The 57,671-nt window shown below is 23.8% G+C and carries 48 protein-coding genes and 1 pseudogene (1 of these 49 running past the window's edge); 26 read left to right on the top strand and 23 right to left on the bottom strand.

Annotated features, from left to right (window positions below):
* The 17 genes and pseudogenes from N3A58_03165 to N3A58_03085 all read right to left on the bottom strand — a co-directional run.
* Positions 1-469: the 5' portion of an OmpA family protein gene (locus N3A58_03165; GenBank protein MCX8058399.1), read on the bottom strand. The gene continues 260 nt to the left of window position 1, outside the view; the window shows 469 of its 729 coding nt (coding positions 1-469); it begins with the start codon at positions 467-469; its stop codon lies off the left edge, out of view.
* A gap of 3 nt (positions 470-472) precedes the next feature.
* On the bottom strand, positions 473-1,252 hold the full coding sequence (locus tag N3A58_03160) for a motility protein A (GenBank protein ID MCX8058398.1): 780 nt from the start codon (positions 1,250-1,252) through the stop codon (positions 473-475).
* Between the two features lie 151 nt (positions 1,253-1,403).
* A complete protein-coding gene (locus N3A58_03155) occupies positions 1,404-1,601 on the bottom strand; it encodes a flagellar FlbD family protein (GenBank protein ID MCX8058397.1) in 198 nt (65 codons plus the stop codon).
* 88 nt (positions 1,602-1,689) lie between these two features.
* A complete protein-coding gene (flgE, locus tag N3A58_03150) occupies positions 1,690-3,072 on the bottom strand; it encodes a flagellar hook protein FlgE (GenBank protein ID MCX8058396.1) in 1,383 nt (460 codons plus the stop codon).
* Between the two features lie 473 nt (positions 3,073-3,545).
* Positions 3,546-3,695 (bottom strand): annotated as a pseudogene (locus tag N3A58_03145) (flagellar hook assembly protein FlgD).
* 135 nt (positions 3,696-3,830) lie between these two features.
* Positions 3,831-5,429, bottom strand: a complete 1,599-nt coding sequence (locus tag N3A58_03140) for a flagellar hook-length control protein FliK (protein MCX8058395.1) — start codon at positions 5,427-5,429, stop codon at positions 3,831-3,833.
* Between the two features lie 11 nt (positions 5,430-5,440).
* Positions 5,441-6,073 carry a hypothetical protein gene (locus tag N3A58_03135; protein MCX8058394.1) on the bottom strand — a complete coding sequence of 211 codons (633 nt, stop codon included), beginning with the start codon at positions 6,071-6,073 and terminating at the stop codon, positions 5,441-5,443.
* Between the two features lie 57 nt (positions 6,074-6,130).
* Positions 6,131-6,559 carry a flagellar export protein FliJ gene (gene fliJ, locus N3A58_03130; protein MCX8058393.1) on the bottom strand — a complete coding sequence of 143 codons (429 nt, stop codon included), beginning with the start codon at positions 6,557-6,559 and terminating at the stop codon, positions 6,131-6,133.
* Positions 6,560-6,702: 143 nt separating this feature from the next.
* Positions 6,703-8,013, bottom strand: a complete 1,311-nt coding sequence (locus N3A58_03125) for a FliI/YscN family ATPase (protein MCX8058392.1) — start codon at positions 8,011-8,013, stop codon at positions 6,703-6,705.
* Complete coding sequence (fliH, locus tag N3A58_03120; GenBank protein ID MCX8058391.1) at positions 8,013-8,945, bottom strand: flagellar assembly protein FliH; 933 nt, start codon at positions 8,943-8,945, stop codon at positions 8,013-8,015. Before fliH ends, N3A58_03125 begins: the two co-directional genes overlap by 1 nt.
* Positions 8,946-9,156: 211 nt before the next feature.
* Positions 9,157-10,185 carry a flagellar motor switch protein FliG gene (fliG, locus tag N3A58_03115; protein MCX8058390.1) on the bottom strand — a complete coding sequence of 343 codons (1,029 nt, stop codon included), beginning with the start codon at positions 10,183-10,185 and terminating at the stop codon, positions 9,157-9,159.
* Between the two features lie 101 nt (positions 10,186-10,286).
* Positions 10,287-11,999, bottom strand: coding sequence for a flagellar basal-body MS-ring/collar protein FliF (gene fliF / locus N3A58_03110; protein MCX8058389.1), 1,713 nt, complete (start codon positions 11,997-11,999; stop codon positions 10,287-10,289).
* A 177-nt stretch (positions 12,000-12,176) separates the two neighbouring features.
* Positions 12,177-12,557, bottom strand: coding sequence for a flagellar hook-basal body complex protein FliE (gene fliE, locus N3A58_03105; GenBank protein ID MCX8058388.1), 381 nt, complete (start codon positions 12,555-12,557; stop codon positions 12,177-12,179).
* Positions 12,558-12,674: 117 nt separating this feature from the next.
* Positions 12,675-13,139 (bottom strand): flagellar basal body rod protein FlgC, encoded by a 465-nt coding sequence (gene flgC, locus N3A58_03100; GenBank protein ID MCX8058387.1) that lies wholly within the window; start codon positions 13,137-13,139, stop codon positions 12,675-12,677.
* 220 nt (positions 13,140-13,359) lie between these two features.
* The gene (locus N3A58_03095; protein MCX8058386.1) at positions 13,360-14,547 is read right to left on the bottom strand and encodes a SpoIIE family protein phosphatase; all 1,188 of its coding nucleotides are present in this window, start codon (positions 14,545-14,547) and stop codon (positions 13,360-13,362) included.
* A 59-nt stretch (positions 14,548-14,606) separates the two neighbouring features.
* Positions 14,607-18,056 (bottom strand): PAS domain S-box protein, encoded by a 3,450-nt coding sequence (locus tag N3A58_03090; GenBank protein MCX8058385.1) that lies wholly within the window; start codon positions 18,054-18,056, stop codon positions 14,607-14,609.
* A 96-nt stretch (positions 18,057-18,152) separates the two neighbouring features.
* On the bottom strand, positions 18,153-19,043 hold the full coding sequence (locus N3A58_03085; protein ID MCX8058384.1) for a hypothetical protein: 891 nt from the start codon (positions 19,041-19,043) through the stop codon (positions 18,153-18,155).
* A 90-nt stretch (positions 19,044-19,133) separates the two neighbouring features.
* Between N3A58_03085 and N3A58_03080 the strand changes: the two genes are divergently transcribed.
* Genes N3A58_03080 through N3A58_03060 form a run of 5 tightly spaced genes read left to right on the top strand, consistent with a single transcriptional unit; the run spans position 19,134 to position 23,988 of the window.
* Entirely contained in the window at positions 19,134-20,723 is a 1,590-nt protein-coding gene (locus N3A58_03080) for an NFACT RNA binding domain-containing protein (protein ID MCX8058383.1), read from the top strand.
* A gap of 55 nt (positions 20,724-20,778) precedes the next feature.
* On the top strand, positions 20,779-21,306 hold the full coding sequence (locus tag N3A58_03075) for a thymidine kinase (protein MCX8058382.1): 528 nt from the start codon (positions 20,779-20,781) through the stop codon (positions 21,304-21,306).
* A 19-nt stretch (positions 21,307-21,325) separates the two neighbouring features.
* Entirely contained in the window at positions 21,326-22,045 is a 720-nt protein-coding gene (locus N3A58_03070; GenBank protein ID MCX8058381.1) for an ATP-binding cassette domain-containing protein, read from the top strand.
* A gap of 58 nt (positions 22,046-22,103) precedes the next feature.
* Positions 22,104-23,078, top strand: a complete 975-nt coding sequence (locus tag N3A58_03065) for an MlaD family protein (GenBank protein ID MCX8058380.1) — start codon at positions 22,104-22,106, stop codon at positions 23,076-23,078.
* A 37-nt stretch (positions 23,079-23,115) separates the two neighbouring features.
* Positions 23,116-23,988, top strand: coding sequence for a tetratricopeptide repeat protein (locus tag N3A58_03060; GenBank protein ID MCX8058379.1), 873 nt, complete (start codon positions 23,116-23,118; stop codon positions 23,986-23,988).
* Positions 23,989-23,991: 3 nt separating this feature from the next.
* Here the strand turns inward: N3A58_03060 and N3A58_03055 are convergent, their stop codons facing one another.
* The 4 genes from N3A58_03055 to N3A58_03040 form a co-directional block, all read right to left on the bottom strand.
* A complete protein-coding gene (locus N3A58_03055; protein ID MCX8058378.1) occupies positions 23,992-24,528 on the bottom strand; it encodes a hypothetical protein in 537 nt (178 codons plus the stop codon).
* A gap of 247 nt (positions 24,529-24,775) precedes the next feature.
* Complete coding sequence (locus N3A58_03050; GenBank protein MCX8058377.1) at positions 24,776-25,288, bottom strand: cyclic nucleotide-binding domain-containing protein; 513 nt, start codon at positions 25,286-25,288, stop codon at positions 24,776-24,778.
* A gap of 27 nt (positions 25,289-25,315) precedes the next feature.
* Entirely contained in the window at positions 25,316-26,473 is a 1,158-nt protein-coding gene (locus N3A58_03045) for an ion channel (protein MCX8058376.1), read from the bottom strand.
* 97 nt (positions 26,474-26,570) lie between these two features.
* A complete protein-coding gene (locus N3A58_03040; protein ID MCX8058375.1) occupies positions 26,571-27,374 on the bottom strand; it encodes a polysaccharide deacetylase family protein in 804 nt (267 codons plus the stop codon).
* A 134-nt stretch (positions 27,375-27,508) separates the two neighbouring features.
* Between N3A58_03040 and rpsO the strand changes: the two genes are divergently transcribed.
* The 5 genes from rpsO to N3A58_03015 all read left to right on the top strand — a co-directional run bounded on the left by rpsO (position 27,509) and on the right by N3A58_03015 (position 33,459).
* A complete protein-coding gene (gene rpsO / locus N3A58_03035; GenBank protein MCX8058374.1) occupies positions 27,509-27,778 on the top strand; it encodes a 30S ribosomal protein S15 in 270 nt (89 codons plus the stop codon).
* Between the two features lie 258 nt (positions 27,779-28,036).
* Positions 28,037-30,211, top strand: a complete 2,175-nt coding sequence (locus N3A58_03030; GenBank protein ID MCX8058373.1) for a polyribonucleotide nucleotidyltransferase — start codon at positions 28,037-28,039, stop codon at positions 30,209-30,211.
* Complete coding sequence (gene dut / locus N3A58_03025) at positions 30,198-30,635, top strand: dUTP diphosphatase (GenBank protein ID MCX8058372.1); 438 nt, start codon at positions 30,198-30,200, stop codon at positions 30,633-30,635. The genes N3A58_03030 and dut overlap by 14 nt, the downstream gene beginning before the upstream one ends.
* Positions 30,636-30,670: 35 nt before the next feature.
* Positions 30,671-32,353 carry a ribonuclease J gene (locus N3A58_03020; protein MCX8058371.1) on the top strand — a complete coding sequence of 561 codons (1,683 nt, stop codon included), beginning with the start codon at positions 30,671-30,673 and terminating at the stop codon, positions 32,351-32,353.
* A 20-nt stretch (positions 32,354-32,373) separates the two neighbouring features.
* Complete coding sequence (locus N3A58_03015; protein MCX8058370.1) at positions 32,374-33,459, top strand: phosphoribosylaminoimidazolesuccinocarboxamide synthase; 1,086 nt, start codon at positions 32,374-32,376, stop codon at positions 33,457-33,459.
* On the opposite strand, the gene N3A58_03010 is transcribed toward N3A58_03015, so the two are convergent.
* Positions 33,444-34,100, bottom strand: coding sequence for a CheB methylesterase domain-containing protein (locus tag N3A58_03010; protein MCX8058369.1), 657 nt, complete (start codon positions 34,098-34,100; stop codon positions 33,444-33,446). The two genes, N3A58_03015 and N3A58_03010, sit on opposite strands and share 16 nt — an antisense overlap.
* A gap of 186 nt (positions 34,101-34,286) precedes the next feature.
* Between N3A58_03010 and N3A58_03005 the strand changes: the two genes are divergently transcribed.
* The 16 genes from N3A58_03005 (at position 34,287) to N3A58_02930 (ending at position 55,231) form a co-directional block, all read left to right on the top strand.
* Positions 34,287-34,787 (top strand): hypothetical protein, encoded by a 501-nt coding sequence (locus N3A58_03005; protein ID MCX8058368.1) that lies wholly within the window; start codon positions 34,287-34,289, stop codon positions 34,785-34,787.
* A gap of 43 nt (positions 34,788-34,830) precedes the next feature.
* Positions 34,831-35,319 carry a hypothetical protein gene (locus N3A58_03000; GenBank protein MCX8058367.1) on the top strand — a complete coding sequence of 163 codons (489 nt, stop codon included), beginning with the start codon at positions 34,831-34,833 and terminating at the stop codon, positions 35,317-35,319.
* 210 nt (positions 35,320-35,529) lie between these two features.
* Entirely contained in the window at positions 35,530-36,261 is a 732-nt protein-coding gene (locus N3A58_02995) for a tetratricopeptide repeat protein (protein ID MCX8058366.1), read from the top strand.
* Between the two features lie 117 nt (positions 36,262-36,378).
* Positions 36,379-37,638, top strand: coding sequence for a DNA-protecting protein DprA (locus N3A58_02990; GenBank protein ID MCX8058365.1), 1,260 nt, complete (start codon positions 36,379-36,381; stop codon positions 37,636-37,638).
* Positions 37,639-37,735: 97 nt separating this feature from the next.
* Positions 37,736-39,886 carry a type I DNA topoisomerase gene (topA, locus tag N3A58_02985; GenBank protein MCX8058364.1) on the top strand — a complete coding sequence of 717 codons (2,151 nt, stop codon included), beginning with the start codon at positions 37,736-37,738 and terminating at the stop codon, positions 39,884-39,886.
* 15 nt (positions 39,887-39,901) lie between these two features.
* On the top strand, positions 39,902-40,921 hold the full coding sequence (locus tag N3A58_02980) for a tyrosine-type recombinase/integrase (GenBank protein ID MCX8058363.1): 1,020 nt from the start codon (positions 39,902-39,904) through the stop codon (positions 40,919-40,921).
* A 121-nt stretch (positions 40,922-41,042) separates the two neighbouring features.
* A complete protein-coding gene (gene hslV, locus N3A58_02975) occupies positions 41,043-41,579 on the top strand; it encodes an ATP-dependent protease subunit HslV (protein ID MCX8058362.1) in 537 nt (178 codons plus the stop codon).
* 36 nt (positions 41,580-41,615) lie between these two features.
* Positions 41,616-42,971, top strand: coding sequence for an ATP-dependent protease ATPase subunit HslU (gene hslU, locus N3A58_02970; GenBank protein MCX8058361.1), 1,356 nt, complete (start codon positions 41,616-41,618; stop codon positions 42,969-42,971).
* Between the two features lie 182 nt (positions 42,972-43,153).
* Positions 43,154-45,616, top strand: coding sequence for a transporter substrate-binding domain-containing protein (locus N3A58_02965; GenBank protein MCX8058360.1), 2,463 nt, complete (start codon positions 43,154-43,156; stop codon positions 45,614-45,616).
* A 164-nt stretch (positions 45,617-45,780) separates the two neighbouring features.
* Positions 45,781-46,965, top strand: coding sequence for an asparaginase (locus N3A58_02960; protein ID MCX8058359.1), 1,185 nt, complete (start codon positions 45,781-45,783; stop codon positions 46,963-46,965).
* Positions 46,956-48,110, top strand: a complete 1,155-nt coding sequence (locus N3A58_02955) for a hypothetical protein (protein MCX8058358.1) — start codon at positions 46,956-46,958, stop codon at positions 48,108-48,110. Before N3A58_02960 ends, N3A58_02955 begins: the two co-directional genes overlap by 10 nt.
* Positions 48,111-48,359: 249 nt before the next feature.
* Positions 48,360-49,130 (top strand): histidine phosphatase family protein, encoded by a 771-nt coding sequence (locus N3A58_02950; protein MCX8058357.1) that lies wholly within the window; start codon positions 48,360-48,362, stop codon positions 49,128-49,130.
* A gap of 112 nt (positions 49,131-49,242) precedes the next feature.
* Entirely contained in the window at positions 49,243-50,553 is a 1,311-nt protein-coding gene (locus tag N3A58_02945; protein MCX8058356.1) for a UDP-N-acetylglucosamine 1-carboxyvinyltransferase, read from the top strand.
* Positions 50,554-50,806: 253 nt separating this feature from the next.
* Positions 50,807-51,235 carry a hypothetical protein gene (locus N3A58_02940; GenBank protein MCX8058355.1) on the top strand — a complete coding sequence of 143 codons (429 nt, stop codon included), beginning with the start codon at positions 50,807-50,809 and terminating at the stop codon, positions 51,233-51,235.
* 364 nt (positions 51,236-51,599) lie between these two features.
* Positions 51,600-54,140, top strand: coding sequence for a hypothetical protein (locus tag N3A58_02935; GenBank protein MCX8058354.1), 2,541 nt, complete (start codon positions 51,600-51,602; stop codon positions 54,138-54,140).
* A 95-nt stretch (positions 54,141-54,235) separates the two neighbouring features.
* A complete protein-coding gene (locus N3A58_02930) occupies positions 54,236-55,231 on the top strand; it encodes a hypothetical protein (GenBank protein ID MCX8058353.1) in 996 nt (331 codons plus the stop codon).
* 91 nt (positions 55,232-55,322) lie between these two features.
* On the opposite strand, the gene N3A58_02925 is transcribed toward N3A58_02930, so the two are convergent.
* A complete protein-coding gene (locus N3A58_02925; GenBank protein ID MCX8058352.1) occupies positions 55,323-57,407 on the bottom strand; it encodes a methyl-accepting chemotaxis protein in 2,085 nt (694 codons plus the stop codon).
* Positions 57,408-57,671 lie beyond the last annotated feature (264 nt).

Here is a 57,671-nt window from a genome sequence, read left to right as displayed (position 1 = left end):
AGTTTGGAATCATAAGTAAAACTTTATATATAGTTTGAAGGACTTCTTTTGCGTCATCATTTAATTCTGCAGAACCAGGTTTAAAATAAAAATCTGAACCAAGTGTTATGACAACACCTCTTTCATCTAATCTTACTTGAACTCTTTTTGCAATAATTTCTGGGGAGAGATATGAAATAGCTTTATCTATAGCAGTTGATAATTTCTGTCCTTTTTCTTGTGCAGGAAGTGCCTCTATACTATTTCCCATTTCAGCAAATTGTCCTGCTTCTAAAGTCATACCTCCTTTTAATGGTCCAAGACCTCCAGTAAAAGGAGATAAAATTAATCTCATCTTTTCTCCTTCAATTTCAGCAGTAGTAAACATAAGTACAAAAAATGTTAAAAGAAGGTTATTCATATCACCAAAGGTTGTTAACCAAGAAGGAGCTTTTCCTTTTTCTTCAGGTTTTTTCCTTTCTCTTGGCATAATTTAGTCTCCGAGTTCTTTCTGCAATTGTTCTCTTAATTCATTAGGAAGAAAAGAGATTAATTTATCCTTTAATAGTCTTGGATTTTCTCCTGATTGAATAGAAAGAGTTCCTTCTATCATGATTTCTTTTATAAGCATCTCTTTATCATTTCTCTCTTTTAATTTTGTAGAAAATGGATGAGCTATAATGTTTGCAAGGATTGAACCATACAAAGTTGTTATTAATGCAGTTGCTAGACCTTGGGTTAAAGCAGCTTTATTATTCATGTTTGCAAGCATTATTATTAGTCCGATTAATGTTCCAATCATTCCAAAAGCTGGGAAAAGAGAATCTAATTCTGAAAAAATATTAATTCCAACTTGATGTCTTTGATTTATGTATTCCATTTCTGTGTAAAGAATATTTTTTATTTTTTCTGGTTCTGTACCATCAACAACAAGTTGAATAGCTTTTTTCAAAAATTGATCATCAAGTTCTTGAATATCATCTTCAAGTGCAAGAACTCCTTCTCTTCTAGCTTTTTCTGAAAATGTAATTAACATTCTTATAGTGGATGCAGGATCAAAAGGTTGTACGAAAGCAACAAGTTTTACTAGTTTTACTATATTAATAAAATCTTTTAGTGGAGTTCCAACTAAACAGGCAAGTAATCCTCCTCCAAAAGTAATAAAAATTGATGGTACATCTATAAATAATCTTATATCGCCTCTTGCAGATATAATACCAAATAAAACCATTGCAAATCCACCAGCTACACCAATTATTGTTGCAAGATCCATAATTCCCCCACTTTTATTGTATAATTTTTTTATGTTAATAATATAAAATGAATAATAATATAAATTTTAATTATTTAATAAAATATTGTAATTTAATAAAATTTTATAAAATTATTAAAACACAAAAACAAAATTTTTTTTATAAAAAATGTTAAAGAACATCTTTAAAATAGGTTATCTTTTTCCTATAATCTATTATTTTTTCGATAACTTCTTCTACTGATTCTCTAACATATATAGTTTTACCTGAAAGCATTCTTAAAATAGTTTCTGGTACTTTTTCTATAAATTCTATTTGGTGAGGATTTACATAAAAATCCTCACCATTTAATTTTGTTAATTTGATCATCAAATATCCTTATATATTAATTAAATTAATAAAAATTATAAATTAATCAAAAAATATTTATTTTTTAGTTTAATTTTAGTAAACTTTCTTATCTTTTCAATCCAAGTATAGTTTGTATCATCTGATCACCAGTAACTATAGTTCTTGAATTTGCTTCAAAACCCCTTTGTGTTATTATCATAGAAGTAAATTCTTCTGACAAATCAACATTACTCATTTCAAGAGTACCTGCTTGTAAAGAACCTTTACCAGCAGTATTTGCAGCACCTACTAAAGCAATACCTGAGTTATTAGTTTGAACAAACATATTATCTCCAGCTTTTTCAAGACCTTCAGGGTTTGTAAAGGTAGCTAAAGCAACCTGCCCTAAAGGAATCTTCTCTCCATTTGAATATATTCCTGTTATTACACCTTTATTATCTATTATAAATGTTTCAAGATATCCCATTGGATAACCATCTTGATCAACTGCTTTTGTTGAAGTAGGAGAAGCAAATTGAGTAATTCCATCATATTTTCCAGCTGTACCTAGATTTAAATTTATAGTCTGGTTTTGACCATCAGGTAAAGTAAATGATACATTTGCATTTAATATGCCATTTGTTATGATATCAAAGGGAGCTCCAGCAACTGAGGGTAAATCAGAAGCTGAAACAATTGCACCTTCATTATTGAATTGAATTATAATTGAATTTGAATTGTTTCTATTGTTTCCAGGAACATCAAGATTTACGACTACATCAGGTTGATCAAGTAAAGTAGCAGTAACTCTCCATTGGTTTTCTGTTCCTTGTACTCTTTCAAAAGAAAGTTGTAATTGATGAACATTACCTTTAGAATCATATATATCAATAGTTGTTTTATGAACAGCTTGAGCTATTTCTTCAGGTGTAGGTTCTCTTCCCTGGGGTAAAAATGGAGTTTCTGAATTTAAGTTTGATTTATACCAAACTGTCTCTGTTGCTTTGGCAGGGGATTTGCTACCAACAGGAATTATAATATCTCCAATAGGATCTGAATTATTTATGAACCATTTACCACCTTCAAATTTAGAACTCCATCCTTGAACTCTAAAACCATTTGCAGGATAAACTAGTGTTCCATTTTTATCTATTCCAAATGCACCATTTCTTGAAAATAGAGTTTTGTCACCATTTTTAAGTATAAAAAATCCTTCACCCATAATTGCAAGATCAAGATTTCTACCAGTAGTTTCTAAAGCTCCTTGAGTAAATATAGTATCGATTGAAGCAATTTTCATTCCAAGACCTACCTGTTGTGGGTTGATACCACCAATTTCATCAGAAGGAGCAGCAGCACCAGCCAAATTTTGATATAAAAGATCCTGAAAAGTAACTCTGTTCTTTTTAAATCCATGAGTATTGATGTTGGAAATATTGTTACCAATAACATCCATTCTTACCTGGTGGTTTTTAAGTCCTGCAACACCTGCAAATAAACATCTTAACATATCCTTCTCCTTATAAATAATCTTATGAATAATAATTAATTAAATAATAAATTATAAAATTTATTTTATAGCATATTTGTATAATTATTATTTCCTTGTATATCTATTTCATTTTTTGTCTCATCCAATTCAATTTGTTCTACTTTAATTTCTTCTGAATTATTTTCATTTGTTTTTGTAATATTTTTATTTTCATTTACTTTAATCTCAGAATTTTTTATATTTTCAGTTGACTTAGTATTTTGGGTATTTTCATTTGGAGAAGATTGATTAAATATTGCTGGATTAAATCCAATTTTAATAATATTTGCTGTTGAGTATAGATCTCCATTAACTTCAATCTGTGGTAACCCATTTATAAATACTATTTTTGTTACAATACCATTTATAAGGTTTGTTCCATTTTGGATTGTTACATCTGCTCCAAGTAATGATAAAGTTTGAGTTACAAGAAATCCTTTTTGAAGCATAGCAATATTAGAGCTTATGTTATTTAAAACTTCTAAGGAAGAAAATTGAGCAGTTTGAGCAATAAATTCTTTATCTTCAAGAGGTTTTGTTGGGTCTTGATATCTTAATTGTGTTATTAAAAGTTTAAGAAAATCATCTTTTCCGAGTTCTCTTTTAAATTCTCTTCCATTTAGTATTTTTTTATTAAAAGATTCAACTTCTAGCATAGTTTTGACCATAGATTCTTTATCAAGAGTTAAGCTATTTAAATCCATAAAATCCTCTTTTTTATTTTATTGTCTTTTGATCTATATTTTAATATTTATTTTCCTTCCTATGTATAAATCGGTATAGTATAAATTTGTTGAGTCTTTATTTAAATTATTATTTTCAAAATTAATATTTTTATTTTTTTCTAAAATTTTGGAATTACTTTCTAAATTAAAAATTTTATCAAATGAATCGCTATTTTTATTTTCATTATAAGTTGAAGATGCTATATTAAATGATGAGATATTTATTCCTTTTTCATATAGATTAATTATTAAAGATTCTAAATTTTCTTTTATTTTTTCACTTACTAAATTTGATTCAGTTATGATTTTCCCTGTTATTATATCATTGTTTTTTCTTAAAATTACTTCAACTTTTCCTAACTCTTCTGGATAAAGATCTATTTTTAAGATGTATGAATTTCCATTTATATCCCATTTAATAGAATTGAGTGTTTCTATATAATTTTTTGAGCTAAGAGGAATATTTGTTTTTAATTCTTTTATAAAAATTTTTGAAAAGTCATCTTTGTTAAATTCAAATGGTTTATTAATATCGACTTTATTTGAAATGTTATCAACTTTTTCAGCTTTTTGTTTATTTGGCTCATTTTTTTCTATTCTTAAGGAGTTATTATTATCTGACTTATTAATTTTATTTTTATCTAATTTTAGTTGATTTTTTTGAAAAATATCTATATTATCAAGATCTTTTTCTAAATAAGCTTTTTCTTTATTATTTAACTTTTCAATATTTAAAAATTCATCTTTATTTTTTTGTCTATTATTTATATTTAAATCTTGAGATAATTTATCTTTTTTATTTGTATACTTTTTATTTTTTTCTTTATTTTCTAAAATTGATTCTATATTTATATTTTTTGGAAAATTTATATATTCTTTATTATTTGTACCATCTGAATTTTTAGTATTGTTTTGGTTGTTTGGGTTTTTTAAATTATTTTTATTGTCAAAAAAATTATTAATTTTTTCTTTTACATAGTCCCTATTTTTAACAAAAGTTTCTGAATTATTTTTATCTAAAGTATAATAATTTTCTCTATTAAATATAATTTTACCTTTTTTATCAAAAGTTTTAGTTTCATTATCAATATATGTATTTTTTTTAGAAAAAGCAAAATTTTGTTCACCATTATTATTTATTTTTTTAAAAGTATTATTTTCATTATTAATGTGACTTAATAAATTATCTTTAAGATAAATAGAATCTTCTTTTTTATCTTCAGTCAGATTTTTTTTTATACTTTCTAGATTTTTAATATTTTGGCTATCTATGGATTTGTTTATCTCATTTTCATTGGAGGTAATGATTTTGGATTCATTTTCAAAAAAATAGTTTTTGTTTTCTTTGTTAAGGTAACTTGTTCCTATTTCACTATTATTTTTATTTGATGGTTCGCTACTATTATTAAAATTGTTTAAATTGATTAATTGATCTGAAATATTAATATTTTTTGTTTCAATTTGATTGTTATATAAATTTTCAGAATTGTTTTTTAATGCGGACAAAAAGAAATGACTAAAATCTATTCCCCTTAAGTCATTTCTTTTTTTTTCTTCCTCCTCCCTATAACTTTTAATTAAATTAGCAGTTATAGAGAGTTGATTAATCACTTTTATTCTCCTTAATAATTTTTTGGTAAAGTGGTTGCTCCTGCATTTAAATATTCTTGAATTTGTGCAGCTCTTTGGGGAGGCATTAATGAAAGAAGATAAGGTGTTATGGAGGCTTCCCCCTGTTCTTCTGCAATTTCATTAATAGTTCTTAAAATATCACAAACAAGCAGAATATCCATATTATTCATAATTTCAACTGCCTTTTGGGGAGGCATATTTGTTAAATCAATTGCTTGTTTTCTTAAATTATTTTTAATGTTATCGTATTGTTTTAAAATTGCATTAATATTTTCCTCTTTTTGAGCTAAAGCAGTTTCTTTCTTTTTGATCTCAACCTCTTTGTTATTTATTTCAAGTTCTCTTTTATTTAAATCAGTTTGAATTTTTTTTAATTCTAAAGCTTTATTTTCAAGGGAAATTTTAAATTTTTCAAGAAACTCTTTTTCAATTAAAAATGGGTCGGTAATTTCTTTAGAAACTCTTAATGATGGAAATTTTTGATATAGCTTAAATATAGTTCTCTGAATATTTAAAAGTCCAATATAATTGAACCAATATATTGTAGCAATTATAACCATAATTAACAATATAAGCAACAGAAATATTTGAAGTGTTGAGCTTCTAACTTTTTCCTTAGCCATTAAAATACTCCTAAAATTTAAGTAAAAACATTATTAAAAAAAAATTTTAATTTATTTTCAATTTTTTTTATTATTTATAAAATTTTGGGTTGATATTTCATCTAAAAATTTTTGTTCTTCTTTAAAAAATTCGTTTTTAAAAATTGCAAACTTTTTTTCTTTTAATTTTTTAAATTTTTCTTCTTCAATTTTAGCTTGTACATATTCCTCTTTTTTTTTATTAAATTCATCCATTAAAGATTCAATTTCTTCTTCATATAGTTCATTTTCTTTTGCAAGTCTATCGAAATATTTTGTTGTAAATAAAGATATAATAGGATTAGAAGAATCTCTTTTAGTATTCATCATAATAAAATTGTTTTGTGCTATCTTAACTTTAAGTGAATCTATTTTAGATGAAATTTTAACAAATTCTTCTTCTTTTTCCTTTTTTATAAATTCTTTTAATTTAAGAATTTTTTCAAAATTATAATGAAATTTTTTCATAAAAACTTACTAATATTTTTTATATTTTTATTTTTTTTATTTATCTTTAAATTTATGTTTTGCTTTTATTTTTTAGTGTTTTTTTAAGTTTGTTTTACTTTTGAAAAATTCATTTTAAAATTTATTTCAAAAAAATGAAAATTTTACGATAAGATATTTTTTAATATTTGGAAACTTTCTTCAAAAGCAAAACCTTGCTCAACTCCCTGTGATAAAAATGAATTAATTTTATCAATATTTTCAATTGCAAAATCTATTTCTGGATTTGATCCTTTGACATAAGCTCCTATTGTAATTAAATCTTCTTTATCATAATATACAGATAAAATTTTTCTCAACTTAGCTACAATTTCCTTTTGTTCTTGATTTGCAAGTTTAGGAAAGAGCCTTGAAATTGACTTTAATACATCTATAGATGGGAATTGATTTCTTTCTGCAAGATTTCTTGAAAGCACAATATGTCCATCAAGTATACCTCTAACTGTATCTGAAATTGGTTCATTAAAATCATCACCTTCAACAAGTATAGTATATATTCCTGTAATACTACCTCTATCAGAATTTCCAGCTCTTTCAAAAATTTTGGGTAATAAGGTAAAAACAGATGTGGGATATCCTCTTGTAGATGGAGGTTCTCCAATAGAAAGACCAATTTCTCTTTGAGCCCATGCAAATCTAGTTATGGAATCAGCCATAAGAAGTACATCTTTTCCTTGATCTCTAAAAAATTCTGCAATTGTTTGTGCTGTAAAAATAGCTCTAACTCTTTCAAGTGGAGAGGCATCTGAAGTAGCAACAACAACTACAGATCTTTTCAGCCCATCCTCTTTTAATATATCTTCTAAAAACTCTTTTACTTCTCTTCCTCTTTCACCTATTAGAGCAATAACATTTACATCAGCTTCTGTATAGTGTGCTATCATTCCAAGTAAAGTAGATTTACCAACACCTGAACCAGCAAAAATACCTATTCTTTGTCCTTTACCAATTGTTAAAGGAACATCTATTGCTTTAACTCCTGTATAAAGAGGTGTATCTATTCTTTTTCTTATAAGAGATGATGGTGCAGGATTAAAAATAGGATATTTTATTGGGGAATAAATTTCTCCCTTATTATCAATTGGTTCACCTAAGCCATTGAGTATTCTTCCAAGTAATTTTTCTGAAACTGGAATGGAGAGAGGGTTACCTGTAGCAAGAATTTTCATGCCCGGTTCTATACCAACCATTTCAGAAAGAGGCATAAGCAAAACTTCATTTTCTTTAAAACCAACCACTTCAGCTTTTATAAAGTTATCAAGGGAATTGTCAATTAGTATTTTGCAAAGTTCTCCAACTTTTGAATATGGTCCAACACTTTTTATTAAAAACCCTATAACTTCTTTTATAGTACCTTTATATTTTATAGGATCTATTTCCATTATTGCCTGTTCATATTTATCATAAACTGACATTATTCTTTTCCCTCACCCATTAATTTTCTTTTTACTGGAACCAATTCAAGAATTTTATCTTCTATTTCTTTTAATTGTAAAGAAATTCTTGCATCTATTTCACCAAAATCAGTTTCAATAATGCATCCACCTTTATCTACAGTTGAGTCTTCAACAAATTGAATCTCTTTTAACCCTTCAACAAGGTTTATAAATTTTTCCATATTTTCATTGCATACTTGGAGGTCATCAACATTAACTCTTATTATTATTTTTCTTGTATTTTTAACTTTTTTAAGAGCTTCAATAATATTATTAATAATAACAGTTTTTTGATGCTCTGAAATAACTTTTATTACTTTTTTGACAATAAGCATAACTATGCTTATAATTTGATATTCAGTACCTTCTATTATTTCTATCCTTTTATTCATTATTTCTGAGATTATTTTATGTAACATTTCAGTTAATCTTTTAGTTTCTTCAAATCCTTCATTGAAACCTTTCTCAAAACCTTCATCATAGCCTTTTTTTCTATTTTCTTCAACTATTTTTTCTGAGTTTTCTTTAGCATCGTTAATAATATTGTTTGCCTCAAACCTTGCATCTTGAATTATCTTCTCTGCTTGTTTTTTTGCTTCTTCTATAATTAAATTGCTTTGTGCTTGCGCTGATTTTATTTTAGAGAAAGCAAGATCATCTGCTTCTTTTAATATTTTTTCTTTCTTTTCATTTAATTCTTTTTCAATTCTATGTCTTTCTTCTTCCCATTCTTTTCTTAATCTATCAATTTCAAGTTGTTCTTTTCTAACTTGTTCTTTTAATGTTAATAGTACTTCTTCTTCACCTTTTTCTTCTTTTATTGGTTCTTTTACTTCTATTTTAGGAGGTGGTATTATGTACTTTTTCCCAAGATCTTTTAATTGAAAATTTTTAATAACATTTCTAGGCATTTTACCCTCTTTTTATTTTAATTTAAAATTGTTTGAGTTAAAAAATATAAATTGTTTAAGAATAAAGTAAGTTATATAATTATAACAAAATTTTTTAATAAAATTTTTTTATTATAGAATAAACAATAAATTAATTTTATTTAAATAATTTCATTTATATATTATTAAAAATTTTTTAGTAAAATTGTAATATTTTTTAATAATATTAATATTAATAGATAATTTCGTCTTCTCCTCCTCTTGCAATTTGGATCTCTCCTTGTTCTTCAAGTCTTCTGATAACAGCAACAATTTTACTTTGAGCTTCTTCAACATCCTTTAATCTAATAGGCCCCATAAATTCCATATCTTCTTTAAGCAATGTTTGACTTCTTTTTGAGAGGTTTCTAAAAATTTTATCCTGAACTTCTGTATCAACATTCTTTAGAGCTTTTGCAACATCAGCCATATCAACTTCTCTTAACAATCTTTGAACAGACTTATCATCAAGTTGAACAATATCTTCGAATACAAACATGTTTTTCTTTATCTCTTCAGCTAAATCAGGATCTTCTTCTTCAAGTTTTTCAAGAATATTTTTCATTGTTGTAGAGTCTGCTGAGTTTAATATTTCAACAACTGTAGGAATTCCACCAACTGATGCAAATTCTTCTGTTGCTATTGCAGATATTTGTCTTTCAAGTATTCTCTCAACTTCTCTTACTACCTCTGGATTTGTTCTATCCATAGTTGCAATTCTTTTTGCTACATCTGCTTGTAAATCCGGGTTTAATGCAGCAATAATGTTTGATGCTTTTTTAGGCTCAAGATATGATAGAATTAATGCAATAGTTTGTGGATGTTCGTTTTGAATAAAGTTGATTAAATGTGAAGGATCCGTTCTTTTTATAAAATCAAAAGGTCTAACTTGAATTGTTGTTGTAAGTCTAGTAATTATATCTATTGCTTTTTGAGAACCTAAAGCTTTTTCAAGTAATTCTTTAGCATAATCTATACCACCAGTTTGAATGAAATCTTGTGCCATCATAAGTTCTTGAAACTCTACAAGTACTTTATCTCTTTCTTCTGCATCAACCTTTTCAATTCTTGCTATTTCAAATGTAAGTTGCTCAACTTCATCTTCTTTTAGGTATTTAAAAATTTGTGCAGCTATATCTGAACCTACTGTTACAAGGAATATGGCAGCTTTTCTTTTACCAGAGATCTTTTCTTTTGTCTTAGTATCTTTCCCTTTAGCCATATTTTTTCCCTCATTATATATTTTAAATTCTAATATTTTTTAAATAATCATATTTTATTAATAAAATAAGAAATTAATAAAATGATTTCTAAATTTATAAACTATGTTTGATCTTCAGCAAGCCATGTTCTAATAAGTTTAGCAACTTCTTCAGGGTGTTCTCTTGCGATATTAATAGCATTTTCCTGTAGTTCAAGTCTAGCCTTTTCTTCCATAGAAAGCTCAACCTCGATTCCTTCTTTTTCAGCAGCTCTTAAAGCTTGTTCTCTTAATTCCTGCTGTTTTCTCAAAAGTTCTTCTTCTCTCAACTTTCTTCTTCTCTGAATTTCAGCAGCTATTATTTTGTATAGTAAAATAATAATTACAAAACCAACTATTGATAAAATTCCTGTTAATAAAGCTTTTCTTAAAGTTTCCTGTCTTTGTAATATTGCATCTTCTTTTGCAAATTCTTCATCATGGTTAAAAGGAATATTTTGGACAGTAACTGTATCTCCTCTCTCTTTGCTATAACCTATAGCAGCCTTTACAACTTCTGTTAATTTTTTCAAATCTTCTTCTGGATAGGGAAAATAGTCTCTAACATATCTTTTTCTAGATTTATCAACAACATAATTTCCCTTTTCATCAACTCTAATTTCCCATTTCCCATCTATCCATACCGAACATGTTATCCTTTGAATCTGATAAGGAGTCTTTTTTTCATTTACCTTTTGGGTAGAAAAAGCATAGTTAGTTGTTGTTTGCTTTTCCTTACTTACTATAGTTTGACCTAAATTTTCTTTATATCCAGGTGGTACATTTGGTTCAACTCCTGGAGGACCCTCTGGAATTGTTCCTGGAGCTTTGTATTCTTTGTCTATAACTTGTTGTGATTCTATTACAGAATCTTTTATTTCGGAATCATCGTATGGGGTATTTGGATTGTCTTTTTTAACAACAACTGGAATAATCTCGTTTTTTTCAATTTCTGTTTGATCAAAGGTTATATCTATATTTAATTGTACATCAACCTTTGTATTTCCAAGGAAATTTTTTAAATTTTGTCTTAATACAACCTCTCTTTTAACTCTCTCTCTTTCTACTATAGCCATTTGTTCTTTTGTTAAATCAAGAAAATTTTTAATATCATCACCACTAAAATCAGATATTATATTTCCGAATTGATCTGTAATTATAACATTTTCAGGAGTAAGGCCTGGTATACCATATGAAACTATTTTTTTTATACCTTCTATTCTTTTTTTATCTTCTGTAATATTTGATCCAAGTTCTGGTATTATAGTAAGGGTAGCAGTAACTGGCATTGATTGAGTTGTAAAAAGAGTATCTTTTGGGAATGCAATATTTAACATTACATCCTGTATTCCTTCAATGAGCTTAATTTGTCTTATTATTTCTCCTTTGATTGCTCTTTGAACATTTATTTCTCTTTCAAAATCAGTAACTGTCCATTTCTGGATATCAAAAAGTTCCCATCCTTTTACATTTCCAGGAATTATTCCTTCCTGTGCAAGTTGCATTCTTAATCTATCCCCTGTTTCTTTATCTTTAACAATAATATACTTATCATCTTTTATTTTGTATTGAGCTTGCATTGAATCAAGTGCTTTTGTAACCCTTGCAAAATCTTCAAGAGATAATGGTTTTTGAAAAAGAAGAGTAGCTTCTGGTTTTGATGAAATTGATGTTATAACAACAACTGCAATTATTGATAAACCAATAATAGAAAATATTATAATTTTTTGAGTTGTGTTTAATTTTGAAAATATGTTTTTGATAAATTCTGTAATTCTCTTAATAAATTCATTCATTTCCCCCTCCCCAAATAAAACAAAAAAGAAAAAGTTTATAAGAATTAAATAAAAATAATAAAATAAAATAATAATTTAGCTAATTTTCTTTATTTAATCTTATTATAAATTTTTATAATTTCAATATAAATTTTTATAATAATTATATTTATTTTATACTTATTTAATATAAAATTATTATCTAATATTTATCAAGTCTTTATAGCCTTGAATTAATTTATTTAATATTGTTTTTGCAAGATTCAATGAAACTTCAGCTTCTTTAGCAGCAATAGTTACTTCTTCTATATTAACGCTTGTTGGATCTGTTATTAATTTTTCTTGTAGTAATTCGGATTTTGCAATAGACTCATTTGTTGAAATAATTGAGTCTTTTATGTAGTTACTAAAAGTTAAACTATTGTCTTTTTTAGGTTTAAAATTAAAATGCTTTTCTGAAGTTGCTTTTAGTTCTACTTTATAACCATCTGGTTCTATATTAATTTCTTTTGGCTTAATAATAGATGAAGTTTCTTTAACAAATGAACTAATTACTGGATCAACTGGTCTTATTCCCATAAATACCCCTCCCCATAAACTTTAATATACAATAATTTTTATATTTATCAACATTTTTTTATTTTATTTTAATAATTTTAATTTATTTTTAATATTTTAATCTTTAAATTTATTTAATTACCTTAATATTTCAAGGCATTTTAAATGAATCTGTTTTGCTGTATTTAATACAGTTACGTTTGCTTCATAGGATCTTGAAGCTGATATTAAATCTGTCATTTCTGTTACAATATTTATATTTGGATACATAACATATCCTTTTTTTGGTCCAGTTTTAATAGCATCAGGATGTTCTGGATCCCAGACAAGCCTAAATGGTGAAGAATCTTCTTCAATTTTAACAACTTTAACTCCAGTGCCTATTTCTTTTTCAAGATCTTCCGGTGGTCTGAAAGGTGAAAGAATTTCCATTTTTTCATCCATCGGTCTAAAAATTACAAATTTTCTCTTATATGGACCACCTTCTGGTGTCCTGGTTGTTTCTGCATTTGCTATGTTATTTGATATAACATCCATTCTTAACCTTTGAGCAGTTAATCCAGTGGAAGCAGTATTAAACATAGAAAATATATTTGGTATCATATTATTTTAAACCTTCATTTATTAATAAATATTTTTATAAATTTTCGGTATAGGAATAAATTCTTTAGGCAAATTTAACTAAAAAATATTATATTTTATAAAATTAATAATTTTATAAAAATTAAAAAAAATTATATATTATATATTTTTTAATTATAATTTATTAAATTTTTAATTGAATAATATAGGAATAAATTAAATTTAAAAATGTTGAACTTTATTATATTATTTCGAATTTAAGTAAAGAGAAGTCATCTGAAAATTTATTTTCTTTTGATAATGAAAGCATATAGTTAACAAAATTTTCTAAAAGTTTTTCTTTTTCATCAAAATTGTAATTATTTAAATAATTTATAAAAATTTCATAAAATTCTTCTTCTTGAATTATTTCTCCATTTTTATTTTCAAATTCATACAATCCATCAGTGTATATAAAAAGTATATCATTTTTATTAAGAAAAATTTTTTTTTCGGAAAAATTATAGTTTTTATCTATTCCAAGAAAGGGGTCTTTTTCTTTTAATATTTTGTAAGTATTATTTGAAATATTGTAAATTATAGGAGAAGGGTGTGCTGAATTAGAGTATCTTAATATTTTTTCTTTTTTATTGAATATAGCAATAAAAAAAGAAGGGAAAAAGTCAGAAGGTAAAATTTTTGGGAGATCTAAATTAAGTGAATTTAATATTTTTTGAGGACTTATATCATTTTTAATAATATAATAAAGGTTAGCTTTAAACATAGCTGAAAAAAGTGCTGCTGGTACTCCATGCCCAGTAACATCTGTTAAAAAAATAAGAGTTTCATTTTCATTGATGTTTATAATTTCAAAAAAATCCCCTCCTATTTGTTCTAGAGGTTTATAAATAAATTCAAATAAGTAGTGTTCATTTTGAATCTTGTGTTGAGGAAGTAAAGATTGGTGTATTTTTGAAGCAATATCTAACTCGAAATTAAGTTGATTATAAAGTTCTTCAATTTTTTTCCTTTGCTCTTCAATTTTTCTTTCAAGTTTTAAGTTTGAGATTACTTTTTGAAGAACATTAAACAAACTATCTTTTACAACTGGTTTTAATACATATCCATTAATTCCAAGTTCTATTGAGTTTATAAAGTAGCTAGTATCAGAATAAGCAGTTAAAAATATAATTGGAGTTTTTTTATCTTCTTTTCTAATTTCAGTTGCAAACTCAATTCCATTTAATTCAGGCATATTTATGTCAGATATAATTAGGTCAGGTTTTTCTAATTTATATTTTTCTAAACCTATTTTTCCATTTTCAGCTTCAATTATAATTTCAAATTTTCTTTTTAATATATTAAGCAATAGACTTCTTGCTATACTATCATCTTCGCAAATTAGAATTTTTAAGTCAATAATTTTCCCCTCTTCAAAAATTTCATTCATATAAAATCCTTAATAAAAATTTATTTTAAAAATATTTATAATCTGATTTTTGATATAATTTAAATTTCAAAAATTAGATGAAAACAAGCACCATTTTCTTTATTAAAAGCTAAAATCTTACCATTCATATTTTTTTCAATTATATATTTGGACATATATAAACCAATTCCTGTTCCATGCTCTTTAGTTGTAAAATAAGGTTGAAAAAGATTTTTCAATACCGATTCTGAGAATCCACCACCATTATCTTGGACTTCAATAATAACATTTTTTTCTTTTTTAAAAACACTTATTTTTACAAATGGGTTAACAGTTTTCTTTTCAAGAAAAAGATCTTTTGCATTTGTTAGAAGGTTAAGTATGACTTGTCCAAATTCATTTGGGTATCCTTCTATCATTATGTCTTCCTTTATATCGATATATATTGAAATCCGGTAATTATCAAAAGTTGCTGAAACTATATCAATTACACGATTTATAGAATCTTTAATTGAAAACTTAATTTTTTGTTTATCTGGTTTAAAAAAATTTCTAAAGTCATCTATAGTATGAGACATGTGTTCAATTAGTTTTAAAGCTTGATTTTCCATTTTTTCCATAAATTCTTTTGTAAGTTCATTATAATCATATGCGTCTTTAATATTTTGTATTAAAAGAGATAGAGAATTTAGAGGTTGTCTCCATTGATGAGCAATATTTCCTATCATTTCTCCCATTGCAGCAAGTCTTGATTGATGAATAATTAATTGATCTTTTTTTCTTATATCTTCTACTGCTTCATTTACCATTCTTTCGAGATTAGAATTTAACTCTTGGAGTTGGTCGGAGTATTCTTTAAGTTCTGTTATATCATGATATATTATAACAACTTCATTAATTTTATTTTCTAAATCAAAAAAAGGATAATATGTTGAAGCAACAAATCTATTTCCTAATTTACCTAAATTTACCCACTCATTATAGCTGTTTGATACTCCTTTTAATGCATCTTCAATTCTTGGTTTTATAATATTTTCAAAAAGGTCCTCTCCCCATATTTCTTTTACACTTTTACCGATAATATTTTCTCTTTTTAATTCAAATACTTTACAAAAATAATCATTTACAGCTTCATATATATAATTTTTATTTATTAATGCCATAAGTTCTTGCGATGTATTAACAATAAATTCGTATTTTCTTAATATATTTTTAGCTTTTTCTCTCTCATTTATCTCTTTTGCAAGTTCTTCATTGAGTTTTACTAGTTCTTTGTTTATTTTTTCAGTTTCTTTAAGAGCATCTTGTAATTTTTTTTCATCTTCTTTTTTCTTAGTAATATCTTCAGCTATGCCAAGAATCTTTATTTTTTGATGAGATAATTTTATTAACCTTAACCATAACCATTTGGTGGAATTGTTTTGTGTTACTATCTTTATTTCTTTATCAATTTTTTCCTTTTTTTCATCTTTTAAAAATTCTTGATAAGTATTTACTAGATTTTGTTTATTTTCTTCATTTATAAATTTAAGTAAGTTGGATATGTTTGAATTGATAAAGCTTTCAGCAGTTTCAAGAATATTATTAAATCCAGGACTAACATAAACCAAAGTTTCTTCATTTATTAACCATATTGCTTCATCTAGATTTTCAGCAATCTCTCTAAATTTTTCTTCACTTTCTATTAATTGATTTTCAATAAGTTTTTTTTCAGTTATATCCCTTGAAAGGCCTATAGTTCCGATTGGGGTTCCATATTCATCAAGTATAGGGCTTTTAAAAACTTCAAACCATCTTTGCTCTCCATTTATAACATCTACTATCTCATATGAAATTCTTTTTTTACTTGTTAAAGCTTGAAGATCTTTTTCATAATATTTTATAGCTTTATCTGATGGAACAAGATCAAATTCTGTTTTTCCTATAATTTGGTCCTTGCTTTTATTATAAAAATGACAAAAATTTTCATTTACTTCTATAAAAACTCCATTAGTATCTTTCATCCAGGCAAAAAATGGAATATTGTTTATCATAGAGCTTAATCTTGTTCTTGAAATAATTATTTCCTTTTCTATTTCTTTTATTCTTGATATATCAGAGAAAACAAGCATTATAGAGTCTTTATAATTAAAATTGATTTTTAGTGAATATAAAAGACAAAATTTTAAGGTTTTTTTTGAATCAAATATTCTTATTTCTATTGGGCTTAAATATTTTTCTTTATCATTTGTTAGTAAGTTTTTATAATTTTCTATTAAATTTTTAACGATATATCTATCATCAATATGAATATAGTTTATTATATCTATCTTAAAAAAACTATCTTTATCTATTTGAAAAAGATCGAAAATCTTATCATTAGCAAAAACAAGAAATCCATCAGTTATTACACATACTGCATCAGGTAAATTATAAATTAAAGTCTTGTATCTTTCTTCACTTTCTTTAAGCTGTAGTGAAATATATTCTCTTTCCTCTATCTCACTTTTAAGTACTTGTTTTTGCTCAAAGAAGTTAATTATCATTTTTATAATTTCTCTTATTTCGTAGCTTAGGTATTTTAAATTATAAAATAGATCAAGCTCTCCAGTTTCGAGAACTTTTTGTATAACATATATTGGTTTTAAGACATGTAAAAAAAGAATAGTAATAGATACTACTAAAAATAGAGATAATCCACCAATTGTAAAGATGTTCATATAATATTTAACCTTTATAGAACTACTATATTTGTCCCATGGAATAGAAATATTTAAATAACCAAAAACTTTATTTGATGAGTCGTTTAGATAATAATTTAAAAATATTTTATCTTTTAGTTTAGTTTTTTCTTTTTTTTCTATTTCTTCTATTTTTTCATCATAATATGAAAATCTTGTATTTATTTCAAAATTTTCAGGATAGTTTTTTATTATTTTTTTTATCCATAATATTCCATCTATTTTTAAAATAAAATAATAATATTTTAAATTTTTATTATCAAAATAGAAATAAATATAATAAGTATATAATTTGTATTTTTCTATTTCATTAAACATAAGAATATTTATTTTATCTTGAGGATTAGAAGTCCTATCAAAACTATTAATAAAATTATTTTTTAAATAGTTACTTAAATATTTTTTAATTAAGCTTAAAATTTCTATATCATAATTTTTAGAATCATATATATAAAAACCTGGGTTAATTATAAAAAGAGGGTTTAGATCGCTTGTAAATATGAAAATTTTTTCTATACTGTTTTCATATAAATAGTTTTCAAAATTTGTTGGAATTTTAATTTTTTTGGTTTTATTGATATTAATTTCAGAAATATTATTTAATGAAAAAATAGTTTGAAAAAAGTAGTATTTTTTACTGTAGTCTTCCCTTATAAGTTTTTCAAGTTCTCTTTGAAATAAATTTTTTGAATATAGAAATTCTTTGTTAATTATTGAGTTATCAATGAAATTATTAAAAAAATAAGTAAATATAATTATAGAAATAATTGATAATATTATGTATAAAAATGTTCTTTCTCTAATTTTCATCTTTATTTTACTATTTTAGAAATTATTAATAAGATTTTACTTTCTTTATTATTTATATTAATATAAAATTTTATTTTTTAAATAAATTAATATTAATTACAAGCCTAAAGAAAAAAGTGAGCAACAGTTTTCATATAAACTATATTCTGGCCTATATTCAAAAGAGGGGTTCACGATACCATCAATTCCTTCTATTAATGAAAATTTATCTATTTCTTTTCTATATTTCCCAGATGGTCTCATACATCCTAAAAATATTAATTTTTTGTTAAGCATACTTCTTGCATAAACAATAATTTCTTTTGAATAATTAATATCTGGTGAATAATAAAAACTGATATTTGTATTTGGTTTCAAAATATTTAGAACAATTTTATCTATCATTTTTAAATTTTTATAATTAGAAATATATTTTATTAAATCTTTTTCTTCTGATGGAGCTCCAAAATTTAATCCTATTGTTATATGAGGGACTATTTTACAATCAATATTTTCTTTTTCGCAAAAATTTATTACACTATCTAAATATTTTATATAATCTTTCTTTGTTTTTTTAGTTTTGTAGATATTTTTGATTGCTTCATTTGAAAAAATTAAATCTAAAGATATAGCATCAGCGTATCGAAAAATATAAAATTTTTCTTCTTTTAAAAAACCAGTGTGAAAATTTATTAATTTTTTATTTTTTTTTAGAAAAAGATAAAAATTTTCAAATTTTTCAATTGGAATTTCAAGATCTTTATTCATACCACCACTTATTAAAAAAGAATTATAATTGAAAAAAGAATTAATATAATTATTATCATATAAGTCGGATTCAAAGTTGGTTTTATATTCAGAAAACTTAGAAATATCAAACATTTTTTTTATATAATGTTTTCTACAATGAGGACAATTTAATTTACAGAATTCCCCTGTTGTGGAGAGAGCTAAAGTTTTAAATGTTTTAATATATACAAAGTTTCTTTTTTCTTCTATTTTAGGCATTTTATTTATTAATTGAAAAATAAAATAAATTGTATTTAAATCAATTCTTATTTTATTTTTTTTTAAAAATATTAAATTATATTTGTTGAAATGATTAATTTAAACTTTAATGAAATAAATTTAATTCTATCTAAAATTTTAATTACTTTATTTGATATAAAAATAGATAATAATGAGATTTTTTCTGATAAAATTTCTGATGATTTAATTTTAAAAAATTATGAGATTATTCTTAATAAATATAATTATTCATCAAATAAAATTTATGTTATTGATGCAAGACAGATTTTTAATGATGAGTTGTATTTACAAATTAGAGGAAATAAAAAAACATTGAATTTATTTATTAAAATATCAAATAATTTTAATTTTATTGCGAATGGTAAACCTTTAATAAATTCTCCCAAAAATCCTTTTCTCTTTACTTTGTTATTGAAAAAATGGATAGTTGGGAAGAAGATTGAGAAAATTGAAATAAAAAAAAATGACAGAATTTTTTATTTTTATTTTGTTGATTCAATTCTTGTTTTTGAGATGCTCGGAAGAAATGGTAATATCTTTTTACTTGATAAAGAAAATAATATAATTGGAAAAATGATAAAAAAGGAAAGCAAGTTAAGAGAAGAGGATGTAGGTGGGAAATATAATAGTTTAATAGAAAAATTTAATGAAGATGGGAATCTAGATAAAGAATCTTATGATTTTAAAAAGTTTAAAATAAGAGAAGAGTTTTCTGATTTTGAAAGAGTTTTTGAAAAATATATTGAGGAAATTTTTAATAATTTTATAAAGTCGGAGCTTAAAAAATTTGATGAAAAAATTATAAAGATTAAAAAAAATATTGAAAAACTAAATAAAAGTAAAAAATCAGAAGAAGACATTGAAGAACTGAAGATAAAAGGTGACCTTTTGATAAGTAACCTTGAAAATATAAAAGAAATTATTAATAAAGATAAAAATTTAGAAAATATTAAATTAGAAAATTTTGATGGAAAATATTATAATATTAATATTGACAGAAGAAAAAATTTAATACAAAATGCAAATAATTATTATTCTTTGTATAAAGAAGAAAAAAAGAAAAATGAAGAAATAAATAAATATTTGATCTATTTAGAAGATAAATTAAATAAGTTATTTGATGAGAAGGAAAAATTTAAAGAAGAATATAAAATTGGAAATAATTTAAGGTTAATTATAGAGAAATTAAAGGATAAGTTAGATATTAATATTTATAAGAAGTTAAATAATTTGAATGAAAAAAAAGTAGAAAAAACAAGTAAAAAACAACATTTTTATATTTTTAAAAGTAATTCTGGAGAAGATATTCTTGTTGGAAAGTCTGCAAAGTCAAATATTGTTTTAATTAAAAAATTTTGTAGGGGTGAAGATTATTGGTTTCATGCAAGAGATTATCAAGGTGCTTATGTCATACTAAAACCAAAAGATAAAAAAAGTAATATTTCACAGAATTCTATAATTGATGCTGCAATGTTGGCTTTATATTTTTCAAAAGGAAGAAATTCTAAAAAAGGAGATGTTGTTTATACAAAAGTTAAATACTTAAGGTTTGCAGATAAGAAAAGTGGTAAAATTTTATATACAAATGATAAAAATATTTATATTGAAATTGATGAAAACAGAATTAAAATTTTAAAAGAAAACTCACTTGATTACTAATATTTTATTATATTCTGGTAGAAAATTAAATTTTGTTTTGGACAGGAGAAAATAGATGATACATTTAATTATAGGTCCTATGTTTTCTGGTAAAAGCACAGAACTTATAAGAAGGTTAAAAAGAGCTAAAATTGCCGGAAGAAAAGTTATACTTATTAAACCATCTATTGATAAAAGAGGAATATTGACTCATGATGATAAGGAGGTTGGTAATAAAAATGATTTTAACTTTATTTTTGTAGATGATTTAAATAATCTTGATTATAGAAATTATGATGTTATAGGCATAGACGAAGGACAATTTTTTAAAAATCTTTCTTATTATGCAAATAAATGGGCATCAGAAAGTAAAGAAGTAATAGTTGCTGGTCTTGATGCAACATCAGAACAGATCCCATTTGATGAAATTATTAATTTAATTCCTTTTTCTGAAGAAGTAATTAAATTAAATGCTATTTGTACGAAATGTGGGAGCGAATATGGAGCTTTTACATTCTATAAAGCAGGTGAAAAAAAAGAGAAAATAAAAATAGGTGGTAAAGAACTTTATGAAGCAAGATGTAGAATGTGCTTAGAAAAATAATTTTTAGAGTTTATTATTTATGTTTAATATTGAAGTAAATAATTTAACATTTAATTATGATATTAATCTTATCTTTGAAAATTTATCTGCATCATTTAATGAAAATGAAACTTTTGTTCTATTAGGAAGGGCTGGATGTGGCATGACTACTTTATTGAAAATAATTGCGGGATTAATTTATTTTAATAAAGGCTCTATTTCAATAGGGGGTAAAAAGCTTGAAAATTTTACTAAGGAGCAGATACTTGAATATCACAAAGTAACAGGTTTTGTTTTTCAACAGTCAGGTTTAATAAGTAATATGTCAATAATGGATAATTTATCATTATATATGACTTATCACACAAGGTTTAATAAAGAAATAGTAAATGAAATAGTATTAAATATAGCAAAAAAGTTTGAAATTGAAAAATATTTAAATTTAAGACCTGCAAATCTTTCAATTTCAAATGTTAAACTTGTTAATATTGCTAGAGCTGTAATTCATGATCCAATTTTTTTATTTATGGATGAACCTGATTCCAATCTTGATAATATTTCTATTTCAAATATAATCAATATAATAAGAGAATTAAAAAATAAGAGTAAACTTATCATTATTTCAACACATAATTTTAATTTTGCAAAAGCTATAGGGGATAAGATAGGTGTCATTTCAGAAGGCAAAATAAGTGAAATATTTTTACCTGATGAAATTGGTAAAATAGAAAGTAGATTTATAAAAAAGCTTATAGAGTAAATTAGTGGTATTTAATTTATTTAATAGATTGAGAAATTATATTTAAAAGAGGATTTATATGCCATTTACATTTAATAGATTTCAAAAAGGAGTTGCTATTTTTATAGTATTTGGTTTTTTTCTTTTTTTATTAATCTTAATATTTATACTAAAAGGTAATAACATTTTTGAAAAAAAAATTAAATACTTTACATATTTCCAACAAACTTATGGTTTAAGTTCAGGTAGTCAAATTAAATATAAAGGGTTAAATATTGGTAAAATAATTAGTTTAAAACTTGATAATAATGATAATATATTAGTTAATTTTGTTATTTATAAAAATTATAATTATTTAATTAGAAAAGATACAGTCTTAAAAATATCTTCAGCGCTTTTAGGAGGAGGAGGCTTAACTGTTATACCAGGTAAAGGAGAGGAAGTAGAACCAGGATCACTTGTTTTTTCTTCAGATATGCAAGAAGGCATGAATATTTTAGCTCAAAATGCAACGGTGCAAAAATCAGGAGATTTAACAGTACAAGCACAACAAGTTCTAGATATGATTCTTGAGATGAAACCGGTAATATATAAAACTCTAGTAAATATTAATAATATTACATCAGATGTTAAAAGTATAACAGGGAGCTTAAAAGGGGGTGAAGATAGTAAACTGGGTAAAGAAATTTTTAATATCTTGAGCTCTATTAATAATATAATAAATTCTGTTAATAGTTCAGTTAAAAGTTTAAATGACATTGTTTATAAGCTTAATTCAACTTTGAATTCTAAGGACAATTCTATTGGATCAATATTAAATGATGATAACAGATTATATAATAGCGTTAAATCCACTTTGGACACTTTGAACTCAAGTATTTCAAACATAAATAATTTAATTTCGAAATTTAACAATCTACCTGAGGATTTAAAGAAAATAATTGTATTATTGCAGGAAAATCTTATACAACTTAAGTATGTCCTAGAAAATCTCCCTTTAATACCTAAGAGTGAAACAAAAAGTTCTTCTTCAAATATTAATGTAGGAAGATAAATTAATAATTAACTTTAACTTAAACAAAGGAATTTTTATGAGGAATAAAAAAGTTTTATTATTTTACTTTATAATAATTTTATTATTTTTGACAACTCTTTTTTATTCTTGTGGCTATAAAAATAATACTATAAGAAATGATGTTAAGAAAAGAATATCTTATTATATAGAGGAAGGAACAAAATATTTTAATAAAGGTGATATAAATAAAGCATTTACAAATTACTTGGATGCTTTAAATATGGCAATTTCTATAAATGATTTAAATAGTGAGTTTTTAGTTTTAACAAAAATTCTTATGATATATATTTTTAAAGAAGATGATTTAAATTGTTTGATATATATAAAAAAAATAGAAGAAATTATTAAACATGAAAAAGAAAGGTTATCTGAAAACGAATATTATTTTTATTATTATGTTAAAGGTGATTATTATTTTTTTAAAAAGGATTTTGATAATTCTTTATTATTTTACAATAAAGCTTTAAGTTCAACAAAGCATGATGTAAATTTTGCTTTTATTTATAATAAAATTTCTAAAGTTTATATAGAGATTAAAAATTATGATCAAGCAACTAATTTTTTAATAAAAGCTCAAAAAATAGCAGAAAACAAAAAAGCATATAATTTATTAGGTGATATATATTATAATTTAGCCAAAATTTATTATCTTACAGAAAAATATAGTGAAGCATTAAATTACATAAATAAAGCTTTTTATGCTGACAATATTAATGAAAATGTTTTCGGAATTTTTTATGATTATTTGCTTATTTCTGAAATATATGAAAAAATTAATGATAAAGAAAAACAGTTATACTATCTTTCAAAAGCTTACCACCTAGCTTTTTATCTTAATTTAGAAAAATATATTAAAAAGATTGAAGAAAAGCTAAAAAATATAAATTAATTTTTATTCTTTTACAAGAAATTCATATGGATTTTTTGCACATACTATAATAAAATATAGAGTTAATATTTCATAATCTGAAAGTGAAAAAAGTTTGTTTTTTATTTCATTAATATTTATAGATTTTTCTTTTTCATATATTTTTTCTTTATACCACTCCCTTAATGAGTATTTAATTGTTTTATTAATGCTAAATCCTTCTTTTTCAAACATATCTTCTAGTTCATCAGAAAGTTCCTCATCTTTTATTTTTATATCATCAAGTTTGATTTTAAAATATAATTTAGCCCAATTTTTAAGTTGTGCAAAAAGGTCCTTTTTACTTGTCTTTTTGTCAAATTCAAAGAGACTAAAAATATTCTCAAATTCGTCAACTTCAATTTTTGAAAATTTTTTCAGTTGATTAAATATATTGTTAAAATCTATTTCTATAGCAACTTTTACTTTTGTTAAAAATTTTTTAATTTCAGAAATAATTTGTTCTTTAGAAATTAATTTTTTATTTTTTGAAAAAAGATTTTTAATTATATCAAACTCCATTTTATCCTCCTTATAATAGTATTATTTATATAAAAAATTTAAAAATTTAAATGTTATCTTTTATCTTTATTAAAAAATATTTTTTATAAATCTTTCAATAATTTTTAAAAAAATAATATTGATATAATTTTGTTAAATAAATTAATAATCCAAGAAATTTATAAATATCCAGTTAAATGATAACTTAAATTATTTGAATTGTCAAATTTGATATTTATATCTTGAATATATAAAATTTTTTTAAAATTTAGTCTTCAAATTGGATTTCATTTTGTAAAGCTTCAAATAGAGTAATAATGTCTTTATTAGCATTCCTTAATCTTGCTGCTATTCTCTTAGCAATATTTCTTATAACAAAATACCCAATTTTATAATTTTCAGTAATTGTTTTTTCAAATTCATCTTTTTCTATCATCAAACATATTGTTTCATTTAAAGTTAAAATTGAAGCAGATCTTTTATCACTATCAATTAGAGCAAATTCCCCAAAAAAAGCATTTTCCTTTTCAGTTAAGTCTATGACAGTATAAAGTTCATCAGAAAAAGTTTTTTTTAATACTCTAACTGCACCTTTTAAAATAATGTACATTTCATTGCCTGAACTATTTTCTTCTATAATAAAACTATCTTTAGGGAATTGAACAACCTTTGAGTTTTCGATTATCTTTTTTATTTCTTCTATTGTTAAACCTGTAAATATTTCGATCTTTGAAATTTTGTCTATTAATTCATTTATATTATAATCTTTTAATATTTGCATATTTAATTTCCTTTACATAAATTTTAATTATTTGTTAGTTCTTGTTAAAACAATAGCATATGATTTAGGTTTTATTATATAGTTTGAAGGAGGGTTAATTATTGGTTCGTTCGGCTTTAATTTTTTAATAAGTTTTAAATTTTCAACAAGCTTTGATATATCTGGAGTTTTCTGGGCTTCTTTTATTGCTTCTGTTTTTCTGATATAGAAGTTACCAACATTTTCAAGTAATCCTATTAGAAGGTTATCATTGTTTTTATAATGATTAAATAGATCCTCAAATTTTTTGCCAATGAATTCCTGACTTATTTCTAAAGTTTGTAATCTTGAGTTGTTTTTTGGATTAATAATTTCTTCTATAATATTTGAGAAACCGCTAGTGCTTATGGAATTTATGATAACTTTTTTGGAAAAATCTTTAGATAAAACTATTTCATCACAGTGTGATTGTTGTAGATATTTAACAAACTTTGAGTCAAATATTTCAGCACATATATATGTGTTTTTATTTAATTTTTCAATTGTCAATACTGTCATAACATTCTTTGAGTCAATTTCAGATTGAGAATATCTTCCTGTATCATCTGCAAGAATAATAACCTTTTTTGCATTTAATAAACCTGCTCTAAGAAGGGAACTTTCATCAAAATACTCTCCATGAACATAATTTATTCTCATTAATTCAGGGTCTGCTAATATTGATTGAATGTTTTCAAGAGGTTCATTATTAAGAATGACTATATCTGAAGCACCTAAGTCTGGATTTTGTGTTAAAAGTTCTTTTATAAAATTAATAAAATCATTTTTCCATCCACATATAATAATGTGTTCTTTTTTTTTGCTATAGTCCATAAGACCTTTCCCTTTTTTTTGTTGTAATTCTATTAATATAGAAGCTAGTTCACCTGTTATTAAAGCTGTTAAAACTACTCCAAAAATAATTGTAAGAAGACCTATAATTTTTCCATATTTTGTTTGAGGTACAACATCTCCATAACCTGTTGTTGTAAAAGTAACAATAATATACCATATGGAATCGAAAAAATTATTTATCCCTTGATGATTTTGGTTTTCAATTATTAAAATAATAAATGAAAAAAATAAGATAATTAATATTGAAGACAAAATAATTTTAAAAAGATTTGAACTTATTAAAAAAACAATTTTAGATAATAGATTTTTCATTAAATTAGCCCTTATTTATTATGAAACGTTTTATTAAAATTTTAATCTAATTTCTTAAAATATCGGAAAATAAAGTTGAAATTAATATTATTTATTTTTATTTTGGGTTAACTAATTTGATAAATTCTTCCATATTAATATTTGAAGTTATCAAAAACCTTGGAATTTTATATATATAAGTGTCAATTGACACATATTTTCTTTCAACTGTAAAAGCACCTAAAAATCCAGCTTTTTTTATATAATTAATTACATTTTCATTGCATAGCCCAAATGGATATGCAAAAGCTTTTTGATCCACTCCAATTATTGAATATAATATATTTTTAGCTTTTATAGTATTTAAAACCAATCCTTTTTCATCTTCTTTTGTCATATATGGATGATAAAATGAGTGGCAACCAAGTTCAAAATATCCTGTATTTATTAAATCTCTTATTTGTGAGAAACTCATATATGAGCTATTCTCTTTTTTTTCTCTTGCAATTATAATTGATGGATAGATAAAAATTGTTGCTTTTATTTTATACTTAAGAAATATTTTTTTTGCGTATAAATATACTCCATTATTTCCATCGTCAAAAGTTATTCCAATATATTTTGTATCTTTATTAATATTTTTATTATTTTTCAATAATTCTATAATTTCTGAAGCAAATATAAATTTAAAATTGTTTTTATATAGATAATCTATTTGTTTTTCAAAGTTCTCTAAACTAACATCATAAATATTGGTTTCTTTTAATTTTATATTATGGTAACATAAAACGGGAAAAATAAAATTGTTAAAACTATTACTTTCATTGGCATTTATAGTTTTATTAAACTTGTATAAAATTAACTGTAAGAAAAATATAAAAAAAAATATTGTAAAAAAAAATTTAATTTTATTATTTATCATAGGCTTAAATTATATCGTCAAGAAAATATTTTTGTTTAAATAATTAAATATTTTTTCTTAATTGCTTTAATTTATAAAATAACTTGACAAATTTAAAATTTTTTTTTTATTTAAAAAAAAGGAGCAATTATTTTATGTCTTTGACTAAAGAAAAAAAGATTGAAATAATTAAAAGCTTTGGGAAAAATGATAAAGATACAGGTTCTACAGAGGTACAAATAGCACTATTTACTGAAAGAATAAATAATATTTCTTCTCATCTTGAAAAAAATCCTAAAGATCATAGTAGTAGAAGAGGTTTGATGAAACTTGTTGGAAAAAGAAGAAGACTCCTTGAGTATTTGAGAAGAGAAGATTTAGAAAAATATAAAGAGATTATCAATAAATTAGATTTAAGAAAATAATTTATAAATTATTTTTTTATGATTTGTTTTACCCCCTTTTTTATAAATAAATTATGATTAAGCAGGAGGCTTCAAATAGAACCTTCTGCTTAATCTTATTTTTATGTTTAATTATAGAAATTTGATATTTGATAATATTTTTATTTTTTGTTAATTGTATTCTAAATTTTGAAAAAATTCTATTTATTTTGATTTTTCTAAAATTATAAAAATATATTAATATTTTAATTTATTATTTTAAATTTAAGGAATGAAATTATGGAAAACATTAAAATATTTCAAATTGAAGTTGCAAATCAAAAATTTATATTTGAAATTGGAGAATTAGCAAGACAAGCAAATGGGTCAGTTCTTGGAAGGCAAGGAGGGACTGCTGTATTATCCGCATCTGTTATGTCCGAAAATGAACTTGATCTTGATTTTTTCCCTTTAACAGTTAACTATTTTGAGAAAGCTTATGCAGCGGGAAAATTCCCAGGAGGATATATAAAAAGGGAAGGAAAACCATCTGATAGAGAGATTTTAATTTCAAGATTGATAGATAGATCAGTAAGACCACTTTTCCCAGATTATTTTAATAGAGAGGTTCAAATAACAACTTATGCAGTTTCATCGGATCAAAATACTCAAACAGATATTCTTGCAATAAATACTTCATCTCTTTCTCTTTTAATTTCAGATATTCCTTTTTCAAAACCAGTTGCTGCTGTTAGGGTAGGTTATATAAATAACAATATTGTTATTAATCCTACCATTAATGAACTTCTTGAGAGTGAATTAGATATCGTCATAGCTGGAACAAAAGATGCTATACTTATGATAGAAGGAAGTGCTCACGAAATTAGTGAAGAAGTTTTTTATGATGCATGTATTGTTGCTCATAAAGAGATCCAAAAGTTGGTTGAGTTTTTTGAAAATATTTATAAAGAGGTAAGTAAACCAAAGATAGAAATTAAGGAACCTATTAGATGGGAGGTAATTGATAATCTAATAAAAAAAGTGATAAAAGAAGAACTTGAAAAGGCTTTATATATTTATGAGAAAAAAGCTAGATCTGAGGCTTTGAAAAATGTTAAAGAAAACTTTTTTTCTAAAATATGGTCAGAAAATATTGAATTTATTAAAGACAATATAGATATTAGTAGTTCTTTTGATGAATTTGATGATGATAAAAGCAAATTGATTAAATTAAAAAATTATTTTAAAAAATATTATTCAAATATTTTTGATGAGTTTACAAGGGAATTAATGAGAAAAAATATTCTTGAAAAAGGCCTGAGAGCTGATGGTAGATCTTTAGATGATATAAGACCTATAACTATTAAGCTTGGTTTATTTGATTATACTCATGGTTCTGCACTCTTTACAAGGGGAGAGACTCAAAGTCTTGCTATTACAACTTTAGGTACAGTTCTTGATCAACAGAAAGTCGATGATATAGAAGGAGAAGAACAGAAAAGATTCATGCTTCATTATAATTTCCCACCATTTTCTGTTGGAGAGGTAGGTAGATACGGGTCACCTGGGAGAAGGGAAATAGGGCACGGACATCTTGCAGAAAGATCTCTTGAGGCAATAATTCCAGATTTTGAAGAATTTCCATATACAATAAGAGTTGTTTCAGAAATTTTAGAATCAAATGGTTCTTCATCTATGGCTTCAGTATGTGGGGGTTCCCTTTCACTATTTAATGCTGGAGTTCCTATTAAAAAACATGTAGCTGGAATAGCCATGGGTTTAATAACAGAGGGAGATAAATATGCTATTCTTTCTGATATAATGGGACTTGAAGATCATTTAGGAGATATGGATTTTAAAGTTGCAGGGACTAAAGATGGAATAACTGGTTTTCAGATGGATGTTAAAATTGAAGGAATATCTTATGATATATTTAAAAAAGCATTATTAAAAGCAAAGGAAGGTAGATTAAAAATTCTTGATATTATTTATAAAGCTTGTCTTGATAAAAATAGTTCACTTTCTCCAGTTGCACCTAAAATTAAAATTATTAAAATTGACCAGGAAAAAATAGGTTTAGTTATTGGTCCAGGGGGCAAAAATATAAGAGCTATTACAGCAGAGACTAATTCTACTATAAATATTGGGGAAGATGGTACTGTTACTATTTCAAATAAAGATTTAAAGAAAATTGATGAGACTATTGAACATATTTTAGCTCTTGTTAATGATGAAATAGAGATAGGAAATGTTTATATTGGAATAGTTAAAAAGATACTTGATTTTGGAATTATTGTAGAATTTGCTCAAGGCAAAGTGGGATTAATTCATATTTCAGAACTTGCACCAATAAGGGTTGATAATATAAATTCCCTTTATAAAATTGGTGATAAAATAAAAGTTAGACTTATTAAAATAGATCCTACTGGAAAATATTCTTTAAGTCATAAAGAGTTTTTTAATGGTAAAAATTAAAATAGTTTCTAAAAATAAAAATTTTAAATCTCCATTCTTTCAAACTGAAGGTGCTTCAGGGATTGATCTTTATGCTGATATTGATGATGATTTAATGATAAAACCTCTTGAGAGGGTTCTTATTAAAACTGGTATTATTTTAGAAATCCCTGAAGGATATGAAGCACAAATTAGACCGCGATCTGGGCTTGCTATAAAACATGGAATAACTGTTTTAAACTCTCCAGGAACAATTGATTCTGATTATAGAGGAGAAATTTGTGTTATTTTAATAAATTTATCAAGTGAAGAATTTGTTGTTAAACCTCTTTCTAGGATTGCTCAACTTGTTTTTGCAAAGGTTTATAAACCTGAAATTCAAATAGTAGATGATTTATCAGAAACCAAGAGAGGTTCTGGAGGTTTTGGAAGTACTGGGATTTAGTAATTATTTTAAATAAAGAATTTTAAGAGGTTTTAGTGGCTGTGTTAAGGATTATTCCTATTGGTGGGTTAGGTGAAATTGGTAGAAATATGACTCTGTTTGAAACTGAAAACACTTTAATTGCAATAGATTGTGGTGTAATGTTTCCATCTTATGATTTATATGGGATTGACCTTGTTATTCCTGATTTTGATTATATAAGGTCAAAAAGGGAAAAGTTTAAAGCTTTATTTTTAACTCATGGGCATGAAGACCATATTGGTGGAATCCCTTATTTAATTAAAGAATTTGGCAAAGTAAATATTTATGGTACAAAACTTACAAATGCTTTTATTAAAAACCGATTAATTGGATTAAATAATTTTATTGATTTAAATTTTATAGAATTAAATCAAAGGTTTAAGTATAAGGTTGGTGATTTTATTTTAATACCGTTTAGAGTTAATCACTCTATAGCCGATTCTGTAGGATTTATTATAGAGACAAAGTATGGCAATATTGTTTATACAGGTGATTTTAAAATAGATAATACACCGGTGGATGGGGAGACATTTGATTTTTATAGCTTGGCTGAAGCAAAAGAAAGAGGGGTACTTCTTCTTTTATCTGATTCAACTAATTCTATGAGTCAAGGGTTTTCTGAGTCAGAAAAAAAAATTTCAGGCACACTTGAAAAATTAATTAAAGAATCTAAAGGAAGAATAATATTTGCAACTTTTTCTACAAATATACATAGAATACAACAAATTGCTGAAATCTCAATTAAAAATGGAAAACATATATTTGTTTCTGGCATGTCTCTTGAAAAGAATATTAAGATTGCAAAGGAACTTGGATATCTTGATATAAATGATAATTTTATACACCCTATTCAAGATATAAATGATTTTCCTAATAAGGAAAAAGTTATTATTGTTACAGGAACTCAAGGAGAACCTCTCTCTGTTTTAAGTAAAATAGCTGATGATAATTTTAAATTTTTAAGTATAGAAAAAGGAGATATTGTTGTTTTTTCATCATCTACTATCCCAGGAAATGAACCACTAGTTGTTAGAATTATTAATAAACTTTATAAACTTGGAGCAAAGGTTTATAATAAAGAAATAGAGGATGTACATGTTTCAGGACATGCATCTGCTGAAGAACTAAAAATTATGTTAAATCTTACAAAACCATCATATTTTATTCCTGTTCATGGAGAATTAAGGCATCTTTATGCTCATGCAGAACTTGCAAAAATGGTAGGAATAAAAGATGAAAATATATTTATTCTATCAAATGGTGATGTTATTGAGATAGATGAAAATAGAATAGAAAAGGTTACTAACCTTGAATTGAATGAAGTTTTCATAGATGGAAAGGGTATAGGAGATATCCCAGATATTGTTATTAAAGATAGAAAAATATTAGGAACAAACGGGGTTGTTTTTGTTTTACTAACTGTAAATAAAAAAAATCTTGAGCTTATTTCAAACCCGGAAATTGTTACAAGAGGGTTTATTTATGTGAATGATTCAGAAGAATTTATTGAAAAAAGTGTCAAACTTGTTATAAAGATATACCAAAAATGGCTTGATGATACTATTAATGATAGGAAAAGCGTAAACTTTACAAACTTAAAAAATAAAATTAGATCCATTTTACAAAAATATTATAAGAGAGTACTTGATAGAGAACCTATGATACTATCTATGATTGTGGAGATAGAAGAAAACTGAAAATTAAGTTTTGAGGGCATATGGGGTCAGTTAAAGATTTAAAAGTAATAAAAGAACCTTCTGAAAATATATCTGGCGAAGGTATTTTTGTTTTTTCTGATAGATATTCTGTTTTTGATTGGGGTGAGATGCCAGATCATATTCAAAATAAGGGAGAGGCAATAAATATTCTTTCGGCATATTTTTTTGAATTACTAGAAAAAAAAGGCATCAAAACTCACTATAAAGGGATCCTATTTGGAGATAATGAAAAACTATTTACAGTTGAAGATTTAAAAAATGAAATATATAAAAATAAAAATCATGTTAATTATAATTATAAAGATCAAAATAGATTTGATAAAATGAAAATAAAACTTGTAAATGTTTATAAACCTAATCTTTTGAATAATAATTACAATTATGATGTTTATAAAATCAAAACTTCAAATTTTTTACTTCCACTTGAAATTATTTACAGAAATAAAATAACAGAAGGTAGCTCTTTCTTGAAAAGATTCAGAGAAAATAAAATAAATCTTTTGGATTATGACCTTGATAAATTTCCTGAAATAGATGTTTTCTTGAATAAACCAATCTTTGATTTTTCTACAAAATTGGAAATTACTGATAGATATATTAATAGGTATGAAGCTCAAAAGATATCTGGGCTAAATAATTTTGAAATGAATAAATTAATAGAGCTTTTAATGTCCATTAATAATATTATTTCTGAAGAATATAATAGATTAGGGTTTGAAAATATAGATGGAAAAATAGAGGTTGCTTTTGATGAAAACAGAGATTTTATGGTGGTTGATGTAGTTGGAACTCTTGATGAATGTAGGTTTTTTTATGAAGGAGTTCATTTAAGTAAGGAGATTTTAAGAATATACTATAGAAATAGTGAATGGTATAAAGATTTAGAATATGCTAAAAAAAAGGATAGATTTAACTGGAAAGAGATATGTAAAAGTAAACCAGAAAAACTTCCTGAAGACTTAAAAAAAGCTATATCCTCTATATATTGCTATGTTACAAATAAAATAATTGGATTTGATTATTTTAAAAATATTTTTGATTTAAAAGATTCTATTAAGATTATTAAGAATTATATAGTAGTTTGATCTTTATTTACAAGTTCCATTATTCTATCTGCAATGTCTTCTATATGCAAAATTTCGTGATATGCACCTATTTTATAAGCATGACCTGGCATTCCCCATACAACTGCAGAATCTCTATCCTGTATTATGGTATAACCACCGCGATCTTTAATAATTTTAAGTCCTTCAGCTCCATCTTTCCCCATTCCAGTAAGTAAAATAGCAAGAATATTTTGGTTAAAAATATTACTTGCACTTATGAAAGTAATATCTATTGAAGGTTTAATGTAATTATATTTTTCAATATCTGAAAGTTTAATTTTATATTTAACCATTTTGTCTTTATCTAGAAAATAATCTAATGTTAAGTGTTTTCCACCTTTTGCAATATAAATATAGTTAATTTGAAGAATATCACCATCTTCAGCTTCTTTAACAAATAATTTTGATATATCATTTAATCTTTTTGCAAAATTTGCAGTATAATTTTCTGGCATATGTTGTATTATTATTATTGGTGGTAAATTTGGATTCAAATTTTCAACTATTTTTTGAAGACAAGTTACTCCACCTGTAGAGGAGCCTATTAATATTATTTTATATTTAAATGGTGTTGACAAAATATTTGTAGATGTCTTAAGCTCATTTTTTAAATTTTTCATTATTCTTAAAACCAAATATTTTTACAAAAGATAAATAATTTTATAAAAAATTCAAATTTAATTTAATTGTAATTATTTTTATTTAATTTATATATTTTTTTAAGAATTTTTTATTGTAATTTTTATAATTTTATTGATAAATATATTAAAAATAAATTAAATAAAAGTTTTAAATTAGAGGTTAAAATGGGAGATTTTTTAATAGAAAAAAGAAAAAAAATTAAAATAGATTTTTGTATCCTTTTTGTTTTATTAATATTATTGTTTTTTGTTTCTAAAAAATATATTGATCTTATTTCGGATTTATCTTTTTCTGCCAAACAGATAAAAAAAATAACTATAAAAAGTGAAAAGTTCATTTTTAAAGAAAATAAATATTTCCTTGTATTTTATATTTATAATAGTTCTAATTTTCCAATATTTATTACTTATTATGATATTTTCTATAAAGTTAATGTTAAAAATGGAAATATTTTTAATGGAAGAGTGAGAAACTTTAATGTATTTCATACAATTGATTCTGGAAAAGATGATCATTTATATATTGAGCTAAATGATATGAAAAAGAATCTTAATATTGAAAATATCCATTTCAAAGGGAGTATATCTATTGAAACTAATCCAACTGTTTCAAAATATAAAATTAACTATACTTTTAATGAGAACCTTAATTTAATTTATTATTAATAATTATATTTTATAAATAAATAAATTATTTGGAGATTCTATTATGTCAGATGAAAACAAAAATAGTCAAAGAAAGTTTATTTACAATTTAGATGAAATTAGAGAAAAATATAAGAATTTAAGAGAAAAAACATTTGTTTACTATATTAACCTTGCTGTCTATATTTTATTAACTTCATTGCTTTTTTCTTTATTCCAAATACCTATTTTAGGTAGATATGAAAATGAGTCAAATTTATTTGTTTATGTATTATTTATTATAATTAATTCTTTTTTAGGTGGGATATATTTTAGATATCAGAATGGTTATTTTGGATTAATCTTTTCTCTTATTATTTTTATTTTATCTTCTATTTTAACATTTGTTTTTACAATTTATCCTCAAACTATTCTTTATAAAGGAAACAATTTAAATTTATACCTATTTTATATAAAGATGGGCTATCATTTTAGGATTTTATTTTTTAATTTTATAACAGTTTTTTTAATCTTCTTAAGTGTATATTATGGAGCTCAATTAATAAGAAAATAAGATTAAAAAAAATTTTATTTTTAGTAAGAAATATTTTTTAATAAATTTTAGTATAATAAAAGTTGAGTAAATTATTAATATTTTTGAAATTTTTTCTAATTAATCTATTTTTTTTATAATTAAAGATTTTTTGTTTTTTCAAAATAATTATTTCTAAAATTATTATTTTCAGAAGTTAAAGAGTTTTATTAATAATTTAAAGAGGATGATATGAAAAAGAAATTTTTTTATTTAATTGTCAATAAATTGTTGTTAAATTTGAAAATTATAACACTAATTTTGTTATTAATAGTTTTATATTCATGTTCAGGTAAATCTTGGGAACTTTATAAAGCTAATAAACTTTTAGCTAGAAACGATCTTCCTTCGCTTTTTGAAGCAAAAAAAATTTATGAAAAGTATAGCAGTGATTTGACAGCAAGAGAAGGGTTAAAAAATGTTAATAAAAAAATTGGAGAAGTCTACTTTTATGATGAAAAATTTAAAGATGCGCTGCCTTATTTTTTAGAAAGTTTGGAGATTGACCCTGTTCAAGCTGAAACAAACTATTATGCTGGTGTCTGTTATGCTAATTTAATTTCATCTGAAATTATCGAAAAGAGAAGGAAAGATTATATAGAAAATGCTTTAAAACATTATGAGAGGGCTATTAGTATATCTCCTAAATATGAAACTGCTTATTATGCTATGGGGGTTTTTTATTTATATCAAATGGATGATTATTTAGAAGCAAAAAAATATATTGAAAAAGTATTAGAATTAAACCCTGATCATATAAGAGCTCTATTTGTAATGGGACAAATATATTATTTGATGGGAGATAAACAATCCTCTTTAAATATTTACCTTGATTTATTAAAAAAATTACCAAAAGGCGATTCAAGAATTGATCAGGTTAAAAAGAATATTGAACAAATTCAAAATGAATTAAAAAATAAATGAGCATATAAAAAAATTAAATTTTAAAAAACAGAAAAATAAAATAGAGTTATTATTGAAAAAATGGAAATTAGTTAAAAAGTAAAATTAATAGAAAATAAATATTAAAAAATTTGATTTATGAAATGGAAAAATAAATTTAATAAAATAGATTTAATCTCTTTTTTTCTAATAGATGAAAAGGTTATTTCTCTTAAAAACAAAATTAAATTATTTTACTATTTTAATGAAGATATAGATGAAATATTGAAATTTAAATATGAAAGTTGGAATAAAATTATTAAAATAAAAGAAAGTGAATTAAAGATAAAAGAAAATGCAATAAAAGAAAAATGGGATTATTTCAAGGAGCAAGCTTCCAATTTAATAGAAGGAAAAATTAAAAAAAAAGATCACATTAATATTAATGTTATTACAATTTATGATGAAAATTATCCATTGAGAGTACCAGGATTAATTTTTGATAAGGAATTCCTTAAACCTTCACCTGTGATTTTTTATATTGGAAATATAGAAATTTTATTTGAAGAACAACAAAAATATGTTTCCATTGTAGGTTCAAGAAATATACTTGAAATTTCTAAAGAGATGACAGTAAAAATTTCATCTTATTATTCAAAAAATGGTTATATTGTTGTTTCTGGTTTTGCTAAGGGGGTTGATTTTTTTGCTCATTTAGCTGCAATAGAAAATGGTGGAAAAACATTAGCAGTTGTTGGTAATGGACTTGATATAATTTATCCTGCTGAAAACTTGGTCTTATACAAGAAGATGTTGAATGGTAATTCTCTATTAATATCTGAATATCCACCAGGTACAATGCCTTTTAAACAAAATTTTTATGTTAGAAATAGACTTATTGCTTTTATTGGTAATAAAATATATTTCATCCAAGGAGCAATTCCTTCTGGAGGACTAATAACTGCTAAATATTCTATAAAATTTGGGAAAGAAGTTTATTCATTTTTTAAAAAAGATGATAAAAGATATGAAGGTAATATTGAAATTTCTAGAACTAATAATGATAAAGTAAAGTTGTTTAATTTTTTTTCAAATGGGCAACACTTTTTAATAGAAAATAACTTTTTTAGTATTTATAAAAATAAAAACAATAATTTTGATGATAAGCTATTTGTAAGTAACTTAAATAAGTTAATATTGAGCTATTTTATTTTGAAACCATATTCAGATTTTAATAAAATAGTTAAATTTATTAATGATAATGAAATAAAAATTGATATTAAAATAATATTGAGAACTATCGTTGATTTAATAAAAAAAAATAAAATAAAAATATCAAATGGTCTTTACTATTACCCAATTTATAATAATATTAAAATTGAAGACACTATTTTTGATCAATTAATAGGATTTTGCTAAACTAGCTTACTTTTTATTGATAATAATAATTATTTTTTTATATTTCTTTAAGTTTATTATTATTGATATTGATAAAAAATAAGTAGGAGTAAAAAAGATGAATCTTATTGTGGTTGAATCTCCATCTAAAGCTAAAACAATAGAAAAATATTTAGGTAAAGATTATAAAGTAATATCGACAAAAGGTCATATAAAGGATCTTCCTAAGTGGCCAATTGCTGTTGATATTGAAAATGGATTTGAGGCTAAATTTGTTATAAAAAAAGATAGAAAAAAAGAGATTGAAGCATTAAAAGAACTTTCAAAAAAAGCGGAAAATATACTAATTGCTTCGGATAATGATAGGGAAGGGGAAGCAATTGCTGCACATGTAAAAGAAATTATAGAAGAAGAAGTAAAAAATGCAAATATAAAGAGAGTAGTTTTTAATGAAATTACTAAAAAAGCAATTTTAGATTCATTAAAAAATCCTAGGGATGTTGATCAAAATAAAGTATCCTCACAAAAAGCTCGTAGAGTTTTAGATAGACTTGTTGGGTATAAAGTATCTCCAATTCTTATCAAAAAAGCTGGTGGAGATCTTTCAGCAGGACGAGTTCAAACTGTTGCTTTAAGAATGATTGTTGAAAGAGAAAAAGAACGAGAAAAATTTATTCCAGAAAAGTATTACAAATTAATAGGATCTTTTTTAATAAAAAAAGATTTAAATGGTTCAAATGAAATTGATAGAAAAAAAATAGATAAAAAATATATAGAAAAGAATAAAGATCTATTTTTGATTGCAACAGCAATAAATTATAATGGTAAAAAAATAGATTCAAAAGATTTTGAAATTTTTCAAACATTGGAACAATTATGTAAAAGGTATCTTAAAGGTGAACTATTAGAGATAAAATCAAGAAAGTCAGAAATTAAAAATAAACCCCCATATATTACTGCTACATTGCAACAGGAAGCATTTTCTTTATTAAATTTTCCAGTAAAGAAAACAATGTTGGTAGCTCAAACTTTATATGAGGGGGTTGAAATTGGCTCAACAAGAATGGGGCTTATTACATATATGAGAACTGATTCAACAAGAGTTTCCCAAACTGCTAAAGATGAAGTTAAGGAGTTCATAATTAAAAATTATGGTGAAAATAATTATTTTTACAATGAAAAGTTGTTTTCAATATCAGATGAATTGTCGCAAGATGCTCATGAAGCTATAAGACCTACAGATGTAAGTTTAACACCTGAGAAAATTAAAGAATATTTAAATGAAGATCAATTTAAACTTTATTCAATAATATGGGAAAGATTTGTCTCCAGTTTTATGAAACCTGTGAAAATAGAAGTTTTAGATATTTCTATCAACTATGAAGGAATAATATTTAAGACAACTAAGAGGAGAGTTGTGGAAAAAGGATATCTCGAAGTTTATAAAAAATTAAAATTACCAATATCTTTTGAAGAGTTTCCAGATATTAAAAAAGGAGAATTGTTCCCCCTATATTTTTATGAGTTAGAAAAAAACTTTACTGAACCTCCAGCAAGATATGATGAAGGAACTCTTATAAAGAAGTTAAAGGAGAGTGGTATAGGTAGACCTTCTACTTATGCTACAATTGTTTCTACCTTAAAAGAGAGAAATTATGTAGTTGTAGAAAATAAAAAACTTGTACCGACTAAAATAGGTAAAATTGTTTGTGATCTATTAGTAGAAAATTTCCCAGAACATTTTAAATATGATTTTACTAGAGAAATGGAAGAGGAGTTAGATAAAATTGAAAATGGAAATTCGAATTATTTAAAAGTTTTAAAAGGTTTTTGGAATGGTTTTGAGCCATATTTGCAAAAGTTTTTAAAAATTGAGTCTGTAAAAGATAAAATTAAAGAGGAAACTTCCATAAAATGTGAACTTTGTGGAGGAAAGATGATTAAAAAATTTAGTAAATATGGTGAGTTTGTTGGTTGCGAAAATTATCCTAAGTGTAAAAATATAAAGAATTATACTTTTGGAGTATGCCCTCAATGCGGAACTGGCTTAATTATTAAAAGAGTGTCAAAAAATAAGAAGAAATATTTTGCGGGTTGTTCAAATTTTCCAAATTGCAACTGGGTTGGTTTTAGTAAAAAATTATCTTATTTAAAATGCGATAAATGTGGTGAATTAATAGTTAATATAAATGGTGAAATATTTAAGTGTGTAAATAAAGATTGTGGAAAAGAATTTAGTAAAGATGATTTGAAAAAACTTAAAATTTAATTTATAATACGAGAAATGAAAAAAAGAGATGAAAAAATTGCAGATAAATATGTAACAGATTTTGAAAATTTTTTGGTATCTATAAAATTGTTTTCTGAAAATACTAGAAATGCTTATATTCAAGATATAAAAGATTTAAAAGAGTATTTAAGAGAAAATTTTAAGATAAGTCTTTTAGAAGTAGAGAGCTATCATCTTGAAAACTATATTCAAGAGTTAAGATTAAAAAATTTTAAACCATCTTCTATTAATAGAAAAATTTCTTCTATAAAAAGATTCTATAATTTTATTTATAAAAAAAACTTGGTAAATAAAGATCCATCTTACATATTAAAAACTTTAAAAAAGGGTAAAAAACTTCCATCATTTTTTACTGATAATGAAATTTTCGAATTTTTGAATTATTTGAAAAATGAGTATGAAAAAAGTAATGATATTTTTGATTTAAGAGATTATTTAATTTTTGAATTATTAGTTGGCTCTGGTTTGAGAGTTTCTGAACTTATAAATTTATCTTTCTCAAGTATAAGTACCATTGGCAAAGTTATAAGAGTTTATGGTAAAGGCGGTAAATTTAGAATTGTTCCAATTTCAGAAACATTTCTTAAATATTTTTTGATATATAAGAAGGAGCTGTTAATTTTATTAGAATCGAAAAAAAATAAATATATTGATTGTAAAAAAGATATTAATAATAAGAAAATTTTTAATAAAGGTAACCTTAATAAAGATTATTCAAATGATATTAACAAGAATGACTTTATATTTTTAAATAAAAAATTAAGAAAAATGACAAGGGGGGGTGTATTTTTTATAATAAAAAAAAGATTTTTGTCATGGGGTAAAAATAATAGCAATATATTTCCACATAAGTTAAGACATACTTTTGCTACTTTACTTTTACAGAATGGAGCAGACATAAGATTTATTCAAAAATTACTTGGGCATTCTTCTTTAGCATCAACAGAAGTATATACACATCTTGATATAGAAAGAAAAAAAAGAATTTATAAAGAATTTCATCCACATGGATAAAATATTTTTTAAATTTTCTTAAAAAATATATAATTATTAAATTAATTATTGACTTTAATAATTATTTTCTTTATTTTTTTTACAGAGAAATATACCTTTAAATGATAGATAGGAGATATTAATGTTTAAAATTGAAGGGACTACTATATTGTGTGTAAAAAGAGATAATAAAGTCTGTATGGCTGGAGATGGGCAAGTTACTTTGCAAAATGCTATCTTAAAAAATAATGCAAGAAAAATTAGAAAAATATATAATGATAGAGTTCTTGTAGGTTTTGCTGGTGCTGTTGCTGATGCTTTTGCACTTCTTGAAAGGTTTGAAGAAAAGTTAAACAAATTTAATGGGGATTTAAAAAGAAGTGGATATGAACTAGCAAAGGATTGGAGAACTGATAGAATATTAAGAAGACTTGAAGCTATGATGATAGCAGCAGATAAAAATGATATTATATTATTATCTGGTACTGGAGAAGTTATATTGCCTGATATTCCGGTAATTGCTATTGGTTCAGGAGGATTTTTTGCATATTCTGCTGCAAAAGCACTTTATGAAAATACAAATCTGGAACCAAGAGAGATTTGTGAAAAATCTATGAAAATAGCTTCTGAAATATGTATATATACAAATAGTAATTTTAACTATGAGGAACTGAAATAATTTATCAATTAAAAATAAAATATTTAAGAGGTAAAAATGGATAAGGTCATAGATTTAGAAAAAGCTACACCCAAAGATATAGTTAAACATCTTGATAAATATATTATAGGACAAGAAAAAGCAAAAAAAGCTATAGCAATTGCTTTAAGAAATAGAATAAGAAGAAAACTTATAAAAGAAGATATAAGAAATGAAATATTGCCAAAAAATATTATAATGATAGGTCCAACAGGAGTAGGTAAGACTGAAATTGCAAGAAGAATCTCTCAACTTTCAGGGGCTCCTTTTATTAAAGTAGAAGCTACAAAATACACAGAGATAGGCTATGTTGGAAGAAATGTTGAAGGAATTATTAAGGACCTCCTTAATATAGCCATAAATATGGTTAAAAAAGAGATGATTAAAAATGTAGAAAGACAAGTTAAAGAAAAAGTTGATGATATTATTATTAAAAAACTTATTCCAATCTCTTCTGAATTAAATTCATCAGGTAAAATAGAGATAGTTGATACAGATTTTTCAAATTCTATAGATAAAATATCTAAACTTTATTATGATGGTAAATTTGATGATAAAACAATAACAATTGAGGTTATTGAACAACAATCAATAGGTGATCTATTTAATGTACCTGGTATGGAAGATATGGGTGTTGCTATTGGCGGAATATTCCCAGGCCTTCCTCCTAAAAAGAAATCTAGAAGAGTAACAGTAAAAGAAGCCAAAAAAATACTTTATGATCAGGAAGTGGAAAAATTTATTGATTTTGATAAAGTTGTTGATATTGCTAAGGATAGAGTAGAAAATTTAGGAATTGTTTTTATTGATGAGATTGATAAAATTATAGGTAAAAGAGATACTCATGGACCTGATGTTTCAAGAGAAGGTGTGCAAAGAGATTTACTCCCAATAGTTGAAGGAACTACTGTTAATACAAGGTATGGTATAATAAGGACAGATCATATACTTTTTATAGCAGCTGGTGCTTTCTCTTTTTCTAAACCTTCCGATCTTATTCCTGAATTGCAAGGAAGATTTCCTATCAGAGTTGAACTTTCATCATTAACAAATGCAGATTTTAAAAGGATATTGACTGAACCTGAGAATGCTTTAATTAAACAATATGAAGCTTTATTAGCAACAGAAGGGGTTAAACTTAGTTTTACAGAGGATTCTTTAGATGAAATTTCAAAAATAGCTTATGAAATAAATCAAAAAACTGATAATATTGGTGCAAGAAGATTACATACAGTTTTAGAGTATTTGCTTGAAGATATATCATTTGAAGCTCAAGAACTTAGTGGACAAGAGATAAAAATAGATAGAGAATTTGTAAGAAAAAAACTTGCTGGAATTATACAAGATAACGATATTATGAAATATATATTATAAAACTTAGAGTATAAGTATAATATAACATTTTGCTAAAAATATTACTAGTTTTATAAAATGTTATTGTTTTTTAAAAGAAATTATTTATAATTATTTTTAAAATTAAATTAAGATAAAAGGGTATACATATAAAAAAAAAGAGATTCTTAATTATTTATCATTTAATTTTTATTTTTATTTTTTTGCTAAATATAAAAATAGAATCAAATAATCAAGATAAAAAAAGAATAAATTCATTTTATAATAAAGATTATATAGAAGTTTACATTGATATAAATTATCCTCCTTATATTTTTGTTGATGAAGATGGAGTTCTTACAGGATTTCTTGTTGATTTATGGAAGTTATGGGAAAAAGAAAATAATATTAAAGTTGAAATAAAAGCTTTTAATTGGGATGAAGCATTAACAAGATTTAAAAATGGAGAAGGTGATGTTATTGATACTATTTTTTTTAATCCCGAAAGAGCAAAATGGTTAACATATAGCAATCCTTATGAAAAAATAGAAGTTCCTATATATTATCATAAATCTATAACAGGAATAAATAGCATAAAAGCACTTAGAGGATTTTCAATTGCTGTTAAAGCTGGCGATAATGTTATAAATTTTCTTAAAAATAATGGAATAAAAGATTTACATTATTATTCAAGTTATGAAGATATTATAAAAGAAGCAAAGTTTGGAAATGTAAAAATATTCTCAATAGATGGTCCTCCTGCTGTTTACTACCTTATAAAATATAACATTTATCAAGATTTTAAGTTAGGACCTATTCTTTATACAGGTCAATTTCATAGAGCAGTTAGAAAAGGGAATGAACAATTATTAAATTTAATTGAAGATGGATTTAAAAATATTGATAAAAACAAAATAACTGAGCTTAGAAAAAAATGGTTTGGCGTACAACTATTAAGTTTTAATTACATTAGAATAATTTTTTTTGTTTTAATAGGTTTTTTAATTGTATTTTTAATCTTATTACTTACAAGCTTAATTTTGAAAAAAGAGGTGGATTCCAGGACAAAGAATTTAAGAGATACTCTTAGAGAACTTGAAAATGAGAAAGAAAAATTAAAGTTATTATTAAATTCTATCCCTGAAATTTTTATTATTTTTAATAAAAATTTAGATATTGAATATATTCATATTCCAGAGATATATAAAAATATTAAGAAAACTGATAATTTTAATTATGAAAATTTAATAAAAAGATTGATAGAAGACAAAGACATAAAAGATTCTATAATTTTAATATTTAACTCTAATTATGAAAATATAGAAAAGATAAAAGATATAATTTTTAATAATGAAAAATTTTATTTTTCTGTAAAAGTTTTTCCATTTAAATACCACTTTGAAGAAGAAAGTTATAAAATTTTTGATAATAAAAAAGAATCAATACCTAGTCAAAAATTAAGTATTAAAAAGATGCTGTCAAGTGTAATAGTTTATCTTCAGGATATCACTGATATAAAAAGAATGGAAGAAACTTTAATGAAAGCTCAGAAATTTCAAATGATAGGAAATTTAGCTGGTGGTATAGCACATGATTTTAATAATATTCTTCATGGGATAAGTGGAATAGCCTCTTTAATGAAAATTGATCTTGAAGAGAATGAAAATATAAACAAAAATGATCTTATTGAAAATATTGAAATAATCGAAAAATCTATTTCTAAAGGTTCTGGGATAGTTAATCAAATACTTGAGTTATCAAGGGAAACTAAAAGTAGTGGTGAATTTATAGATTTGAATTCTGTTATAAATAGTTCAATAGCTATTGTAGCTCCTTCTATTGATAAAACTGTAAAGATAAAATTTGAACCTTATTATGATAAAGCTATTGTAAAAGGAGATAAAATAAAATTAGAACAAGTTTTTATAAATCTAATATTAAATGCAAATGATGCTATGACAGTGATGAGGAAAGATGATAAAATTGGAGGAAATATTTTTATAAAAGTTGAAAAGGTAAAAAGAAATAACTTAGAAAACTTTTTAATTAGTATTAAAGATGAGGGTGTGGGTATACCTGAAGAATACAAGGATAAAATATTTGATCCTTTTTTTACAACAAAAACTGATGGCAAAGGAACAGGCCTGGGGCTTTCTATAGTTTATAAAATAATAAGTTCTCATAATGGTTACATAGATTTTTATTCAAATGAAGGATTTGGGACAACATTCTATATTTATATACCTATTTATAAAGGTGATTTTATTTTTAGTGATGAGTTAATTGATGAAAAGAAGCTTGTGAAAGGTAGTGGTACTATTCTTGTAGTAGATGATGATGAAACAGTTTTGCAAGCTACTGAAAAGATGCTTGAAAAATGTGGTTATGATGTTATTATATCAAAAAATGGTAATGATGGTTATAGAGCTTTTATTGAAAATGAAAATAATCTTTCTCTTGCAATAATTGATTTTATTATGCCAGGTTTGTCTGGGAGTGAGCTTCTTAGGAAGATTAAAGATAAAAACCCTGATTTTAAGATTATTTTTGCAACAGGATATCTTGAAGATGAAAAATTATCTGAAATCAAAGATATAAAGTTTAAGTTTAAAGATGTTATTTTCATTAATAAACCATTTGATTTTATAGAATTATCTGAAACTATTCAAGAATTACTCCAAAAATAATAATTTAAATCTAAATAAAAATAAAATTAAATTAAAAATAACTTTAAGTAAAATAATTTAATATTAAATAAAATGAAAATATTAAAAAATAAAGTTAATATTCAAATAAGAATATAAAAAATAATTTAATAAAAATAATGTGATATTATATAACAAAGTTTTTTATGAATTTTAATAATATGTTAAAAAAAGAAAATAAAAATTTAATTAGGAAAAGTTATAAAAAGATATATCCCCTAGTTTACGCTAAAAGAGGAGAATTAAAAGAGAAAGTTTTTCATGGTGTTTATGTTATTATTAATGAAAAAGGTGATATAGTTTATTCTTATGGAGATCACAATTATATTACTTTTTCAAGATCAACAGCAAAACCTTTTCAAGTTTTACCATTGATAGTTAGTGGAGCATATGAAAAATTTAATTTTAATAAAAAAGAGCTTTCTTTAATGTGTTCGTCACATTTTGGTGAGAATTTCCATGTTGAAACTTTGTATAATATTATGAAAAAAGCATCAATAAGTGAAGATGAACTTTTATGTCCTATAACATATTCAAGAAATAAAAAAATAAGAGAAGCTCAAAAAAAAGAAGGAATTTCCCCTTCTAAATTTTATTCAGATTGCAGTGCTAAACATTTACAGATGATAGCTTATTCTAAATATATGTATGAAAAAACAAAAAATAAAGATTATTTATCTTTTGATAAAAATAGAGTTATTTATGATAAACTTAGAAATTCTGAACAAATTTATAATTATAAAGTATTTGATCATCCAGTTCAACAAGATATTAGAAAAATTTTAAGTATAATTTATGATACAGATGAAGCAAACTTTATAGCAGGTATAGATGGATGTGGTGTTCCGGTTTATTCTTCATCTGTTATTAATATGGCAAAAGCGTATCTTAAACTTATAACTTCAAATATTTTTGCAACTGAGAATAACAAAGAAATAATTATAAAAAAATTAAAATCATTATTATTTGAAGAAAATATTAATGAGGCATTGAATTTGATAAAAGATGCAATGATATCTTTTCCAGAGATGATAGCAGGAACAGATGGGCTTTGCTCTTTACTTACAAAAATATTTAATGGCAATGGAATTGCAAAAGTTGGTGCTGATGGGGTATATTGTGTTGGAATAAAAAAGGATAATAAATATTATGGAATTGCTTTAAAAATTATTGATGGTGATTATGAAATTTCAGAATTTGCAATTGTAAATATTTTAAAAAAACATGGTTTTTTAGATAGTTGTGATATTTCTTTAATAGAAAAGTATATAAATAGAATAAACTTAAATGAACATGGTGAACCTGTTGGTGAGTATGGGTTATGTATATAGCTTTTTATTTGTGTGCTTCATATGAAGAACTGTTTTTAGAATATTTGAAATATAGATTTGGACAAAATTTATATAAAAAGGTTCTCTATTCTAGAAGTGGATTAATTCTTTTAGAATTAGAAAAAGATTCAAAGATAATTGACATAATTAAATCAAAAGAATATGATGGTTTTATTTTCCCGTATATGACTTTTATAGATTTAAAAGTTTTAAGTATTCCTAAAAACAAAAATTTTGATTATGATCCTTACTATAAATTTGAAAAAAGTACCCTACTTTGTGATTTATGCAATGAGTTTCTTTTATTTATAAAAGGTAAAAAATTAGATGAAAATATATTTTTTTTATTTTTAAAAATTAATAATTTAGAGATTAATAATTTAAATAATAATAAAAATAAAAAAGTTTCTCTTAGGTTAAAAAAGTTTGAAATTTTGATAAAAGAGTTTCTTAAAAAGAAAATATCGAGGGTTGTAAAAAAGTTTGTCTCTGATTTTAATCAACTTGAATATAATGATTTTTATGATTTTAGAAGAGAAAGAGTTTGTTTTTTATCTATTTTATCAGAAGACAGATGTTTTTATTCTTTTTATTGTTTCTACAATGGTCAAAAAAGAATGATTTTTGATAATAAATCTCCATCAAGGTCATATTTAAAGTTAGAAGAAGCCTTTAAAATATTTTGTAAAAAACCTGGAACATATAATATAGTTTTTGATCTTGGAGCAAGTCCAGGTGGATGGACATATTCCTGTTTTAAGAAAGGAGCTATAGTTTATTCTATAGATAATGGAGAATTAAGAAGTAATATTCTTAGGGATGAAATAAAAAAAGGCAATATTTTTCATATTAAAAATGATGCTTTTAAATTTGTTCCAGATAGTAAAGACTACAATTATAAATTATCATGGTTTTTATGCGATATTATTGAAAAACCTGAAAAAATTGCTAAATTAGCTATGAAATGGATTACCAATAGATGGGCTTATTTTTATATTATTAATTTCAAAATTGGTTTTTCAAATTTTGAAAATTTATTTTTAGAACTTAAAAAATTGGAATTTGAGAAAAATTTTAGTGAGTATAGATTTATACATCTTTTTTCAGATAGAGAAGAGATTACTTTTTTAGGAATATTGAAATAAATAAAAAAATAAAAATTAAAATTAATGTAAGATATATGTTAATGCTTATAAGTTTTGAATTATTAATAAAGATTAATTTAAAATAAAAAGCATAATGCAGAAAAAATTAAATAAAAAATAATTAAAAAAATTTGTTTAAAATATTAAACTTAAGTAATTTAATTAATTTAATTTAGTTAAGTTTAATTTAATTTTTTTTATTTTATTAAGAATATATTTAAATAAATATATTATTAAAATGGAGTGCATTTGAATTCTGAAAAGCAATTTAAGTTATTTGTTATAAGACATGGAGAAACTTTATGGAATAAAGAGTTAAGAATTCAAGGTTTTAGAGATTCTCCTTTAACTTATAATGGAATAAAACAAACAGAATATCTTGGAAAATATTTGAAAAACAAATATTTTTTTGTTCCAAATTTCTTACAAAAATATTTTAATAATAGATATATAGATAATTTTTTAAGTAATTTTAATTTAATTTCTTATAGAAATAGTAAAGAAAACTTAAATAAAAAATTTTATATTGATTATGCTTTTTCTTCAGACTTAGGTAGAGCTATTCAAACTGCTGAAATTTTAAAAAAATATTTAAAATTTCAATATGAAAAGAAAGCTGAGCTAAGAGAAAAAAATTTTGGTATTTTTGAAGGGTTGACTCTAAATGAAATAATTGAAAAATATCCTGAATATAAAAATAATTTTTTTGAAAAAGTTCATTCTTATTCTTTTAAAATTCCAGCAGGTGAAAGTAATGAAGATCTTATGAATAGGGTTATAAATTTTACTTTTTCTCTTCTTAATGTTGTAGAAAATGATTCTAATGTTCTCTTTATAACTCATGGGGGAGTTGTTGAATCTATTTTCAAGTTCTGTTTTGATCTAAAAGATATAAATATTAGAAAGTATTCATTAAATAATTGTAGTATCAATATTTTTGAGGTAAAAAAAAATTTTATTAAACTTTTAGTTTGGGGTGAAATTCCATATAGTATAGAAAATGATGTAAAATTAAAATAAAAATTAAATAGATAAAATAAAATATTTGAATAATAAAATAAAAATTATGTAAAATTTAAGGATTTTTGAAAAAGTCGATTATCAAAAAAAGATTTAAAAGGAAAATATATTTATGAATGGAACTATTAAAGTTATAGGGGGAAGAAAACTTGTTGGCGAGGTTACTCCAATAATCAATAAAAACTCTTTAATGGGTGCACTGCCGATAGCTATGCTTAATTGTGGGGGAATAAGATTTAAAGATCTACCTTCAACTTCAGATGTAGAAAATTTTTTAAGAATATATGAAACTTTGGGAGCTGAAATCGTTAAAACTGATGACAATTTTACATTAATTGATTCAAAAAATATTAAAAGTAGTGATATAGATGAGATATTAGGTAAAAAATTTAGAGGGGCTTTTACTTTTGCAGGTCCTTTACTTGCAAGATTTGGACATGCAAAGTTACCAGTACCTGGTGGATGTAAACTTGGCATGAGATCTATTGCAACACATGTTAATGGTTTTTCAGATTTAGGTGTAACATATAATTATGAAAATGGATCAATATTTTTGATTTATAAAAATAAAGGGATATTAAGAAAAAGCATATGGTTAATGGAGGCTTCAGTTACAGCAACTATTAATATAGCTATATTTGCCTCAGCTATTGATTCTGAAGTTGAAATAATAGATGCTGCTTGTGAGCCTCATGTTGTAGATGTATTAAAAACACTTGTTAAAATGGGAGCTAAAATAGAAGGGATAGGCACAAATAAGCTTTTTATAAAAGGGACACAAAGTTTAAAATCAACCGATTTTGAAGCTTCTCCTGATTTTGTTGATATTGGAGGATATATTGTAGCTGCTGCTATTACAGGGGGTAAAATAAGGATAAAAGGAGCCAACATTCCATATATAGTTGATGGTATAATAAAATGGATGGAACTTTTTGGTGTTGATATAAAAAGAGAAGATAAAGATCTAGTTGTAAAAGGAGATAAGAAGCTTGTTATTCAAAAAGATAAATTTCCCCAAGCAGGTAGGGATCTCCCAAAATTTACTGTAAGACCATGGCCAGGATTTCCAGTTGATCTTTTACCAGTTATGGTAACTTTAGCTACAAAAGCTCAAGGATCTATGTTATTTCAAAATTGGATGTATGAATCTGGTTTTGATTTTGTTAGAGAACTTAACTATATGGGAGCCGAAATATTTATGTCAGATCCTCAAAAGATTATTGTTATGGAACCAATTGTTGAATATATTGGAGGAGAAGTTGCAGCACCAGGTATAATTCAAGGCACAAAAGCTATATTTTTAGCTGCGTTAGCAGATCCCGTTCAAACTATTATACATGGAACAGATATTTTAAGAAGAAGATATCCATCAATAGTTGAAATATACAGAAGTCTTGGAGCTATTATAGAAAAGTTATCTTAAATCTATTTTAATCAATGTTTTATAAAAGCTATTATTTATTTATATCTCATAAAAATATATTTTTTTATATTATTAATATTTTAGGTTGTTTTTTTTTATATTTTGAATTATTATTAATAGCAAGAACTATTAAGTAATTTTTAATATGATAGAATTTAATATTATAATATAAAGATTATTTATTGAATTATTATTAGGATATTTGTTAAAAATTAATTTAATTTTATATTTTTAAATTATAAAGGAGAAAAAAATGAAGAATTTTTTAAAAAATTCATTTATTTTACTTATTTTATTTTCTTTAGCTATTATATCATCTTCATGTAGTCTATTTTATCCTTATATAGGAATATGGGAAAATTCAGGTTCATCACTTGGGAATAATTATACAGTAACTGTTACTTATGGTATGAAATCATACACATTAGAAGTTAAAAAAAATAATGTTTTAAATTCTGGAAGTAAAGGTACTATTGATTTAAAAGGGTCTGGATCTACATTTGAAGGGCCCCAGTATCAAGAAAAGTCATACGAAAATGGTCAATGGATTACAAAATATCAAACAGATGAGATAAAAATAGTAATTGAAAATAGGAATAAAATGTATATTTATTATAAATATAATAATGATTGGGTTAACTGGTTTCAATTATTTGGCATTGAATATTTAATTAAGAAATAATTTTTAATATATATTAATCATAAAAATTATATAAAAAAGTTAGATTTATAGATAGAAAAAAATAAAAATAAAATTAAAGGGCTGCTCATACTGATGGGCAGCCTTTTTTATAAAAATTCTAATAAAAAAATAATTAAATAAAAAATTTGATTAAATTTAATAATAGTATAAATCTTATTAAGATAAGCTATTTAAAATCAAGACAGCTAAAAAATTTATATTTAATTAATTGATTAAAAATTATAAATAAATAAATTAAATATAATTTGTAAATAGTTTAAATATAAATTAGATTTAAAAAATAATTATAAAAGCTAAGGATAAAATTTTGAGTATTAATGTTTATTTAATTAATCCTCCTTTTATGCAGATAAATTCCCCTTATCCATCATGCTTATATTTAAAAAATTTTATAAAATCTGAATTTTCTATAAATGGCAAAATTCCATTTGAACTTAGTTTTATTGATTTAAACATTAAGCTTATAAATCGAATATTTGCAAAAGAAGGTTTAAAGTTAATATTTGAAAGAGCATATGAAAAATATAAAGTAAAAGAGCATATTTTAGAAGAAGAAAAAAGGGATTATTTTTTATTTTATTACTTAAATAGAGAGTTTTATATAAATAATATTGATAAAATAGTTGATTTTTTAAAAGGGAAAGGAGATAAAAATAATTTATCATTTTATTATAATCTACTAAAGGATATTCCAATAGGGTATAGAATAAAAAATTACCTTGATTTTAATAGTTTAAATTATAGTTATGAAGCTATTTTTGAAATTTTTTCACTGGTAATTGATGAACTTGTTGATTTTATAAATTTATTTTTTGATAAAAATTTTAAACTTTCTTATTATGCATATTCTGTTCAAACTGAATTTAATTTTTTTTCTAAATTAAAGGAAAAAATTTTAGAAGCAGAAATATTAAATCTATTATTTTATCCTCTTTTAAGTGATATATTTGAATTTGATAAGATTTCTAAAAATAGACAAAACATTTTTTTAATTACATGTCCATTTCCATCATGCATTGTTCCTTCAATATATTTAGGAGAAATTATAAAAAATAAGATAGGAGAAAATTCTACTATTGTACTTGGTGGGGGATATGTTTCATCTGAGTTAAGAAATGTTAAAAATCCAGAATTATTTAACTATGTTGATTTTCTTGTTTTGGATAAAGGATATGCTTCTATAAAAGAGATTATCTTTAGTTTTTTAAGAAGAGGTTCAAATGAATATGAACTTGAATATGAAAATTTATATAAAACTATTTTTTTTGATAAAAAAAATATTAATTTTATTAATTTCCCCAATAAAGATAAAGAGTATTTTTACTTTTTAAAAAATAAAAATGTCATTGAAAATTACGATGAAGAATCCAAAAAATATATAAACAATAATAATATTGTTTTCTTAAACTTTAATAATGAGAATGAACTTGATAATTTAGAAAAAAATTTTGTTTATAAATCATATCCTGATTATTCTGATATAGATTTTGGGGAATATATAAGATTAAAAGAGTTAAGCAATCCAATGTATTCTCTTTGGTCTTCAGAAAAGTGGATAAAAGCTTTTCTTGCTTGGGGATGTTGGTGGAGAAAGTGTAGATTTTGTGATGTTAATCTTGATTATATAAATGATTTTATTGAAGTTGATGAGGAGAACCTTTTAAATAACTTCCTTTTACAAAATAAACATATTTTAGAAAAGGAAGGCATATCAGGTATACACTTCGTTGATGAAGCTATGCCTATTGATAAACTTATTAATTTTAGTTTGCTAAATATTAAGAGAGGAAAACCTTTTTCATTTTGGGGAAATCTGAGATTGGATAAAAGAATAAGTTATGATATAGTAAAACTTCTTTCAAAATCTGGCTTAATCGCAATAACAGTTGGAGCAGAAACAGTTTTGCAGGAGGAATTAAATAAAATAAGAAAAGGGATTAATCTTGAAGATTTAATAAGAATTTTATATTTCTTTAAATCAGAAGGTGTTTATGTACATCTTTATCTTATTTATGGTGCTTTTGAACAAACTGAATCTGATATAGTTAATATGATAGAGATTGTTAGACAAATGTTTGTTGAAGGTATAGTAGATTCTATATTTTTTCATAGATTTGTTTTAACTTATTATTCAGATTATATAAATGAACTTATAAATAAAGGATTTATAACTATTAAAAATAAATTTATAGAAAAAAAAGAAAATAGATTAGAAAATAAAATTAAAGTAGAAGATAAAAATACTGAATTTGATAAAAATATAAAAATTATAGAATCAAATAAAATTTTATTTCCAGAATATGATTTTGCTTTTAACGATCTTTCATTTTGGAATAGTTCATTTTATGATAGGTTTGATGAGGGGCTTAATAAAGTAGCATATAACTATAATAATTTTATTGGACTTGATGAACCTATATCATCTTTTTTTGATTTTGATATTGTTTCACCTGATATAGAGGAAAATTTTGTAAAAAAAATTATAGAAAATATAAATTATGAAATTATTATAGATAAAAATCTTTATGATAAAATTGTTTTATTTATAGGAAGTAAAATTTATGTGAATAAAATTGATGATTATAATGGAGAGCTTATTTGGTTTTATGAAGGAGAGAAAAAAAGGCTCAAACTTTCTTTGCAATTCTGTCTTTTTTTTCAAGAGATTCTTAATAAAATATCAATGAATGATGAATGGGGAAATAATTATGATGAAGGGATACTAAAAGAAAAGTCTATTAATATTGAAAAAAATAGTTATAAATGTATGAAATTATCTGAATTTGCAGCCCTTTTTGAGGAAAGATTAAAAATCCCATTTTTATCGTTTGTTACCTCTAAAAACTTTGCAAAAATAAAGAAAAATGGTTTATTAATAATATAACTATATTAAACTGGAAATATATTAGTTGACAAAATTTAATAAAGAATTAATAATATGAAATAAAAAAATTAAAATATTTTTAGAGAATACAAAAAATGAAAAAAGTTAGATTAAAAATTTTTTATTTATTTATCTTAATTTTATTTTTATCTATTTTATCATTAAATTTATATAGCGCAGAAGAGGATTATTTTATTTTATTTGACTCCCCTTTTCAGATAAGGGGCGGATATTTTTATTCTTTTACCACATTTGATATAAAAAATAGTCTTCCAAATAAAATTTATGAAAATATTTATTATTCTTACTATCTTTCTTTTACTTTTAATTTAAATTACTTATTAAATTTTATTAGTAAAACTTTAAATAAAGGAGAATTTAATACTGATAGTGGTACTATTTATGCTGGAATAAATCTATTTTATGATAATTTTAATCTTGATCCATATGGAGCAACTATTAGATTGATCTATTTAAACAAGATTATTTTTTTATCATTTAATATTGATTTTTTAACAAGAAATTTTAATAATTATTTTAATGGGTTGAATATAAATTTAAAACTGGATCTTTATCCATATTTTTTTATTGGAACTAATTTTTATTCATCATTTTATCCAATCAAGCTTATGAATTTTTATGAAGAAAACTTAAACCTTGAAATATTTGAAAGAACAAATTCTAAATTTGAAGTAGGAATATATATTTATCAAAATGAGCTTTCTTTTATATACAGTAATTTTTCATCAGCTTTTTATCAAGATAATTTGACCTACTATAAAATTGGTATTAAAAAATTTATTTTATCCCTTAGAATGATCCCTACTTACTCATTTTTAGGATATAAAATAAGTGCTGGAGTTATAGTAAATAGTTTAAACCAATATTTAAATGGATCACCTACATCAATAGATAACCTTTATTATTACAACTTTTACTTTAATGGCGGAATAATATACAAACCTATTAAAAACATCTACATTATTGTAGTTGGAGGTTATAAACCTTATTATTTCCCTAAGCCTGGCGTTTTATTTGATACAAATCTTAAACAAATAATTTTTGAGTGTGAAATATTAATTAATTTTTAATTAAATCAATTTAATTCTATTTAATTATATGGTATTTTTTCATTTTATTTTTTCTTTTTAAATTTATTTTTTTAATTATTAGTTTGTTTTATTAAGTTTTAAACTTTTTAACCTGTTCTTCGACATTAAAAATATTATTTCTATTATCTTCAGAAACTTTTTCAATATGTGCAACTGCTTTATTTATTTCAGAAAAGCCAATATTCATTTCAGAAATAGAGTGATTAACCTCGTAAGTCATTTTATTTAATTTATCTATATCTTCTTTTATAGAATTATTTAAATCTGTCATAGAAGTTGAAAATGTTTTAATTTGAGCAGTTATTCCACTTATCTGTTTTATAGCTTCAAGAATCTGAACAGAACCAGTGTTTTGTTCTTTCATTGCGTTTTTGATTATATCTTCCTGTTGAGCAACAGTTTTAGATAGAGCAAAAACTTTGTCAAAAAGTTTAACGGTCTCCTTAGTTGTTAAAGAAACTTTATCTATAGATTTCTTTATATTTGAAAGTTTGTAAGATATATCTTTCCCTTGAACCATAGAACTTTCAGCTAACTTTCTAACTTCATCAGCAACAACTGCAAAACCTCTTCCTGTATCACCAGCATGAGCTGCCTCAATGGCAGCATTCATTGCAAGTAAGTTTATCTGATCAGCTATTTTTTGAATAGATTCAGATGCTTCAAATAAACCTTCTGAACTTTTTAATATTTCTTCAACAACATTATTAAGAGCATCCATACTTTTTTTCCCATCTTCAGAAGCTTTAAGAAGATCAGAAACTGAAATAGAGTTTTGTTCTAAAATTGAAGTTGTTGATTGAATATTTCTAACCATTTCTTCTATTGAAGAAGATGATTCTATTAAAGCAGCAGATTGGCTTTCTATTAAGTTATTTAATTGTTCAATATTTTTAACCATATCTAAAATAGATTGAGAAGATTTTTTAAAAAACTCTATTTGATTATCAGCTAGACCATTTATACTATTTGCATTCGAAGTAAGTTCATTTATAGCAGTTGCAGTTTCTGTCATATTAGAAGAAAGGGTGTTCCCTATATTTTTTAAATTCTCAATAGCTTCTTTGATGGATGAGACAATTTTATTAAGTTTTTCTATAAAAAGATTAAAATTATTTGCTAAAATACCAACTTCGTCTTTTGAATTAATTGTTATTCTTTGGGTTAAATCCCCCTCACCTTTTGAAAGTTGAATAAAAAATTTATTAATTTTAGTTATTCCTTTTGAAATATTATTTCCTAATATTGTTGAAATAATGAATGTTAAAATAATAGCAAAAATGATAATAGTTAAGATAATTCTTAAGAGGTTATTAACAGGTTGATTAAGTTCTTTTTCTTCTATGGCAATTCCAACATACCATCCCTTTGTATAAGATACCTTAGAAAAAATAAGCATCTCTTTAACACCATCTTTTCTTGTTATGAGATATATACCATTTTCTTTGTCTTTTATATATTCGAAAAATTTAGTAAATCCTTTGAACCCTTCTTTATCTAAATCAAGAATATTTTTCTTCATAACATATTCTTTATTTGGATGAGCTACTATTAATCCAGTTGAGGATATTGCCCAGCCATATCCTGTTTTCCCCATTTTTATATTATTTACAATTTCACTTAATTTTTCAAGTGTTATAGTTATCCCAATAATTCCTAATAAATTATTATTGGTGTCAACTATTTTATTTGCTACTACTATTATAGGCTTGTTTGTTGCTCTTGATATTATAGGATCACTTATAAAATAGTCTTTGCCTTTAACAATAACTTCCTGAAAATATTCTCTATCTTTTACATTTACTCTAGTTCCTGTTGTAGTATATGTATCTCCTGTCTGAGTCGCATAAAATAACATTTCAAAATTTGGATTTAATTTGCCTTTTAAAAAATCAATCATTTCATCCCATTTTTTTATATCTCCAGATTTAAATTCAGGATTTGTTACTATGGCTTTTCCTTCTGAAATAAATCCTAATAATAATGATTCTATAGAACTTGCTCCTTTTTTTGCAATTTCAATTCCAAGATTATCAATATAAGGAACAATATTACTTTGAACATATGATATAATTAAAAATGAAAGCAATGATAAAATAATAATTGCAAGAAGAGAAAAATTAATAATAATTTTACCTTTAATTGTTTTTATCATTATTATCTCCTTATTAAAAATAATTATTTAAAATGTTAAATTTTTAATAAAATTTAGCTTATATAGCATTTATTAATTTTGGAAAATAAAAATGTATGTTTTTATAATATTTAATAAAAATAAAGTAATTTTTTAAAATTACAAAGATAATAAAATTAATAAAATTAATAAATTTTGATGAAATAATAAATTTTGTAAAAAAAATTATATTTATTTTTAAAAAATTAACATAAAAAAAATAAAATTCAAATTAAATAATTATTT

This window comes from Spirochaetota bacterium (assembly GCA_026415295.1).
Lineage (GTDB): Bacteria > Spirochaetota > JAAYUW01 > JAAYUW01 > JAOAHJ01 > JAOAHJ01.
This window is presented reverse-complemented; position numbering and strand designations above follow the sequence as displayed.

Bases quoted from the DNA above. Each gene is read 5' to 3' on its own strand.
- N3A58_03090 (MCX8058385.1), bottom strand. From the start codon at position 18,056: ATGAAAATTAGAGAAAGAACATTTTTATACATAATATTATCAATTATT.
- N3A58_03055 (MCX8058378.1), bottom strand. From the start codon at position 24,528: ATGGAGTTTGATATAATTAAAAATCTTTTTTCAAAAAATAAAAAATTA.
- N3A58_02980 (MCX8058363.1), top strand. From the start codon at position 39,902: ATGAAAAAAAGAGATGAAAAAATTGCAGATAAATATGTAACAGATTTT.
- N3A58_03050 (MCX8058377.1), bottom strand. From the start codon at position 25,288: ATGCAAATATTAAAAGATTATAATATAAATGAATTAATAGACAAAATT.
- rpsO (MCX8058374.1), top strand. From the start codon at position 27,509: ATGTCTTTGACTAAAGAAAAAAAGATTGAAATAATTAAAAGCTTTGGG.
- N3A58_03010 (MCX8058369.1), bottom strand. From the start codon at position 34,100: ATGAAAAATTTAAAAAATGAGCTTAAGACATCTACAAATATTTTGTCA.
- N3A58_02930 (MCX8058353.1), top strand. From the start codon at position 54,236: ATGAAAAAAGTTAGATTAAAAATTTTTTATTTATTTATCTTAATTTTA.
- N3A58_03005 (MCX8058368.1), top strand. From the start codon at position 34,287: ATGGGAGATTTTTTAATAGAAAAAAGAAAAAAAATTAAAATAGATTTT.
- flgE (MCX8058396.1), bottom strand. From the start codon at position 3,072: ATGTTAAGATGTTTATTTGCAGGTGTTGCAGGACTTAAAAACCACCAG.
- topA (MCX8058364.1), top strand. From the start codon at position 37,736: ATGAATCTTATTGTGGTTGAATCTCCATCTAAAGCTAAAACAATAGAA.
- N3A58_02925 (MCX8058352.1), bottom strand. From the start codon at position 57,407: ATGATAAAAACAATTAAAGGTAAAATTATTATTAATTTTTCTCTTCTT.
- N3A58_03040 (MCX8058375.1), bottom strand. From the start codon at position 27,374: ATGATAAATAATAAAATTAAATTTTTTTTTACAATATTTTTTTTTATA.
- hslV (MCX8058362.1), top strand. From the start codon at position 41,043: ATGTTTAAAATTGAAGGGACTACTATATTGTGTGTAAAAAGAGATAAT.
- fliH (MCX8058391.1), bottom strand. From the start codon at position 8,945: ATGCCTAGAAATGTTATTAAAAATTTTCAATTAAAAGATCTTGGGAAA.
- N3A58_03085 (MCX8058384.1), bottom strand. From the start codon at position 19,043: ATGCCTAAAATAGAAGAAAAAAGAAACTTTGTATATATTAAAACATTT.
- flgC (MCX8058387.1), bottom strand. From the start codon at position 13,139: ATGATACCAAATATATTTTCTATGTTTAATACTGCTTCCACTGGATTA.
- N3A58_03075 (MCX8058382.1), top strand. From the start codon at position 20,779: ATGATACATTTAATTATAGGTCCTATGTTTTCTGGTAAAAGCACAGAA.
- fliE (MCX8058388.1), bottom strand. From the start codon at position 12,557: ATGGGAATAAGACCAGTTGATCCAGTAATTAGTTCATTTGTTAAAGAA.
- N3A58_03015 (MCX8058370.1), top strand. From the start codon at position 32,374: ATGGGGTCAGTTAAAGATTTAAAAGTAATAAAAGAACCTTCTGAAAAT.
- N3A58_03030 (MCX8058373.1), top strand. From the start codon at position 28,037: ATGGAAAACATTAAAATATTTCAAATTGAAGTTGCAAATCAAAAATTT.
- fliJ (MCX8058393.1), bottom strand. From the start codon at position 6,559: ATGAAAAAATTTCATTATAATTTTGAAAAAATTCTTAAATTAAAAGAA.
- N3A58_02955 (MCX8058358.1), top strand. From the start codon at position 46,956: ATGTATATAGCTTTTTATTTGTGTGCTTCATATGAAGAACTGTTTTTA.
- N3A58_02940 (MCX8058355.1), top strand. From the start codon at position 50,807: ATGAAGAATTTTTTAAAAAATTCATTTATTTTACTTATTTTATTTTCT.
- N3A58_03060 (MCX8058379.1), top strand. From the start codon at position 23,116: ATGAGGAATAAAAAAGTTTTATTATTTTACTTTATAATAATTTTATTA.
- N3A58_03095 (MCX8058386.1), bottom strand. From the start codon at position 14,547: ATGAATGAAATTTTTGAAGAGGGGAAAATTATTGACTTAAAAATTCTA.
- N3A58_03125 (MCX8058392.1), bottom strand. From the start codon at position 8,013: ATGTCAGTTTATGATAAATATGAACAGGCAATAATGGAAATAGATCCT.
- N3A58_03065 (MCX8058380.1), top strand. From the start codon at position 22,104: ATGCCATTTACATTTAATAGATTTCAAAAAGGAGTTGCTATTTTTATA.
- N3A58_02945 (MCX8058356.1), top strand. From the start codon at position 49,243: ATGAATGGAACTATTAAAGTTATAGGGGGAAGAAAACTTGTTGGCGAG.
- N3A58_03080 (MCX8058383.1), top strand. From the start codon at position 19,134: ATGATTAATTTAAACTTTAATGAAATAAATTTAATTCTATCTAAAATT.
- N3A58_02995 (MCX8058366.1), top strand. From the start codon at position 35,530: ATGAAAAAGAAATTTTTTTATTTAATTGTCAATAAATTGTTGTTAAAT.
- hslU (MCX8058361.1), top strand. From the start codon at position 41,616: ATGGATAAGGTCATAGATTTAGAAAAAGCTACACCCAAAGATATAGTT.
- N3A58_03135 (MCX8058394.1), bottom strand. From the start codon at position 6,073: ATGGCTAAGGAAAAAGTTAGAAGCTCAACACTTCAAATATTTCTGTTG.
- N3A58_03155 (MCX8058397.1), bottom strand. From the start codon at position 1,601: ATGATCAAATTAACAAAATTAAATGGTGAGGATTTTTATGTAAATCCT.
- N3A58_03045 (MCX8058376.1), bottom strand. From the start codon at position 26,473: ATGAAAAATCTATTATCTAAAATTGTTTTTTTAATAAGTTCAAATCTT.
- N3A58_02935 (MCX8058354.1), top strand. From the start codon at position 51,600: ATGCAGATAAATTCCCCTTATCCATCATGCTTATATTTAAAAAATTTT.
- N3A58_03160 (MCX8058398.1), bottom strand. From the start codon at position 1,252: ATGGATCTTGCAACAATAATTGGTGTAGCTGGTGGATTTGCAATGGTT.
- N3A58_03000 (MCX8058367.1), top strand. From the start codon at position 34,831: ATGTCAGATGAAAACAAAAATAGTCAAAGAAAGTTTATTTACAATTTA.
- N3A58_02990 (MCX8058365.1), top strand. From the start codon at position 36,379: ATGAAATGGAAAAATAAATTTAATAAAATAGATTTAATCTCTTTTTTT.
- fliG (MCX8058390.1), bottom strand. From the start codon at position 10,185: ATGGCTAAAGGGAAAGATACTAAGACAAAAGAAAAGATCTCTGGTAAA.
- dut (MCX8058372.1), top strand. From the start codon at position 30,198: ATGGTAAAAATTAAAATAGTTTCTAAAAATAAAAATTTTAAATCTCCA.
- N3A58_03070 (MCX8058381.1), top strand. From the start codon at position 21,326: ATGTTTAATATTGAAGTAAATAATTTAACATTTAATTATGATATTAAT.
- fliF (MCX8058389.1), bottom strand. From the start codon at position 11,999: ATGAATGAATTTATTAAGAGAATTACAGAATTTATCAAAAACATATTT.
- N3A58_02960 (MCX8058359.1), top strand. From the start codon at position 45,781: ATGAATTTTAATAATATGTTAAAAAAAGAAAATAAAAATTTAATTAGG.